This is a genomic window from Nakamurella sp. UYEF19 (assembly GCF_040546275.1).
Classification (GTDB): Bacteria; Actinomycetota; Actinomycetes; order Mycobacteriales; family Nakamurellaceae; genus Nakamurella.
This window is the reverse complement of sequence record NZ_JBEPNO010000003.1, coordinates 1-57671: the sequence shown is the minus strand read 5'-3', so window position 1 is coordinate 57671 and position 57671 is coordinate 1. Positions and strand designations below refer to the sequence as shown.

The window sequence follows — 57671 nt, the reverse complement described above, 5'->3', positions numbered from 1 at the left end:
CTGTGCCTGGACTACATCGCCGTGGTCGGCGACTGCCTGCTGGCCGGCGACCGGGCAGCGGAGGTGGGCAAGGTGGACTGCTCCAGCGACCTGACCGGGGTCTATCGGGTAGAGGCGGTGCTGCACAACACGATCGACCCGACCGACTGCCCGAAGACCACCCGGCAGACGCTCGTCCACCGTTTCAACTCCGAGGTCCTGTGCCTCGGGCAGAGTTCCTGACCTGACCTGACCTGACGTCACAGCCAAGCCGGCCAGACCAGGCGGACCGTCGTAGCGATCAGCCCTCGTAGGCCTTGCTCAGCGCCGAAAGCGTCTGCCACTTGGCCCAGGGGATCGTCCAGTCGTAGACGTCGCCCTCGGACTGCGACGCCGCGATGGACGAGCCGGTGATCTCCACCGGATCGCCATACATGGTCTGGTCGTAGAACGCCTTCGCGTTCGTCATGGTCAGGTTCGCGCAGCCGTGCGTGACGTTCTCGTAGCCCTGGATGTCGGCGGTGCCGTCGTTGGCGTGGATGAACACGCCGCTGTTGGAGATCCGCACGGCGTAGTACGCCTTGAAGTTCGTGTAGTGGTAGGCCGGGTTCGACATCAGGTGCAGGTATTCCTTGCTCATCACGATGTAGGTGCCGCCGCGGGTGACCCGGCCCGGGTCGCTCTCCAGCCCGAACGAGGTCGGGAAGTCGAACAGCAGCTTGCCGTCGCGGTACACCTTCAGTCGGTGGGTGTTGATGTCGCCCTTGGTGATCTCAGCCCGCCCGATGGTGAAGCTCGACGTGAGATCTGCTTTGCCCCAAAGGTTGTCGCCGTAGCTGACACCGTAGAGGTTCGCCGTCACGGTGACCTTGGTGCCCGGCTTCCAGTACACCTTGGGCCGCCAGTCGAGGCCCCAGCCGTCATCGTGCTGGATCCAGGCGAAGGACCCCTCCGTCTTCGGAACGGTCGTGATGGTGATGGCCTTCTCGATGTTCTGCCGACCAATGGTGTCCTGGATGTCGGTGCCCAGGCTGATCAGGATCGGCGCGCCGATGCCGACGGTGTCACCGTCCCCTGGAGAGATGTTCGCCAGGATGACGTCGTCCGGGCTGATCGTGCTGTAGCTGCCGTCGATCTTGACGGCCTTGCCGTTGGCGCCAACGGCCTCGCCTGCCAGCTGGTAGGTGGCGTCGTACCCGAGCGGCTCGCCGAGCGTCCAGCTCTTCCGGTCGGCGCTCAGGCTGCCCTTGACCTTCTCGCCGGCGGCGTTCGTCAGCGTCAGGTCCGCCAGGGTGCCGTGCGAGACGCGGACGGTGATCGGGGTCCGAGGGGAGAGGCCGGAGCTGCCCAATCCTGGACTGGCCGCGTAGGTCGCGGCCGGGATGACGACCTTCGTCGGGGTCGGCGTCGGCTTCGGGCTGGTGGTGAGGTCGGTCAGGGACGTGGGCGTGGTCACGGTCGCCCCGGTCACCGGCGCCGCGGAGGTCTGGCCCGCCGATACCGGCGCGGAGCTCACCGGCGGGACGGTCACCACCGGCGAACTCGCTACCGATGTGGTCACGGCCGCAGGTGTCGTGGTGCCGGCCACCGCACCCGAGCCGGCGCTGGAGGCCTTGCTGGTGCAGGAGGCGAGCAGGGTCGCGGCCAGCACGGCACCCACGGCCAGCTTGAGAGGGGATCCGCGCATGATGAGAACCGTTCTGCCGCAGGGGCTGTGCTGGTGAGGACGTGATCGATCGCCGACTATCCGGTCATGGCGTTGCCGCCCCTTCCGGCCGAACCTCGATTGCTGTCAAGCGTAGACGGCTGGGGTCACGGTCAGGTTGCCTTTTGCCGAAGGTTGATTGCCGTGTCTTTACGCAGCGCCACGTCGACGTGTCCGCCTCGTCGCCGCAGGTGACGGCGGCGGTCAGGCGCGGTCGCCGGGCTGTTCGCCCGCCGGGACGGACTGCACCCCGGTGATCCGGTGCAGGGCGAAGGTCCGCATCTGGTCGCGCAGCCGGTCGAACGCGGCGACGGCTCCACCCGAGACGGCGACCGGCTCGATCATCCGGCGGGTGGTGCCACCTTCGGAGTCGACGTACCCGATCCAGACGGCGCCGCGCCTCTCCGCTGCCTGGCGGAGCACGGCGAGGGTCTCGGCCGGACTCTGCCCGCTCTGCCGGTCGTCGATCTCCACGTCGGCGCTGCGCATCCTCTCGACCAGCGCGATCAACTGGTCGTCGGACGGCACCGGCGGTTCGCGGCGACGGGCCGGCGTCAGCACGACGCCGCCGGTTCGTTGTGGCGCAGCGCGCAGGTCGATGACGGCGCCCGAGGCGTTCTCCGCAGCGGGGACGAGACCGGCGGATCGCAACGGCTCCAGGAGATCCTCGAGCCGGCTGGTCGAGATCGCGACGGTCGGGGCCAGTCGGCGGACGGTCATCCCGGACGCGGTGGCCTGTGCGATGGCCTGGTCGATCAGGGCAGGGTCCTCGCTCCGGAGGTAGGCCGCCGCCGAGCCGACGCGCAGGACGCCGTGCCGGCGGGCGACGTCATCGATGAGGTAGGTCAGGGCCTGCGGCACGCCGGTGATGGAGTGCTTCTCGAACAGGGCGTGCAACTCGGCCGTCGACGCACCGCCGTCGTAGGCGCGGCGCAGGCTGTCCGGCGTCACCCGGTACACCGTGGCGCTACCGGACGACTCCACCTCGGCGGCAGCGGCGAGCCGGGCGGCCAGGTCCGGGAGCAGGCGTCCGGGCGCAACCACCGTCAGGTCCGCCTGCACCATGACGGTGTCGACCGGTTCCGGGAGGGCGGCGCGCAGGGCCTCTGCTGCCGCCTCCTGATCCTGCTGGAGCAGGGCGCGCCCGGCACCGGCGAGGGCGCCGAAGGCCACCACCCCTAGCGCAGTCGCCTCAGCGATGACGTTGGTGGCCATGGGATCCCGGCGCTCCGGGGTGCGCAACGGTGCCGACCAGGACAGGAGGGCAGACAGGCCGTCCGCGTCGAGCCCGGTGCCAGGGGGCAGGCCCGCCAGGGCGCTCAGCACGAAGCGTCGATCGGCCGGCCCGCGCACCCAGGACAACTCGGCCGACAAGGCGGCCAGCACCTTGCCGGCCGAGTCCCGCTGACCGGTGCGCGTCGGGTCGCGACGCAGCTCCAGCCAGGTGGCGGCCAGCTGGGCCCACGCCTGTTCGTCGTCGGAGTCGGCGAAGTCGTCCGCCGCCCTGGTCGGGGTCCAGGCGTTGACTGCCGTCTTGGCCCGCGGCTCACTGGTGGCGATGAGCCCGGCGGCGGCCAGCAGCTCGAGATGCAGCGCAGTCAGGCCCGGGTCGAGGTCGAGATCCTTGGACAGGCGCCGCATCTCGCGGACGCCCATGCCGCCGGACTTCAACACCGGCGCAGGCATCCGGCCGAGCAGTTCCAGCATCCGGTTCGCCGTCGCGACGGTGGCGATCGCCTGTCCGGCAGCGGTGCCGTCGACGGTGGCGCTGCCCTTGTCGACGGTGGCGACGCGCGGGGTCTGCCAGTGCACCGGACCGAGCGGTTCGTCGCCGCGCAGCGCCAGCCCGACCTCGCGGGGGAGTACAACGGTGCCGGCGTCCAGTCGGATCAGCAGGCCGGCGTCGACGAGGGTCCGGACCAGCGCGACCAGCGGTCCGCTCGTGCCGACGGAGCCGCGGGGCCGGCCCTGGGCCAGGCGGGACAGCAGATCCCGGCCATCGTCGGAAGCCGCGGCCAGAGCCTTGGTCAGCCGATCGCCGGAGAGTGGGCCGCTGGGTCCGAACCCGCCGGGGAACTCGCCCATCGCGGACGGCACAGCCGGGGAGGGCCGCACCTCGTCGCCACCGCGAATCAGGGCAAGCGTCTCCAGTTCCCCGAAGATCCTCCTGACCTGGGTGATCGGCGCCGGTTTGCCGAGAAACTCCTTCACCTGGGCGGGAGAGGCGGTCGCCTTGGTCCCGGCGAGCAGGACAACGGACTCCAGCACCTGCACGGAGAAGCGGTTCAGCGACTCCAGCGCCCGCCAGACGGACGGCGGACTGTCCAGCCGTCGGGCCAGCACCGACAGGTCCGTTGGGGCGGGAACGGTCAGGTCGGGTCTCGCGCGCACGAGGGCGACGAGGGCTGCGTCGTCACGGCTGCGCAGCCATTCCAGAGTGGAGGGCATCAGGTCAACGGTACTTGGGCGCAGCGCGGTGTTCTCCCCGGTGACGGGCAGTAGGCTGGGACCAGTAGGAACTACTCGAGGGCTGGATGAACTCGACCACCAGGAGGACCGATGGCCGGCAAGAAGAAGATGCGTGTTGACCCCACCTGGCCTGCCGTCGAGGAGGGCGGCCACGCGGTGAACGAGCTCAATGCCGACCGTCAGGGCGCGCTGTCCCCGTTCGGCGAGCTCGAGTTCCCGATCCCCGGCGACCAGCTGCCCTACATCCACCCCACCACCGTCATCAACCGCTGACCGCACCCCGCGTCGCTGGGCTGCTGCTCGCGGCCGGTTCCGGTCGGCGGTTCGGCAGTCCGAAGGCACTGGTCGACACCGGCAGCGGTCCCTGGGTGCTGACCACCCTGGCCGCGATGGCCGGCTGTGACGAGATCGTGGTCGTGGTGGGCGCGGAGGCCGAGCGAGTTCTGCCTCTGCTGCCATCGGGCATGCGCTCCGTCGTGAACCCCGACCACCCGTCCGGGATGGGGTCGAGTCTGGCCGCCGGGCTGCGGGCCGTGTTCGATACCACCTCCGACGTCGCACTGGTGATGCTCGTCGATCTGCCGGATGTCACCACTGCCGTGCTCGACCGCCTGACGGAGCTGGCCAGAGGCTCTGAGCATGCTCCGCAACTGCTGGCCAGGGCGGCGTACGACGGCCGTCCCGGCCATCCGGTGTTGATCGGGCGGGACCATTTCACGGCTGTCATCTCCGATTGCGTCGGCGACGCCGGGGGCCGTCACTACCTCCGGGCTCAACCGGTGCAGCTCGTGGAGTGCGGAGACGTCGGCGGTGGCCGGGACGTGGACTCACCCGACCAGTTGTGACGTGGTGCTCAGTTGTGACGTGGTGCTCCTGCCGGCGCCGGAGCCGGCCGCGTGTCGGGTCCTCCCGCCCGGCCTTCCGTCGAACCGCAGGCTTGAACCGGGCTACCCTCAGACTGCTCGTCGGCGCCGGTGCCGCACCACGATTCCGTGCGCCGCGCCCGCCCCGGGCACTGACATCGAAGAAGAACAGCGCACCGAACACCGCACAGCGCAGTTGAGAACAGTTCACGGAAGGTTTCAAGCAATGGCCATCCCCGGGCCCGGGTACTCGATCACCATGCGCGTGGCGGCCCCGCCGTCGGCCTCTGCCGCCGGCGACCTGACGAGCGCAGTCGGCCGCGCAGGCGGGGTCATCACCGGCTTCGACGTCGTCGAGTCGACCGCCGAACTGATGGTGGTCGACCTGTCCGCAAATGCGTTGTCGGCCGACCACGCCGAGGCCATGACGGAAGCGGTCAACTCGCTGCCCGGCGTCTCGGTCCGCAAGGTGTCGGACCGGACTTTCCTGGTGCACCTCGGCGGCAAGATCGAGGTCACCTCCAAGGTTCCGCTCCGCAATCGCGACGACCTCTCCCGTGCGTACACGCCGGGTGTGGCCCGGGTCTGCATGGCGATCGCCAAGAACCCGGACGACGCCCGCCGCCTGACGATCAAGCGCAATACCGTTGCCGTCGTCACCGATGGCACGGCGGTGCTGGGGCTGGGGAACATCGGTCCGGCGGCCGCGCTGCCGGTGATGGAGGGCAAGGCGGCCCTGTTCAAGAAGTTCGCCGGCGTCGACGCCTGGCCGGTCTGCATCGACTCCACGGACACCGAGGAGATCATCCGCACGGTGCAGCTCATCGCGCCGGTCTACGGCGGGATCAACCTCGAGGACATCGCAGCACCACGGTGTTTCGAGATCGAGCGCCGGCTGCGGGAACTGCTGGACATCCCGGTGTTCCACGACGACCAGCACGGCACGGCGATCGTCGTGATCGCCGCGCTGCGCAATGCACTGCGCGTCGTCGGCAAGAACATCCGCGACTGCAAGGTCGTCATCTCCGGTGTCGGAGCGGCCGGCAACGCGATCATCCGCTTACTGCTGCACCAGGTTCCGGCCGACATCATCGCCGTCGACATCAAGGGCATCGTGTACTCCGGTCGCGAGGGCATGGACCCCAACCTGGCCGAGGTGGCCGGCAGGACCAACAAGGACGTGCAGGTCGGGTCGATCCACGACGCCATCGTCGGCGCCGACGTCTTCATCGGGGTGTCGGCACCGAACATCATCACCGGCGCGGACGTCCAGCGCATGAACGACAAGGCAATCGTCTTCGCGCTGGCCAACCCGGATCCGGAGATCGACCCGTTGGAGGCGCAGCAGCACGCCGCCGTCGTCGCCACCGGCCGCTCGGACTTCCCGAACCAGATCAACAACGTGCTGGCCTTCCCCGGTGTCTTCCGAGGTCTGCTCGACGCCCAGGCCAGGATCATCACCGACGAGATGCTCACCGCCGCCGCGCTCGCCATCGCCGACGTAGTGGCCCCCGATCAGCTCAACGCCTCGTACATCGTGCCCAGCGTGTTCGACGAGAAGGTCGCCAAGGCGGTGGCCCGCGCGGTGGTCGCGGTCGCCCGCGACGGCGAGCGAATGGCCGGTGGCGCCAAGGAATCGGCCGCCACCTCCGGCGCATGAGCGAGCCAAGTCTCGAGGGAGCGGTCGCGCAGCGAGGAACGAGCGTGGAGCGGAGCGGCGGCAGCGATGAGCGCTTGCGCGAAGAGCCATCAGCACTGTCGCATACGGACGAGCACGGGCGCGCCAGGATGGTCGACGTCGCCGACAAGGGGCCGACCGCGCGGTCGGCGATCGCCACCGGTTGGGTGCGTACCACCGCCCAGGTCATCGACCTGCTGCGCCGTGACGACCTGCCCAAGGGCGACGCGCTGGCCACGGCCCGCATCGCCGGGATCATGGCCGCGAAGAAGACGCCGGAGCTCGTCCCGCTCTGCCACCCGATCGCTCTTTCGGGTGTGGTGATCGACCTGGTGCTCACCGAGACCGCGGTCGGCATCACCGCCACCGTCCGGACGACGGATCGGACCGGTGTGGAGATGGAAGCTCTCACCGCGGTCGCCGTCGCGGGCCTGACCCTGCACGACATGATCAAAGCGGTCGACCCGGCGGCGGTGCTCGACGCTGTTCAGGTCGAACGCAAAGACGGCGGGAAAACGGGAACCTGGCTCCGGCCGGAAAAGTGAGCACATGAAGAGATCTGCAGTCGTCATCATCGCCTCGACCAGGGCGGCTACCGGCGTCTACCAGGACCGCACCGGTCCGGTGATCGCACAATGGTTGGCCGACAAGGGGTTCGCCGTCGAAGGCCCGATCGTCGTCGCCGACGGTCCGCAGGTGGAGGCAGAACTGCGCAAGGCGGTCGGCGCCGATCTGGTGCTGACGTCCGGCGGCACCGGACTATCCCCGTCCGACCGCACACCACAGGCGACGGCCGCCGTCATCGACTACGAGGTGCCGGGACTGGCTGATGCGATCCGGCGGGCCGGCGGGGACGCGGTTCCGACCGCGATGCTCAGCCGGGGGATCGTCGGCGTCGCCACGCGGACCCTCATCGTCAACCTGCCGGGATCCACCGGTGGCGTCAAGGATGGGCTGGGCGTGCTGTACCGGGTCATGGCCCATGCGCTGGAACAGATCTCGGGCGGAGATCACCGGCCGGGAGGCGGCGTCTGATGGTCGGGACGGTCGCCATCGCCGGGGTCACCCTGGAGGTCCTGGACATCGCTGCGCACCACGCTGCGGTCCAGGCGGCGCAGGCCGGTGCCACGGTGAACTTCGCCGGGGTGGTCCGTGACCACGACGATGGAAGGTCGGTGGCCGAGCTGGAATACCAGGTGCACCCGACCGCGGGCACGATCGTCGCCGAGGTGGCGGCCGAGATCGCAGCCAGGGAAGGCATTGTCGCGGTCGCGGTGACCCATCGGTACGGGCTGCTGGCCATCGGCGACGTCGCGCTGGCCGCGGCCGTGTCCGCCGCTCACCGCGGTGAGGCGTTCACGGCCTGTTCCGATCTGGTGGACGAAGTGAAACGACGACTGCCGGTCTGGAAGCGGCAGGTCTTCGCCGACGGCGCCGACGAGTGGGTCGGGTCGGCCTGAAGGTGGTTCGGCGGAGGTCTGACGGTGGTGGGGCGGTGGCCTGACGGAGATCGGAAGGACGATGAAGGGCCGTGACCTGGATGGTCACGGCCCTTCATCGCAGAGGTGAGGACTACAGAGCCGGTCCCGGCACCTTGAACGGCAGTTTGCCGCCCTTGGACTGCACGGACAGCGCCGTGAAGTAGGCCAGCGCGAGAGTCGTGACGACAGCGAACCAGACGCCGAATCCGGGTCCGGCCGAAACGCCGCCCAGATCGGAGCTGTAGTAGGAGCCACCGTAGGAGAACGTGAGGATCAGCACGATGACCATGAGGACGAATGACCCGAGCGCGCCGTAGAAGAGGAATTCCGGCTTGATCGGGCCAGGCTTGATGATGCCGAACAGGGTCAGGGCGTAGACGACACCCACGGCCAGCGCAAGCAGCACAGGTAGCCACCACCAGCTGGTCCACCCGCTGAGTCCGCTGCTGGATGCGTAGGCGGAGAGCTGCCCGCTGAACGAGACGGACCAGAAGTTGAAGAAGCTGGCGATGAGCGTCAGGAACGCAGCGCCGATGACTCCCCAGCCGATGACCGTGACCTTCGAGATGTCGACCGACGGCATGCCGCCGCCGGCCGGGGCGGGCGGGCCGCCGTAGGCCGGAGCCGGCGGCTGGTAACCGGCAGCCGGCGGCGGGTATCCGCCGGGCGGTGGCGCATATCCGCCGGCGGGCGGCGGGGCGTAACCCGGCGCCGGGGGAGGTTGGTAGCCACCCGGTGCGGGCGTCGGGGTGTAGGCGGGCGGGGGCTGGTAGCCGGGGGCCGGCGGGGGCTGGTAGCCGGGGGCCGGCGGGGGCTGGTAGCCGGGGGCCGGCGGCGGATAACCGCCAGGTTGGTTCGAGTCCGGAGGCGGGTACCCTCCGGCGGGGGGCTGGGACACAGGAACCTCCAGTTGGCGCGGGCACCGGGTGTACCCACTATGACGGGCAGCAAACGCGTCGAGCGAACGTTAGCGTCCCCGTGCCCGCCACAGGAAGTAGACACGCGAATCGCCTCGGTCGTCTCGCACGGATTGCCGCACGCTGGCAGGAGTCGAACTGCGCCAGCCTGATACCGAAGTCACCCGAAAGGATGCATCAGCCTCCGGCGAACGGCGGAAGCACGTCCAGGACGTCACCGTCGGTGACAGCCGTTTCGTGGCCGTGGATGGCTGTTTCGTCCAACAGGTACGAGCATCGGCGCAGCACCTGGGCAAGTCCTGCACCGTGGATCGACACGGTCGCCTCCAGCACGTCACCTACTGTGGCCGGCGCGGACACCAGGATCCGCTCCTCGTCCAGTCCGGCCGCAGCCCTGGCGGCGGCGAAGAATCGAACGGTGACGGCAGCCTGCGGCGGCGCCGGATCATCCACCGATCGCACTCATCGGCCGATCTGGTTGCAGGAAACTTGGATCGTTGATGCCGTGGCCAGGCAGTTTGCGCCACATGGCCATGCGCCACACGTCTGCGATCTCGTCGTCGGTGCCGCCGCCACGGAGCATTCCGCGTAGATCGGTCTCGCCGCGGGCGAACAGGCAGTTCCGGATCTGACCGTCGGCGGTCAGCCGGGTGCGGTCGCAGTCGCCGCAGAACGGTCGGGTCACCGAGGCGATGATGCCGACCGTGGCCGGCCCGCCGTCCACGGTGAACAGTTCGGCGGGCGCCCCGGCCCTGGCCAGGGGGTGTGGCGTGAGAGTGAATCTCGCCGAGAGCGCCGCCTGGATCTCGTCGGCGGTCACCATCGCGGTCCGGTTCCACTCGTGGCCGGCGTCCAGCGGCATCTGCTCGATGAACCTGAGGTGGTACCCGCGGGCGATGGAGAAGTCGAGCAGATCGGCTGCCTCGTGGTCGTTGATCCCGCGCAGCAGCACGGTGTTGATCTTGACCGGGGCAAGACCGGCGGCCACTGCACCCTCCAGTGCGGCGACCACGTCGGCATGACGATCACGACGGGTCAGCGTCTTGAAGGTGTCCCGCTGAAGCGTGTCCATCGAGATGTTGACCCGGTCGAGCCCGGCGGCGGCGAAGGCGGCCGCGCGGCGGGCGAAGCCGATGCCGTTGGTCGTCAGCGACATCTCCGGACGTTGCGGGAGTCTTCCGACGGACTGCACGAGTCCCAGGATGCCCTTGCGCAGCAGCGGTTCTCCGCCGGTGAAACGGATCTCGGTGACCCCGAGCCGGCCGACCGCGATGCCGATCAGGCGCAGTAGTTCGGCGTCGGTCAGCAGCTCCTGGCCGGGGAGCCAGTCGAGTCCCTCGGCCGGCATGCAGTAGGTGCACCGCAGGTTGCACTTGTCGGTCAGCGAGACGCGAAGGTCGATCGCCTGACGTCCGTGGCTGTCGATCAGGCCTGGTCGATCCGGACGCGAGGAGTGGGGCAGGCCGTCCCGCTGGTCGGCGGCCGACCCGCCGCGGCCACCCCGCACCCCGAACAGCGGGATGCCGAGGGCGGTGGTCGTCATGAAGCAAGAGTAACCGGCTCGCCGTCGGGCCTCGAAGTTCAGATGGTTCATAGTGGATCCCATGACGGCATTTCCCGACCCGGCCAGGACCGTATTCCCTGATCCGCAGAGTGTGGCGGTCGCTCTGGAGAAGGCCGGTTACCTACCGGATACCGGAATTGCCACCGCAGCGTTTCTTGCCGACGCGCTGCGTCGCCCGCTGCTGCTGGAAGGTGAGGCGGGTGTGGGCAAGACGGCCCTTGCCTCCGCGCTCGCGCAGGCCCGCGGCACGGAGCTGATCCGCCTGCAGTGCTACGAGGGAATCGATGCGGCCCAGGCACTGTACGACTGGGACTTTCCCCGGCAGGTCCTGCACCTGCGGGCGGCCGAGGTCGGTGCGTCGGTGAATGCCGAGTTCGACCTCGAACGTGTCGAGAACGAGCTCTACAGCGAACGTTTCCTGGTGGCCCGGCCCATTCTGAGAGCGCTGCGCAGCCCGGGGTCGGTATTGCTGATCGACGAGATCGATCGGGCCGACGACGAATTCGAGGCATTCCTGCTCGAGTCTCTTTCCGATTTCGCGGTGACGATCCCCGAATTGGGCCGCATTCGCGCTACCGACCCCCCCTTGGTGATCTTGACGTCGAATCGGACCCGGGATGTGCATGACGCCCTCAAGCGTCGCTGCCTCTACCACTGGGTCGAGCACCCGTCGCTGGACCGCGAGGTGGCGATCCTGCGTCGCCGACTTCCGGAGGTGACGGCTGCGCTGGCCGCCCAGGTGGCGTCGGCGGTGGCCAGGCTGCGGGAGGCCGATCTGCTCAAGCCTCCCGGGGTGGCCGAGTCGATCGACTGGGCGATGGCCCTGCAGGCCCTCGGCTGCCGGCAGCTCGATCCGCAGTCGGCCGCCATGACGCTCGGCGCCGTCCTCAAGTACCGCGAGGACATGGACCGGGTCGTGGCCGGCGGGCTGTCCGAACTGCTGGCCCGCTGACCGGGCCGGGCGATGACGTCCGCTGTGTACCCGGGGGTTCCGGGCTGGGTCGAGGGCCGGGACGGCACCATCGTCCTGACGGCCTTCACTCGCACGTTGGCCGCCGCCGGGGTGTCGGTCGGGCCGGAACGGGCGGCGGGCTTCCTGTCCGCGGTGGCCTCGCTGTCGGTCGGTCGGGCGGGCGACGTCTACTGGGCGGGACGCCTCTCGCTCGTTTCCTCGCAGGAGGACATCGCCGTCTACAACAGCGTTTTCGACGCCTACTTCACCACCCGCACAGCGCCGGTCGGCCCCCGGTTGCCGCGTCCGGCGCCCACCTCTGCGCTGGCGCCGATGCTGCGCGAGGAGGGTGACGACGGCGACGAGGAGGGCGATGCCCCGCCGCCGATGAGGGCCAATGCGGCTGCCACAGAAGTGTTGCGGCACAGGGATTTCGGCGGCTTGTCGGCTCAGGAACGAGGCGAGTTGGCCGAGATGCTGGCACTCCTGCGGCCGGGCCTCCCGCAGCGTCCGTCCCGCCGGTTGCGGCCGGCCAGGCGAGGGCCCGTGGACGTCCGGCGGACCGTGAGGGCGATGCTGACCTCCGGCGGAGAGCCGGGGCTGCTGCAACGACACCGCAAGGGCCTCGCGCCGCGACGACTGGTGCTGCTGGTCGACGTGTCGGGATCGATGGCGCCCTACGCCGACGCGCTTCTGCGGTTCGCCCACGTGCTGGTGCGCCGGCAGCCGGGCGCGACGGAAGTGTTCACGATCGGCACCCGGCTGTCCCGGATCACCAGGGCCCTGAGGTCGGCCGACCCGGACGCGGCGCTGCGTGCCGCCGCCGACGTCATCCCCGATTTCTCCGGGGGCACCAGGCTCGGTGAGGTGCTCCGCGCCTTCACCGACCGGTGGGGGCAGCGTGGAACCGCGCGGGGCGCGGTGGTGGTGCTGTTCTCCGACGGGTGGGAGCGGGGCGGCGCCGATCTGCTCGCCGAGCAGGTCCGGCGCCTCCGCCGGCTGAGTCGCCTGCTGGTCTGGGTCAACCCCCACAAGGGCAAGGACGGCTATCTTCCGGTGCAGACTGGCATCGTGGCAGTGCTGCCCCACGTCGACTCGTTTCTCGCGGGACATTCCCTGGCCACCCTGGAAGAGCTGCTGGAGGTGCTGCGAGATGCGTGACGTGATCACCGATCTGATGCGGTGGTGGGACGCGGGCGAGCCGGTCGGCGTCGGGACCGTCGTCGGCACCTACCGGTCGGCGCCGCGCCCTGCGGGTGCGTCGATGCTCGTCGGACCGGATGGCACGGCCGTCGGATCGGTGTCGGGAGGGTGCGTCGAAGGGGCCGTCTACGAGCTGGGCACGGCCGTCCGGGACGGTGCCGAGCCGGTGTTGCAGCGGTACGGCGTCTCCGATGACGACGCGTTCGCAGTCGGCCTGACCTGCGGCGGGATCATCGACATCTTCACCGAGCAGGTCTCGCGCACGTCGTTCCCCGAGTTCGGCGCGCTGGCCGAGGCGATCGAGCAGGACGTCCCGGTCGCGCTGGCCACCGTCATCGAGGGCTCGGCCGACCAGCTCGGCCGCCACCTGGTGATCTGGCCGGACCGCCGGTCGGGGAGTCTGGGGTCGCTCCGCACCGACGATGCCGTCACCGACGACGCCCGTGGTCTGCTGGCTTCCGGCCGGACGACGATCCTGACGTACGGGCCCGACGGCGAGCGGCTCGGCGAGGGTCTGCGGATCTTCGTCTCCAGCTTCGCCCCGGCCCCGCGCATGCTGGTGTTCGGCGCGATCGACTTCGCCGCCGCGGTGGCCAGGGTCGGCAGCTTCCTCGGCTACCGGGTCACCGTTTGCGACGCCCGCGAAGTGTTCGCGACCGTGCGGAGGTTCCCCGATGCCGACGAGGTCGTCGTCGACTGGCCGCACCGGTACCTGGCCTCGCAGGTCGGCACCCTTGACCACCGCACGGTGATCTGCGTGCTGACCCACGACCCGAAATTCGACATCCCGGTGCTGGCCGCGGCTCTCACCCTGCCTGTTGCGTACGTCGGTGCGATGGGTTCGCGCCGGACGCACCAGGACCGGCTCGACCAACTGGCTGCCGCGGGTGTCACGCCGGAGCAGCTGGCGCGGCTGTCGTCGCCGATCGGTCTCGACCTGGGGGCCAGGACGCCCGAGGAGACCGCGGTGTCGATCGCGGCGGAGATCATCGCCCGCCGCTGGGACGGTGGGGGACGTCCGCTGTCCGGCCTGCACGGAGCGATCCACCGCGAGCCGATCGCGACTGCTGTGGCGGGCTGACGCTCGCTGCGTGGTAGATCGGTCTGGGCTGTACCGGCCGTCTGGGCAACGGCCCCGGCCGTCTCGGCAAGGTCGGCATGGTCCTGGCAACGGCTGCGGGCGTTGCGAGGTAGACAGAAGCCTTGCCAGGTCGGTCGGTCTGGGGTCCCTGTCGGTCCTGTGCCTCACACTGACGGACATGGGGAAGAACAATCAGCAACGCCGGGCCGCCAAGCGCAAGGCGCGGGCGGCACAGGTCGGCCCGCCGTTCGGCGCACGTGGGCGGCAGGCGACTCGGCCGACCGAGTCCACTGCGCCTATTGCGCCTACCGCGCCTACTGCGGGTCAGAATGCCGACGCCGATTTCCTGGCCGCCGGCTTCGCGGGTCGGGCGGGCGTGGGGGCAGCAGCGCCCGGTGCCGAGCCGGATCCGTTGGTCCGCGCGGTCGAGCTGATGCGGGCCGCAGTCACGGTGATCGACGATCCGAGGGCGCTGGACGATGCGGTGCGCGACCTGGTGGTCTTCTCCGGGACGGGGGCCGCCGCGGACACCCACGTCGCTGAGCTGGCGGTGGGCCGGGCGGTGCTCATGCAGGTGGGCAAAGCCTACGAGCACGGCTGGCAGCCGCTGGATCTCGTTCACGTGCTGCGCCGGCTGGCGGGTGCCAGGGCGGCCAGGGTCGTCGCGGAGGCGGTGGAACGCCAAGCGGGCGACACCGGAGCCGCCCTGCGTGCCCCGGAGGACTGGTTGTCGCAGGTGGAGGAGGTGGCCGGCCACCGGTTGCCGGGTGTCATCGCCACGGCGATCCCCTGGAATGTCCTGCAAGCAAAAAGCCTTGCGGGGCAGAGCATCTGGGACGCCTGGCACGACGTATTGATCGTCCTCGCCCGCCTGCTCGAAGTCGCGCCCATGTCCCGGTTGGGCCCGCCCCCCTCCGCCTGGCCGTCCCGTCGCGTCACGCGGACGGGGCCCCGCCCGGAGTCGGGGCACGATCCGCGGAAGCTGACCACCATCAGGGCGCTGCTGGCCAAGGCGGAGGCCACCGAGTTCGCGGCGGAGGCCGATGCCTTCACCGAGAAGGCCCAGGACCTAATGACCAGGTACTCGATCGACGAGGCTCTCCTGGCCGACGCCGGTGACGAGTTCGAAATTCGTTCCAGACGTGTCCATGTGGACAATCCGTACGCTCAGACGAAGGCCCAGTTGCTGGCCACCGTCGGCAAGGTCAACCGGGTCAAGGCCATCTGGGACGACCGGTACGGCATCGCCACGATCGTCGGCCTTCCCGTCGATCTGGACCTGGCGGAGATGCTGTTCACCTCGCTGCTGGTCCAGGCCACCCGGGCGATGACCGAGGCCGGCGCCGCGTCGACGGGTGGACACCGGCTCGACCGGGCCCCGTCCTTCCGGCGGGCCTTCCTGCTGTCCTATGCGAACCGCATCGGCGAACGTCTCTCGGTGGCCGAAGAGCATGCGCAGCAGGAGGAGTCGGTATCCCGCGGCCAGGACCTGCTCCCCGTGCTCGTCCGGAAGTCCGCGGCGGTGGAAACGGAGTTCGCCCGGCTGTTTCCGAGCACCACCGCCGCCCGGGCCACCAGGGTCGACTCCCGTGGATGGCAGGCCGGACGGGCGGCAGCCGATCGGGCGGTGCTGGCCAAAGGCGAGGTCGGCGAACGGTCGGCCTGAGCGGTGCGTCGACGGGGTGGTGCTGATCATGACGTGGCTGTGGAAGTCATCTCGTAAGTACGGGAGAATGTCCGCAGATGCGGTAGTTCCAGAATACTCCAGCCGCTGGTGCGGACCGTCGGAACTACTAGTTGCGAGGAGTCGATCTTGCGGGCATCGTCGTGATCACGGTCACGTTTGGTGCTGCAGAAGCCGCCGCCTCGTCAGTACCCACTCCGACCGGGATCACCGCAGCTTCCCACCCGCCCACCCGCTCGAGCACATGTCTCACCCACCCGCAAAGAAGAGGGAATGCCCATGACGGCCCTGTCGGTCAAGGTCGACGGAGTGAAGTACTCCGACGACGTCGAGCCCCGGATGCTGCTGGTCCAGTATCTCCGCGAAAAACTGGGAAAGGTGGGAACCGTCATCGGTTGCGATACCAGCAACTGTGGTGCCTGCACCGTGCACCTGGATGGGAAGAGCGTGAAGTCCTGCTCCGTCCTGGCCGTCCAGGCCGACGGTGGCGAGGTCACCACCGTGGAAGGGTTGGCCAAGGGGAATGAACTGCACCCGGTGCAGAAGGCGTTCCACCAGTGCCACGCCCTGCAGTGCGGCTACTGCACCCCAGGGATGATCATGCAGTCGATCTCCCTGCTGTCGGAGAACGCGAACCCGACCGAGCACGAGATCCGGGAAGGCCTGGAGGGCAACCTCTGTCGCTGTACCGGCTACCAGAACATCGTGGCGGCCGTGCAGTCAGCCGCCGGCGAGATGTCGGGCAAGTCGCTGGCCAGTGCCGGTGCCGCCCCGACCGACGAGACGGGAACCCTGCGATGACAGCCACTCTCGACACCGCGGCCGACGCCCCGGTGATGGAGGTCGGCAAGGAGCGTCGTCGTAAGGAGGACGCCCACCTGATCACCGGTCGTACCCGCTGGACCGACAACATCGTGCTCAACGGCATGGTGCATCTGGCGCTGCTGCGCTCGCCCTACGCGCACGCGAAGATCTCTTCCATCTCGGTGGCCGGTGCTCTCGACTCCCCCGGAGTGGTGGGCGCCTGGACCGGGGCCGACTTCCCGGAGCAGGGTGGACTGCCCTGCGCGTGGCCGATCACCCCGGACATGAAATCCCCGGTGCGGCTGCCCGTTGCGGTCGAGGCCGTCAAGTTCGCCGGCGAGATCGTGGCGGTGGTGGCGGCTCGGACCAAGGCGGAGGCCGTCGACGCCCTCGAAGCCATCGAGATCGACTACGAGCCGCTCGAGGTCGTGCTCGACATGCAGGCGGCGCTCGCCGAGGGCTCCACGCTGGTCCATCCCGAGCTGGGTACCAACCAGAACGCCGTCTGGGCCTTCGATTCCGCCGGTGCGGGTACCGGCGGCGACGTGGTCAAGGCCCTCGCAGACGCTGAGGCCGACCCCGACCAGGTCGTCGTCGAGCGGGTCTTCCGCCAGCAGCGTCTGATCCCGGCCTTCATGGAGCCGCGGTCGACGGTCGTCGACCCGACCTCCGAGCAGATCACCATGTGGTCCGCCACCCAGATCCCGCACGTGCTCAGGGTTCTCATCGCGCTGTCCCAGGGCATCCCGGAGCACAAGCTCCGCGTCATCGCGCCCGACGTCGGAGGTGGTTTCGGCGGCAAGCTGCAGGTGACGCCCGAGGAGATCATCACGCTGATGGTCGCCCGGAAGATGAACAAGCCGGTGAAGTTCACCGAGACCAGATCCGAGTCGCTGCTGTCGGCGCACCACGGGCGCGACCAGATCCAGCGGCTCAAGATCTCGGCTCGGAAAGACGGCACCATCACCGGTTTCGACGTCGACCTGCTGGCTGACATGGGTGCCTACCTCGGCACGGTCGGCCCCGGGGTGCCGATCCTCGGTGCGTTCATGTTCAACGCCATCTACAAGATTCCCGCGTACCGGTTCACCTGCACGAACGTCTTCACCAACAAGACCCTGACGGACGCCTACCGGGGTGCCGGCCGTCCGGAGGCGACGTTCGGCGTCGAGCGGATGATGGACGAGCTGGCGGTCGAACTCGGCATGGAACCGATGGAGCTGCGGAAGAAGAACTGGATCACCCACGAGGAGTTCCCGTTCACCACCATCTCGGGCCTGACGTACGACTCGGGCAATTACGAGGCGGCCACCGCCCAGGCGATGGAGCTGTTCGACTACGACGGAATGCGGGCAGAGCAGTTGCGGCGCAGGGAGTCCGGTGACCCGGTCCAGCTCGGCATCGGCATCTCCACCTTCACCGAGATGTGCGGTCTGGCACCGTCACGGCTGCTCGGCTCGCTGGCCTACGCGGCCGGTGGCTGGGAGTCCGCGTCGATCCGGATGCTGCCCACCGGTGGCGTCGAGGTGATCACCGGCGCGACCGCGCACGGACAGGGTCACGAGACGGCCTGGTCCCAGATCGTCGCCGACCAGCTCGGTGTGCCCTTCGAGAACGTCGAGGTGATCCACGGGGATACCCAGTCCTCACCACGAGGCATGGACACCTACGGGTCCCGTTCGCTGGTGGTCGGCGGAGCAGCCATCGTGATGGCCTCCCAGAAGGTGATCGCCAAGGCCAAGATCATCGCGGCTCACCTGATGGAGGCGTCGGAGGATGACATCGAGTTCGCGTCCGGCAAGTTCTCCGTGAAGGGCACCGACACGTCGATGGGCATCGGCGAGATCGCCTGGGCGGCCTTCGCCGCGCACAACCTGCCCGACGGGGTGGAGGCGAATCTGGACTCCGAGGCCACCTTCGACCCGGAGAACTTCTCCTACCCGCACGGCACCCACCTGTGTGCGATGGAGGTCGACACCGAGACGGGCAAGGTCGAGATCCGCTCCTACGTCTGCGTCGACGACATCGGCGTGGTCGTGAACCCGTTGATCGCCGACGGCCAGATGCACGGCGGTCTGGCGCAGGGCATCGCGCAGGCGCTGTTCGAGGAGGCCCAGTACTCCGAGGACGGACAGCTGACCTCCGGCACGTTCGTCGACTACCTGCTGCCGAGTGCCGCCGATCTGCCGTCGTTCACCTTGGGTCGCACCGTTACCCCGGCCACGACGAACCCGTTGGGCGCCAAGGGGGTCGGCGAGGCCGGCACCATCGCCTCGACCCCGGCCGTGGTCAACGCCGTGATCGACGCCGTCCGTCACCTGGGGGTGAAGGACGTCGAGATGCCGTGCTCCCCCCAGCGCGTCTGGCGTGCCATCCAGGATGCCAGGGCCGGTGCTTCGACGGCCCCGGATGCGGCGCCCGTTGTGGCCGGCCCGGCCGAAGGTGTGCTGTCCACCGGCGTTGCTCTTGGAGGCTCGGAATGATCCCGTCTTCGTTCGACTACGTCGCGCCCGATTCGATCGAGTCCGCCCTGGCGGCGCTCGCCGAAGCCGGCGACGAGGGCAAGATTCTGGCTGGCGGGCAATCGCTGGTTCCGGTGCTGCGTCTACGGCTCGCGGCCCCGGGGATGATCGTCGACCTGCGCAAGATCTCCGAGCTGACCGGGGTCCGGCTGGACGGCGACAGCGTGGTGATCGGCGCCATGACGACGCACCACGACGTCGTCAACGACCCGATCATCGGCAAGCACATCGCATTGCTGTCGAAGACCTCGGCCACTGTCGCGGATCCGCAGGTACGGCACCGCGGGACCCTCGGCGGGGCATTGGTGCACGCCGATCCCGCCGGTGATCTCGGGGCAGTGGCGGTTGCCCTCGACGCGGTATTCGAGATCGCCGGCCCTGACGGACGTAGATCGGTGGGTGCGGCGGACTTCTTCGAGGACTACTTCACCACCGCAGTCGCCGAGAACGAGTTGCTCGTGTCCATCAGGTTCCCCTCCTACGCAGGGTGGGGTGCGCACTACGAGAAGTTCACCAGGGTCGCCCAGTCCTGGTCGATCGTCTCGGTGGCCGCCGCGATTCAGGTGACAGACGGAACGGTCAGCGCCGCGAGGGTCGGTCTCACGAACATGGGGCCGGTGCCGATCCGCGCCTCCTCCGTCGAGGCTGCCCTGATCGGTGGTCCGGCAACGGCCGAGGCGATCAAGGCCGCCGCGGCCGCGGCTGCCGACGGCACCTCGCCCGTCGACGACACCTCCGCCGCCGCTGACTACCGGGAGCACCTGGCCCGCGTCCTCACCGAGCGCGCGGTGCTCGCAGCCGTCGGCTGACCCCGCCCAGCCGGCTTGGCGCCGCCGGCTCGCCGGGCGGCGCATCCGGCTGGTTGGGCGGCGCTGGCCCGGTTGGGCGGCGCTGGCCCGGTTGGGCGGCGCTGGGCCGGTTGGGCGCATACGGAAATGCCCGGCGCAGACAGAAGTGCCCGTTTTCGCTCCCGACGGACCGAAAACGGGCACTTCTGTATGTGCGGCCGGTATCGGCTGGCGGACTTTGTGCGGCTGATATCTGCTGGCGGACTGTGTGCGGGCGCGGCCCAGCGGGCATTACCGCCGGTGCCGGACGGTGGTGTCCGGTCTATCCGAAATCCCGATGTACTGTTACCGCATGACACGTCGCTGGTATGCGTATTTTGAGTTGGCTCTGGAGGAGACAACCGCTTAACGCGACCGCGATAACTCCAGAGCCACAAGGCAGGGACACGATGTCCCTGCCTTTCGTCGTTTCCAAGACGGGCTGGCCTGGACATCCCGTCATGATCAAGAGGGATGAACATGTCACCACAAACGTCGGACCTGCGGATCAGCAGTTTCGAACCGCTGCTGTCGCCGTCGGTGCTGCGCGAGATGCTGCCGCTGTCGGCCGCGGGTGAGAACAGCGTCGCGGCGAGCCGACGTGAGATCGAAGCGGTGCTGAACGGCGAAGACGATCGCCTGATGGTCGTCGTCGGGCCGTGCTCCGTGCACGACCCGGTGGCCGCCTTGGAATACGCCGGCCGTCTCGCGCCCCTGGCCCGCGAGCACACGGATGATCTGCTGATCGTCATGCGGGTCTACTTCGAGAAGCCCCGCTCGACCGGCGGCTGGAAGGGCCTGATCAACGACCCGCACCTGGACGGCACCCATGACGTCGCAGAGGGTCTGCGGATGGCCCGCGCGTTGCTGCTGGGCATCGTCGAACTGGGACTTCCGGTGGGCTGCGAGTTCCTCGAGCCGACCAGCCCGCACTACATCGCCGACGCCATCAGCTGGGGCGCAATCGGAGCCCGCACCACCGAGAGCCAGATCCACCGTCAGCTGGCGTCAGGCATGTCGATGCCCATCGGTTTCAAGAACGCGACGGACGGTGACGTGCAGGTGGCAGTGGACGGCGCCATGGTCGCAGGCCAGTCCCAGGTGTTCTTCGGGATCGATGACGAGGGCAGCGCCTGCGTGGTCTCGACGTTCGGCAACGAGTACGGCCACGTCATCCTCCGCGGCGGAAAGACCGGACCGAACTACACGAGCTCCGACATTGCCGCCGCCGTTGCGCTGCTCGAGAAAGCCGGCCGGCCGTGCCGTGTCGTCGTCGACGCCAGCCATGCCAACAGCGGCAAGGATCACGTCCGTCAGGTTGCGGTCGCCGGCGAGCTTGCCGCCCAGGTCGCGGACGGGGATCCGATCTCCGGCATCATGCTGGAGAGTTTCCTGCAGCCCGGTCGCCAGAATCTGACCGACGCCGGCCCGCCTGGCCTCGTTTTCGGCCAGAGCGTCACCGACGCCTGCATGGGCTGGGACGAGACCGCGGCTGTACTCGGCGATCTCGCCCAGGCTGCCCGTACCCGCGCCACGGTCAAGTCAGGTCCGGCCCTGGCTGCCTGCTGACCTCGGGCCGGCCGCGGTGGGGGGTCTACAACCCGAGCCGCGCCGCAGCCGGACGTCCGTCGCGCGGCCCCGGCCGAACGCCGCTACAGCTACGGCGGCTAGGACGCCAGCAGCGCGGGGATGACCTCTTTCTCGAAGAGTTCCTGGCCGGAGGAGTCGTAGGCGAGTTCCGGGAAATTGACGATCGCGTACGTCATGCCCAGCTTCTTCATCGCCTGCAGGTTCTCAACGATCTGCTCGGGGGTGCCGACGCAGGCGCCGGTGGAGTTCTGCGCGACGGCGGCCGCGGCTCGTTCGGCGCCGATCTGCTTGGTGTAGTGATCGAGGCTCCAGGCCCGACGATCTGCCACCTCGGCCTCGGTGGATCCGATCGCCACGTTGTAGTTGGCGGACCGGGTGATGGCGCCGAAGTCCGTCCCGACGTCGGTGCAATGCCCCTCCAGCAACGCTGACTTCGCCGCGAAACCCTCTGGGGTGCCGTCGAAGTTGGTGTACTGCGCGTACTTCGCGGCGATCCGCAGAGTGACCTTCTCGCCGCCACCCGCGATCCACATCGGGATGCCACCGGCCTGCAGCGGCTGGGGTCGGACGATGGCGCCGTCGACGGTGAAGTATTTGCCCGCGAACGTAGCGGTCCCGGTGGTCCAGGCCTGCTGCATGATCTGGACGCCCTCGTCCAGTGCGCGGAGGCGATCACCGGCGGAAGGGAACCCGTACCCGTAGGCCCGCCACTCGTGCTCGTACCAGCCCGCGCCGATCCCCATCTCGGTACGGCCGCCGGAGATGATGTCGACGGTCGCTGCCACCTTCGCCAGGTACGCCGGGTTGCGGTAGGCCATGCAGGTACACATCTGCCCGAGTCGGACCCGGGAGGTGGAGGCCGCGAAAGCGGCCATCAGCGTCCACGCCTCGTGAGTGGCCTGGTCCGTCGGGACCGGGACGGTGTGGAAGTGGTCGTACACCCAGATGGACTCCCAGGGCCCGGCGTCGGCGCGCTGCGCCAGCCGGGACATCGTCGCCCACTGATCTGCCGGCTCGATGCCCACCAGATCCAGGCGCCAGCCCTGCGGGATGAACGTGCCGAATTTCATTGCTGCTTCGGTTGAGGTCATGTCGAACAATTTACCCAGCCGAACGGACTCCAACCGGACGGGCCTCGATCGACCGGTCCGGCGGGGCCACAAAAAGCTCTACTCGACGCCGAGCATGACCTCGGTCGACTTGACCAGCACGGTCGCGGCGACGCCGGCCGCCAGGCCCAGCTCCTCGACGGCTTCCGTGGTGATGGACGCCGTGACGATCTGCTCGCCGCCGTCCAGCTTGACCTTGACCGACGCCATGACGGCACCCAGCTTGACCTCGGTGACGGTCCCGGACAGCTGGTTGCGGGTGGACAGACGCATGATTTCCTCCTGGTTGATGTTGTTGTCCCAGAAGGTAAACGACAGCGTCGACGACCGTGAAATGGCTCCGCAACTGCGCGTGGAACAGCAGCTGGCAGGCTCAGACGAGACCGAAGTGCCTGGCCTCATCGTCCGTCATGAGCCTCGACCGGATCATGAAGCGAACGCCCTCGGGCGCCTCGACGGAGAAGCCGCTGCCCCGGCCGGGGACGACATCGACGGTCAGATAGGTGTGCTTCCAGTACTCGTACTGGGCGACCGACATCCAGAACGGGACCGGCCGTTCCAGGCCCGGCACCGGCAGGTCACCGAGGTGGATGTCGGCGTCGCCGGTCAGGAAGTCGCCGTCCGGGTAGCACATCGGCGAGGAGCCGTCGCAGCAGCCGCCCGACTGATGGAACATCAAGGGGCCGTGACGGTCTGTCATCTTGAGCAGCAGACGCGCGGCAGCCTCGGTGAGGCCGATGCGCGTCTGCTGAACGCTCAGATCGGTCACGGTCTAGAAGAATCCGAGAGCGTCGGGAGAGTACGACACCAGCAGGTTCTTCGTCTGCTGGTAGTGATCCAGCATCATCCGGTGGTTCTCGCGGCCGATACCGGAAGCCTTGTAGCCGCCGAACGCAGCACCCGCCGGGTAGGCGTGGTAAGAGTTCGTCCAGACCCGGCCGGCCTGGATCCCGCGGCCGGCCCGGTAGGCACGCGCACCGTCACGGCTCCAGACGCCCGCGCCCAGGCCGTACAGGGTGTCGTTGGCGATCTTGATGGCGTCGGCCTCGTCGTCGAACGAGGTGACCGAGACGACCGGGCCGAAGATCTCCTCCTGGAACACCCGCATCGAGTTGTTGCCCTCGAAGATGGTGGGCTGCACGTAGTACCCGCCGGCCAGGTCGCCGCCGAGCTCGTTGCGCGCGCCGCCGGTGAGGACCTTCGCGCCCTCCTGCTTGCCGATGTCCATGTACGACAGGATCTTCTCGAGCTGGTCGTTGGACGCCTGCGCACCGATCATGGTGTCGGTGTCCAGCGGGTTGCCCTGGATGATCTTCTCGACCCTGGCCACCGCGTCGGACATGAACTTCTCGTAGATCGAGCTCTGCACGAGTGCGCGGGACGGACAGGTGCAGACCTCGCCCTGGTTCAGCGCGAAGAGCGCGAAGCCCTCCTGGGCCTTGTTGTAGAACGCGTCCTGCTCGGCCGCCACGTCGGCGAAGAAGACGTTGGGGCTCTTGCCGCCGAGCTCCAGGGTGACCGGGATGATGTTCTGGCTGGCGTACTGCATGATCAGCCGGCCGGTGGTGGTCTCGCCGGTGAACGCGATCTTGGCGATGCGACTCGAGGACGCGAGCGGCTTGCCGGCCTCGACGCCGAATCCGTTGACGATGTTCAGCACTCCGGCCGGGAGCAGGTCGCCGACCAGTTCGATCAGCTTGAGGATCGACCAGGGGGTCTGCTCGGCCGGCTTCAGGACGACGCAGTTGCCGGCGGCCAGGGCCGGCGCGAGCTTCCACACGGCCATCAGGATCGGGAAGTTCCAGGGAATGATCTGCCCGACGACGCCGAGCGGCTCCTGGAAGTGGTAGGCGACGGTGTCGCCGTCGATCTGCGTCAGGCTCCCCTCCTGAGCGCGGATGCACCCGGCGAAGTAGCGGAAATGGTCGATGGCCAGCGGGATGTCGGCCGCCAGGCACTCGCGGACCGGCTTGCCGTTCTCCCAGGATTCGGCGACCGCGATCATCTCGAGGTTGGCCTCCAGGCGATCGGCGATCTTGTTGAGGATGATCGCGCGCTCGGTGTACGACGTACGGCCCCAGGCCGGAGCGGCACCGTGCGCTGCGTCGAGCGCGAGTTCGATGTCCTCGGCCGTGCCGCGAGCGACCTCGGTGAAGGCCTTTCCGTTGACGGGCGACGGGTTCTCGAAGTACTCGCCCTTGACGGGAGCGACCCACTCGCCGCCGATGTAGTTCTCGTAGCGGCTCTGCACGGTGACCGTGCTGCCGGGCTGTCCTGGTGCGGTGAATACGGGCATCGCGTGACCTCCTTGTCCTACCGCCCTCGGCCGGATGACGGCACAGGCGGACGCGTCTGACGGCCCGGTTGTCCCGGGTCGAGTCGAAGACTAGGAGCGGCAACGCTGCAACAAGGCTGCAACCGTCAGAGGGGACGCTGCAGTCAGCGCAGACCCAGCTCGCGGTCGAGTCGTTGTGCCTCGGAAGTGGCAACGGCCCGTAGCGGGGAGGTGCAGGGCAGCAACTCGGCCTGACGTCTCCACATGACGAGATCCTCTGCACCCCAGCGGGTACGGGTCCAGGAAGCCATCAGATCAGGGACCTCGGAGGTGAGCAGGGCGGCCCGCACCCGACGGTGCAGCCGATCGCGAATCTCCACGACCCCCGGAGATTCGGAGTACGGCAGGAGCGGGCCTCGATAGGCGGCGGCCGCGTCCTCCGCCCGGCCGGCCTCCAGGTGGGCGGCGACCTGCTGCCAGTCACCCTGCGCCGGCCCCACCAGCCGGTAGGGGCGGGACTGCAACAGATCGGCGTCCAGCAGGGTGCGCAACCTCGTCATCTCCGATCGCATGGTGGACCGGTGGACGTCCTCCGGGTACACCTGGATCTCGAGCTGCTCGCCGGTGATGCCTTCCGGCCGGTCCATCAAGAGCACCAGGATCTCGCTGTGACGAGGACTCAGCCGGATGACTCGGCCGCCGATCATCACCGAGCAGTCGGGGCGGCCGAGAGCCTGGACGGCCAGCGGTGCAACGGTTCTCGCCGAGACCGAGGAGAGGCGACGGGTTGTCGGCTTGGCGACGGACTCCACGGCACTGATCCTGGCCAGCTCGATCTCGGCCATCCGGGCGGCCGCCCGGACCATGCCCAAGGTCTGCGGCGAGGCGACGTCGTCGCTGCCGGTGATATCCAGGACGCCCAGGATGGCCTGCGTCGCCGGATCGTGGATCGGTGCTGCTGCGCAACTCCAGTGCTGGACGGATCGGTTGAAGTGTTCGGCAGCCTCGATGACGACGGGCGCGTCCAGCCGGAGTGCGGTGCCGGGAGCGTTGGTCCCCACGAACTTCTCGTCCCACGAGGTGCCCTCGGCGAAGTTAATGGCCTCCGCCCTGCGGAGCACGCCGGGTTGGCCGCAGACCCACAGCAGCTGACCCTTCTCGTCCCCGAGGGCCATCACGCACTCGCAGTCCTCCGCAATCCGCCCGAGGATGTCGTACAGCAGCGGGAAGACCCGGGACAGGCGGTGCTCGCCGCGGTAGTCGGCCAGCGCCCTGTTGTCGAGGGTGACCGGTGCCAGATCGTGCTCGGCGTTGATGCCGGCGTCGACGGAACGACGCCAGGAAGCCGCGACCAGCGAGCGGATCCGGGAGTCCACGGTTCCGGTCTCCAGGAAGGCCGAGTGGGCGCGCAGGAGTTCGGGCTGGCCAGGACCGTTCCGCGACACCCCCCCCAGTAAAGCGCGGTTCGCCCGGACCCGCCACCATGACGGCACGATCACACCTTGATCGCGGTGGATGCGAAGTTCCGTATCTGCGGTACTACTGTGTCGCTCATGACGCAGTTCCGTATCAGTGAGGCCGCCGGCTTGCTCGGGGTCAGCGACGACACGGTCCGTCGGTGGGTGGACGCCGGATCGTTGACGGCTACCAAGGACGCCGCGGGCAGGTCGGTGGTTGACGGAGCAGAACTGGCATTGTTCGCCCAGAACCATGCCCACAGCGTTGCCGATCCGTCCGGTGTCGGCCGGTCGGCGCGCAACCAGTTCGTCGGTCTGGTCACCTCGGTGATCACCGACAAGGTGATGGCCCAGGTAGAGATCCAGTGCGGACCACACCGTGTGGTCTCCCTGATGAGCAGTGAAGCGGTGCGTGAGCTGGACCTGAAGGTCGGCTCGCTGGCAGTTGCGGTGGTCAAGGCCACCACGGTCATCGTTGAAACCCCGAAAGGACGATCGTGAGATCTGCTCGATTGATCGGTGCCCGGCTCGTCGGCGCGATCGCGGCCGCTGCCCTGGTGCTGACCGCCTGCTCCTCGACCTCCAGCACCGCGACCACCACATCCGGCACCAGCGCTGCGGTCTCGACCAGTTCCTCGAGCGCGCCCGCCGTCTCGGCGCCGGCCTCCTCGGTTCCGGTGTCCAGCCCGGCGGTGGCGTTGACCGGGACGGTGGTGGTGGACGCGGCCGCGTCGCTCAAGAAGACCTTCACCGCGCTCGGCGCCGAGTTCGAGAAGGAGAACCCGGGCGTCAAGGTCTCGTTCTCCTTCGATGGGTCCGCTGTGCTCGCCACCCAGCTGATCGGTGGCGCCCCGGTTGACGTGTTCGCGTCTGCCGACAAGAAGAACATGGCCAAGGTGACGGCGGCGAAGCTGATCACCGCCACGCCGACCGAGTTCGCCACCAACACGCTCCAGATCGCCGTGGCAGCGGGAAATCCCAAGAAGATCGCCGGGCTCAAGGATCTGACCGCGGCCGGCCTGAACGTCGACCTGTGTGCCGTGGCCCAGCCCTGCGGCGCCGCGGCCGAGACGGCCCTCAAGGCTGCGGGAGTCACCGTCACGCCGATCAGCCGCGAACAGAGTGTCACCGCGGTGCTGACCAAGGTCGAGTCCGGCGATGCGGACGCCGGGCTCGTCTACAAGACCGACGTGCTCGGCGCAGCCGGCAAGGTGACCGGCGTCGACTTCGCGGAAGCCTCGAAGGCGGTCAACCACTACCCGATCGCGGTTCTCGACGCAGCTCCGAACGCCGCTGCAGGCAAGGCCTTCGTCGCCCTTGTCACCGGCGCCACGGGTGCGAAGGTGCTGGCGGCAGCAGGTTTCGGCCCGCCGGCGACCTCGTAGCAGTCCGCCGGCCGGTTGGCGTCCCCGCATGCGGGAAGATCCTGGGACCGTGCGGGAGGATGACGGGATGACGGCGAACTTCGACGCCTCCGGCCGGTCGGTGCCGCGCATCCTGCTCGTCCCGGCCGTCATCGGCGTGCTGTTCCTGCTGCTGCCCCTGATCGCCCTCTTCGCGAAGGCGAACTGGGCGCAGTTACCGGCGGCGATCTCGTCGGAGTCGTCGGTGCGGGCGCTCACGCTCTCGCTCAAGTGCGGTGCCATCGCCACCGTCGTCTGCCTGCTGCTGGGCGTGCCGATGGCCGTCGTGATGGCACGTTTCGAGGGCCGATGGGTCCTGCTCCTGCGCGGCCTGACGACGTTGCCCCTAGTCCTCCCGCCATTGGTCGGTGGGATTGCGCTGCTCTACCTGCTGGGTCGCAACGGCCTGATCGGACGGCAGGTCACGACCATCTTCGGGCAGATCCCGTTCTCCACCGCTGCCGTGGTGATCGCCGAAGCCTTCGTCTCGCTGCCGTTCCTGGTGCTGTCGCTGGAAGGCGCCCTGCGGACCACCGGCACCCGCTACGAGGTGGTCGGCGCCACATTGGGAGCCGGGCGCTGGACCGTGTTCCGTCGGATCACCCTGCCTCTGGTCGCACCCGGCCTCGTCTCGGCGACCGTGCTGTGCTTCGCCAGATCTCTTGGCGAGTTCGGGGCGACGGCGCTCTTCGCGGGCAGCCGTGAGGGTGTCACCCAGACCATGCCGTTGCTCATCTACGAAGCGTTCAACAGTGCCGGTGCCGACCAGGACTCGGCCATCGCGCTGTCCCTGCTGCTGGTCGTGGTCTCGGCGGTCATCCTGGTGCTGATCCGGCCCTGGCGATCGGCGGTACCGCGGTGACCGCCGAGCTCAGGGTGTCGTTGTCCGTGCAGCGCCAGGACTTCACGGTGCGGGCACGTTTCGACGTGCCGACGGGCGAATCGGTCGCCGTCCTCGGGCCGAACGGGGCGGGCAAGTCCACCATCCTGTCGCTGGTCGCCGGTTTGCTCGCGCCCGATGCGGGCACGGTCGCACTGGACGGCCGGGTGCTCACGTCCATCGGATCCGGCCGGCCGTTCGTGGTGGCTCCGAATCGTCGTCGCATCGGGCTGATGGGTCAGGATCCGCTGCTGTTTCCGCACCTGTCTGCCCTGGAGAACGTCGCCTTCGGCCCTCGCTCCCAGGGTCGCTCCCGTTCGGTCGCACGGTCGGCCGCCGGTGAGTGGCTGGAGCGAATGAGTCTGTCCGGCCTAGCTTCTCGCCGACCCGTGCAGTTGTCCGGTGGTCAGCGGCAAAGGGTCGCGCTGGCCAGGGCGCTGGCCGCGGAGCCGCAACTCCTCCTGCTCGACGAGCCGCTCGGCGCCCTGGATGCCGGGACGGTGCCGGAGATCCGGCAGGTGCTGCGGACCCACCTCCGCGACTCGGGGACCACCAGCCTGCTGGTCACCCACGACGTGCTCGACGCGGCAGTGCTGGCGGACCGGATCATCGTCGTCGAGAAGGGCCAGATCGTCGATGACGGACCGACCGCCTCGGTGCTGGCCGCGCCCCGATCGTCGTTCGGAGCGACGCTGGCCGGTCTCAATCTGATCAGCGGCACGGTCGTCGAGCGGGCCGCCGGCGGTGAGGGTGCGGTGCTGATGACGGGATCGGGCTGGCAGTTGACCGGGATTGCCGCCGACGAGCTGACGCCGGGCGATGTCGGCGCCGCGGTCTTCCGGCCCTCGGCCGTCTCGGTCTTCGACCGGGAACCCGGCGGTAGCCCCCGCAATCACTGGCCGGCAGTGATCGCGTCCCTCGAGGCGGGAGTGGCCGCCGTCCGTCTCCGGACGGCCGGACCGCCCGAGGTGGCCGTCGACGTCACGCCGGCCGCGGTCGCGGAGTTGGCCCTCGAGCCCGGCGGTCGGGTGTTCCTGTCGGTCAAGGCGACCGAGGTACTGGTCCATCGCCGGTGAACCGGCTGGTCTTCGTCACACCCCGGCGAGCTTTTTTCGTCCACTTCGGTGAGAGCGGGCGGGCCGGGTGGGCGAGTAGGGCGGGTCCGGGTGGGAGAGAATGTTCGAGTGACCGCATCGAGTACCGAGCCTGATCCGGCCGGGATCCCCACACCGCAGGCCGCGCAATGGTCGTACCTGATGGACATGGACGGCGTCCTGGTCCACGAGGACCACATGATTCCCGGCGCCGACCAGTTCATCGACGAGCTCAACCGTCGCGGCGCGAATTACGTCGTGGTCACCAACAACCCGATCTACACGCGGCGGGACCTGCGGGCCCGGCTGCTGGCCACCGGGCTCGACATCGCCGAGGACCGGATCTGGACGTCGGCGTTGGCCACCGCGCGATTCCTGCACAGCCAGCGCCCCGGTGGTTCGGCGTACGTGATCGGTGAGGTGGGACTGACCACGGCGATGCACGAGGCCGGGTACGTCCTCACCGACCGCGATCCGGACTACGTGGTGCTCGGCGAGACGCGGACCTATTCCTTCGAGGCCATCACCACCGCTATCCGGCTGATCGAGAAGGGTGCGCGGTTCGTCGCCACCAATCCGGATGCCACCGGGCCGAGTCGGCAGGGACTGCTGCCCGCCGCGGGCGCGGTGGCCGCGCTGATCGAGAAGGCCACCGGCAAGCAGCCGTACTTCGTCGGCAAACCGAATCCGCTGATGATGAGGTCCGCGCTGCGGGCGATCGGCGCACATTCGGAGTCAACGCTGATGATCGGCGACCGGATGGACACCGACGTCATCGCCGGGCTCGAGGCCGGGCTTGCCACCATCCTGGTGATGACCGGGATCTCGACCAGAACCACCATCGAGCAGTACCCGTTCCGGCCCTCCCTGGTGATCGAGAGCGTCGCCGACCTGATCGGCCACACCGAGAACCCTTTCGGCTGAGCCGTTGCCGCCCGTCGCGTCCTGCAGAGCGTTCGCTATAGCGCGCGCTGTGCAGGACGCAACGGGATTGTGCGGACCGGATACGCCCGGAAAGGGTGGCGGATCGGTCCAGCGCAGGTGAGGATGTGACGATGGGTTCAACGATGACTGCTCCGCTTGTGTTGCCGTCCTACTCCAGCTCCGCCTCGGACAGGCCGCTGCTGGGCGACACCATCGGACAGAACCTGTCCCGCACGGTAGGGGCGTTCGGCGATCGACCCGCGGTGGTGGACGTCGCCGCCGGCCGTTCGTACACGTACTCGGAGTTCGGCACGCTCACCGACGCGCTCGCCCTCGCCCTGCTCGCCGATGGCGTCGAGGTCGGTGATCGGATGGGAATCTGGTCGCCCAACTGCGCCGAGTGGATGATCACCCAGTTCGCCACGGCGAAGATCGGGGCCGTCCTGGTGACCATCAATCCTGCCTACCGGACGCACGAGCTCGAGTTCGTGCTGAAGCAGGCCGGTATCTCGGTCCTGGTGTCCGCCAGGGAGTTCAAGACGAGCAACTACGCCGCCATGATCACCAAGGTGCGTGACCAGTGTTCTGCGTTGCGCCGGATCGTCTACATCGGAGGCGATTTCGATGCGTTGCTGGAGAACGGATCCGGGATGGACCGTCGCCTGCTGGACGCGATCATGCTCTCCGCGGACCAGCCCATCAACATCCAGTACACGTCGGGGACCACAGGTTTCCCCAAGGGCGCCACCCTTTCCCACCACAACATCCTGAACAACGGATATTTCGTGGGCGAGGGGTGTGCCCTCACCGAGAACGACGTGATCTGCGCTCCGGTCCCGCTCTACCACTGCTTCGGCATGGTGATGGGCAATCTCGCATCGACCAGCCACGGTGCCTGCATCGTCTACCCGGCGCCTGGCTTCGACCCAGCCGCAACCCTTTCCGCGGTGCAGGAGTACCAATGTACTGCGCTGTACGGGGTTCCGACGATGTTCATCGCAGAGCTGGCCCTGCCGAACGTCTCCGAGTACGACCTGTCGAGCCTGCGCACCGGAATCATGGCCGGGTCGCCCTGCCCCGTCGAGGTGATGAAGAAGGTCATCGCCGATTTCGGGATGACCGAGGTGACCATCGCCTACGGGATGACGGAGACGTCACCGGTCTCCACCCAGACCGGTCTGCACGACGGGGTCGAGGAGCGGACGTCGACGGTCGGGCGGACCCATCCACACCTGGAATCCAAGGTCATCGATCCGATCACCGGTCTGACCGTGCCGCGCGGGGAGCCCGGTGAGCTGTGCACACGGGGCTACTCCGTCATGCTCGGTTATTGGGACCAACCCGAGAAGACCGCCGAGGTCATCGATCCGGCGCGGTGGATGCACACCGGGGACCTGGCGGTGATGACGGAGGCCGGCTATCTCAACATCACCGGCCGCATCAAGGATCTGGTGATCCGCGGCGGCGAGAACGTCTATCCCCGTGAGGTCGAGGAGTTCCTCTACACGCATCCGGACATCATCGACGCGCAGGTGATCGGCGTCCCCGACAAGCGGTACGGCGAAGAACTGATGGCATGGGTGCGCATGCGCGAGGGGGCGACACCCCTGACGGCGGAGGACATCCGGGAGTTCTGCACGGGCCGCCTCGCGCACTTCAAGATCCCGCGGTACGTGCACATCGTCGACGACTTCCCGATGACGGTGACCGGAAAGGTGCGCAAGGTGCAGATGCGCGAGGAGGCGGTCGGTCTGCTCGGGCTGCAGGCGGACGCTGCGATCACTACGGCCTGAGACCGGTCATCGGTGGCGGAGGACCCCGGCTCAGAGCCGGGTCGCCCGTGCCACCCGGCGTGGGGAGTCCGCCGCCGCGCTGCGGCCGGCGAGATAGCGCCTGCGGCGCCGGATCCTGCGCCGCAGGGCGGGCAGAGAGATCAGGAAGCCCAGCAGGGCGCCGCCGGTGTTGGCCATCACGTCCTGGAGCGACGCCACCCGATGTGGGAGCAGCACCAGCTGTGTCAACTCGATGAAGCCCGATGCCGCGGCGGCGTACAGCACGACCAGATAGTTGTGGCGCCGCAGGGCCAACGACCCCAGCAGACCCAGCGGGACGAACATGAAAACGTTTGCGGCGTTCTGGATGAAATCGAAGGTAATCCAGCTCGGAAGGCCGTGCCGGTGTGCCCGCTCCAGATAGTCGTGCAGCGCGCTCTGGCCACCGGGGTCCGGTGGCCCCGGCCAGAAGACGATGACGGCGATCGCCACCAGGATCACCACCAGGAGGGTAGCGGCGCCTCGCCGGGCCCGCTGATCAAGGCGGGCCGGATTCCCGGATTGCGGGCGCCGGCGGACATCCGACCCGAGGGGCGGTCGGTCAGAGCGATCCAGCGGGGCTGCGATGCCGCCGAGGTTCGTCGTGCTGCGGGTGCCGGTGGCACCGTCAGCGTGGTCGGGAGACATCATCGAAGTCCATCGTAGAGGTGCCCGCTTCGCGCAAAACGGAGGTTTCGACCACAAAGCGTGGCTGAAATCACATCTGAAGTAACGTTGCGGTCACCATCGGGCCTCAGGCCGAATCATGGGGTGGTCGGGGAGGTGCCCGCGCCTACGCTGGCCACCGTGAGCTTCACCGTTGGTTTCGACCTCGACATGACCTTGATCGACCCTCGCCAGGGCATGATCGAGGTCTTCGCCGTCCTTGCGGACGAGTTCGGCATCCCGTTGGACGGGCCTGGTTTCGCCAACCGCCTCGGCCCGCCGCTGAGTCACGAGCTCGCCCGCTACGACCTCGACGAGAATCTTGTGCAGGCGATCATCGCGCGCTACCGGGCGATCTACCCGGGTATCGCCATTCCGCGGACGGTCCCGATGCCCGGTGCCATTGCTGCTCTCGAGTCCGTCTCGGCCCGTGGTGGCCGGGCAGTCGTGGTGACCGCCAAGTACGGACCGACGGCCTGCAAGCACCTGGAGACCCTCGGGGTGCAGGTCGCGGCGGTCGTCGGAGACCTGTGGAGCACGGGCAAAGCAGTCGCGCTGCAGGAGTACGGGGCCGAGGTGTACGTCGGTGACCACCTGGGTGACATCACCGGCGCCAGGGCGGCCGATGCTCTTGCGGTAGCCGTGGCCACCGGCCCGATCAGCGCGGCCGACCTGGCCGCAGCCGGCGCCGACGTCGTCCTCGAAGACCTGACCCGATTCCCGGAGTGGCTCGACTCGTACCTGCTGGCCACCGTCCACTGATCGGTGGTTGTGCTGGTCCTGCCGACCTGCTGGAGCACCCGCGGCCACCCATCAGGTCGGCCGGTAGTCACTTGAGCCGGGTCAGCAGCAGGTGGGCCGCCGCGAACAGACCTTCCTCGTCGCCGTCCGGTGCCTGTTCGATCGAGATCATCCGCGTACCGATCACGATGTCCAGAGCACTGCTGGAGAAGTAGGCGGCATCGCCCAGATTGGGGATCGGCTTGGCCGTGAAGGTTCTGGTCGATTCGAACGACTTCACCTTGGTGGGGTCGATCTTGGCGTACAGGACGACCGTGACGTAGTGATCTGCGCTGGTCTCGTTTTCGAATGTGCACCCGTTGGCGGTTCCGAGAGGGCCCAGGTGCACGCGATAGGTAGATTCCTTGGATTTCATGTCGAAGAGGCGGGACACTTCAGCACTGCTCAGCAGACACTGATGCGCTGCCCCAGGGATCTGCACTGCCGACGCCGGAACGCTCGACGCCGGAACGCTGGACGTCTCCTGGCCCGGCAGCCCGCCACCGGGTGCCATGCATTCGATGAGAAAGCCGCCCAACGCGTTGCCCGCGGCGCTGAGGCCGGGCGGGATGGCGGCACCGGACTTGGCGGCGGCCGCCAGCAACGCCAGATCGGAACGATCGAGGCGGCTGACGATGCCGGTCACGCATCCCGGATCGGCGGTCCGATGCAGCCGCGTCTTCATCGTCGCCACCCACCAAGTGGTGACCTCTTGAATCTCCTTGACCCGGGAAGGTCCACCGGCCGCCCCGGCGGAACCCGGTGTCGCCGGTGTCGCCGACAGCGTCGACGACGGTTGGGGGACGGGGGCAATCGTGCCGGTACCGGATGTCGCCACGGGCGGGGCGGACGTGACAGCCGCGGTGGGGGTCGGGCCGGAAGCAGTGGTGGCGGGTGCGGCGTTGCCGCTGCCGTTTGCACAGCCGGCCAGCGTCAGCAGTCCGGCGAACCCCAGCACGAGGGCGAGCCTGCGCGGTCGTGATCCGGGTCCATCAATGGTTCGAAACATGTTTTCTCCTCGTGGATTTCGATTGTCATCACGATAGGAAGAGTTGGCATCGGGCCGCCGCAGTGCTGGCACGGAACGAGATCGCCGACAGGTCGTGCACCCGTGCGTGTCAGCACTGTCCCCGGGTCACGACTGTCCCCGGGTCACGACTGTCCTGGGTCACGACTGTCCTGGGTGACGACTGTCCTGGGTGACGACTGTCCCGGGTCACGACAACCTAGCGTTGATCGAGCCACTGGATGACGGCCTGCACCCGACGGTTACCGGCCGGATCGTCCCAGATGTCCAGCTTCGTCAGGATCGATCTGACGTGCGACTCGACGGTGCGGGCCGACAGGACGAGTCGGTCGGCGATGGCCACGTTCGAAAGCCCCTGGGCCATCAACTCCAGGACGGTCCTCTCGCGATCCGCCAAGGTCGACAGCTGACCGGCGGTCCGGTGTCGCGCCAGGAGTTCCGAGGTGATCATCGGGTCGATCACGGTGCCCCCGGAGGCGACCGTGCGGGCGGCCTCGAGGAATTCGTCGATCTTGGTGACCCGCTCCTTGAGCAGGTATCCGATACCGGCGCTCTGATCGTCGAGCAGGTCGGCCGCTGCCGACGCCTGCACGTGCTGGCTCAGGATCAGAACGGCCAGATCCCGTTGCTCCGTGCGAAGAATGCGGGCGGCGCGCAGGCCCTCGTCGCCGTGCCCTGGCGGCATCCGGATGTCGGCGATCAACAGGGCCGGTCGCGTCGCCCGCACCGCGGAGAGCATGGTTTCGTAGTCCGCGGCCTCGGCGACGACCGATATGCCCTCGGCTCGGAGGAGGCTGACGATGCCGGCGCGGATCAGCGCGACATCCTCTGCGACAACGACTCTCAGCCGTTCCGCGGCCGCGCGGCCGCGCCAGTCCAGGCGGTGCACCCCGTCCAGCTCGGTGCCGCCCGACGTCCATTCGCCGGCGCTGACAGTCGGTAGCAACATGTGGACGATGTCGGTGGCCAGGATGTCGCCGGCCTGCCCCTGCCGCGCCAATTGCATGATCCAAGCGAACTTTGCGTGCTGGTCGGCATGGTCGGTCTCGTCGATCTCGAACACCCCGACCGCGATCGACGTGCCGAGCCCGAGTCGTTGCAGGCTGACTGCCAGCTGCATCGCCGACGATGCTCCGGCGAACAGGATCACGGCCGGGTGTGACGTAGGGCGCCCGCCGTGACGCTCGACGAGGCCGGCCCGGACTGCGCCGAGACTCTCCGGGGCGGGATCGAGATCGGACCAGGCCAGCAGCGCGGTCGTTGCCATGGGTCACCCATCGATCGGAATGCTGATGAGCCAGCGAGGATCTGATCTGACCACGGAACCGTCGAGAGCCGAGATCCGGTCCAGTAGAAAGGGTTCAGGCGGGATGGACCTGCTGATCTGCAGTGCCGTCCGGCCATCGTCCTCCAGCATGCCGATCGTCGCCCCCGGATCCGGCATCACCGCGAGATAGGCCGTCATCTCGACCGCTGCCGGGAATCTGCGGTCCGGCGTCCCTGGTCGATTGATTGCCCCCACCAGGCCCTGGGTGGTCAGAGCAGACGGGAAGAGGCCGTGGGAGATCGTCCGCACCCGGGCTGTGATCGCACGCAGCCGATCCGCCACCTCTTGCATCGATGGACCGGCAGGCCCCTGACCCAGGTCCGCCGCGACGTTGCCGAGGTCGAGCAGGGGCCCGGCCAGCAGCTGGCTGCGCAGTGCTGCGCGGGGGGCATCAACCGCATGCAACAAGCGCGCGGCCAGCAGTCGACTTCGTTCGAGGTCACTTCGCGCCGAGGCCAGCAGGCTCTCGGTCTCCATACGCAGCCCGGCAGCCGTCGCCACCAGTTCGACGGCATCGGGCCTGGCCGTGGGGGCCGCATCGAGTTCGACCAGTCCGATGGTCTTGTCACCGCGGCAGAGGACGGCCACACCCCGATCGCTCCGATCGACGGCAATGCTCGCCGGTCGTCCCCGGACGTCGATCCACTGCCGGTCGGCGTCATCCGCCGGGTAGAGCACCCTGATGGTGGGATCGGCCAGCGCGCGGGACAGGAACTGCTCGACGTCCTGGTCGTGCCGGTCCTGCGACGGTGGGGTGGCCCGCGTGGTGGGCCCCTGGGGAGGTGACTGCGGATGACGGACCATCAGGTCGATCCAGGTCGCGCCGCCGGCCATCGCTGACACCAGGACCGCCGGCAGGAAGATGATGACGTTCGTCGTGGCGGAGGTCAGCTCGGCCGTTGGTGCGTCCAATTCCAGGACGGCGGTCCACGCGCCCGTGCCGATGGTGGTGATGGCCCATCCGACGGCCGGGTAGACGAACGGTCGGAGGACCGAGCGACCGATGGCCGAATTGGATCGGTATTCCCTGCCGACGGCCACGGCGCCGACCACGACGGCAAGGGCGACGAGGACGGTGCGACCGAGATGTAGAGCAGCGAGCCACCAGACGATCGGTCGCGCCGATCCGACGTACCACCAAGACGTCGGCACGGTGCCCAGCGCCCAGGCGCAGATGACGATGACCACACCCAGTGTCGCCGTCAGAGCGAAACACGAATCGATCACGAGCCGTGCGCCGGGCCTGCCCCGGAGGGCCGGGTGCCGGGTGGCCAGCACCGCAGGAAGCAGGACGAGCGTCATCGACACGAGCCCGGTGACGGGCGTCATCACTCCGAGCGATGTCGTTCGGCAGGCGGCCAGGTCGGCAGCGATGACGCACACGCCGATTAGCGGTCCGGTCCATTCGCTCGGGTGTCGTCGCAGTATCCAGGCGGCCAGCACAGGAGCGGAGATCGCCGCGGCGCAGAGAAAGATGACCTGCCCGCCGGAACGATTCATCAGTTGGCCCGAGGAGATGAGCGCGCCAAGGCCGACGACGAGGGCGCAGCCGACGACCAGGGCCATGGCTGCGACAGCCACCCATCTGATGTTCATCCGGATCCGACTGCCGATTCCACCGGCAACGGCGCCGTGACGAGCCCAGCCGTGACGGGCGCGGCGGAAGCCGACCGGTGCGCGGTGATCGAGATGGTGGTGCCGGTACCCGTCCCCGATCTGGTCCCGGAAGGGCCGGACACCACAATCGTCCCGGAGAAGCCGTCGACCCGACGGGCCAGGCCGGCGGGCACCTGGTGGACACCGCCACGACCGTCGTCCCGGATCTCGAGCTCGACCGTCAGCTCCGAGATGTTGAGGTCTATCCAGACATGGCCGCCAGCAGAATGTTTCACCGCATTGGTGAGCGCCTCGCCGGTCACCAGGTAGAGATCGAGACAGAGCGGGTCGCCGGCCGGCAGGTCACCGACGACGCTCGACGAGGTATCGATGGGACACGTCGCCGCCAGCGATCGGATTGCGTTGGTCAGTCCGGCGGAAAGAATTGGCGGAGTGGCCGAATCGATCAACGAGAGGATTTCGGCACTGGTCAGGCGGAGCTGGTCGACCAAGGCCGTCACCGCCGCGGCGCGCACGCCCCCGTTCTGCTCGACCACATCCCGTCGAGCGGACAGACCGGCAGTGAGGGCGATCCCGACGAGCATCTGCTGCGCTCCATCGTGCAGGTCGCGTTCCAGATCGATTCGACCACGGTCGGCGGCTTCGACGAGGGCGCGAGCAGCGCGGGTCACCTGCGTCCGACGGGCGTCGGCGAGGGCCACCGCGCGTTCGTTGATGGTCCGGGCCTGGACGGTGCTGATGGCCAGATCTGTCAGCAGCGGCGGTAACGACAGGCTCCGGTCGACATCCAGACCGGCGATGATCTCCCCGTCTTCGTCCCTGACCGCCAGTAGTTCCCGACCGGGCAGCAGACCCGGCATGTCCATCCCTGAATCATCGATCCATCGACCATCAGCCCCGGCATAACGCACCTGCGCGGTCGGGTCACCCAGGCAGGTCGCCGCGGCGGCAGACGGACTGACCATCGGCGTGGCCGATCTCAGATCGACCACCAGGCGGCGGCGTCCCGCGGCGACCGCGCGGTTCCGGCGCGATGCGCCGATCAACACGCCCAGCCCGACCGCGCCGAACATCGAGTAGCTGCCGAAAAGGGCGCCCGTCAACAACCAGGTGTTTCCGCCCTGAGGCGCGAGAACAGCTGCGAACAGCTGGATGCCGAGGTCCTGGATCAGCAGTGCCAGGCAGACGAACCCGCCGGCCACGACGATCGGAGTGATGAGCGGGCGCATACCGAGTGGAACTGCGCGACGACGCCGGATCAGCACGATCAGGACGATGGCCGCCGGCAGCGAATCGAACAGCAACGCCTGGAGTGGATCCAGCAGGTGCCGGACCCCGGGCACGCTGAACAAGGCCTCAGGAGCATCCGGCCACGCCACCGAGGGTGCTGCGGATCGATTGAACACGCTGCCGACGAGAACGATCAACGCATCGCCGACTCCGAAGAACACCACGAGGCGGCGCACTCGAGGGCGTAGCCGCCCGGTCGGCCAGCCCAGCACCACCGTGGCCAGCAGGGGAGACTCGAAAGCCATGAACCAGAGGAGTTCGTTCGCCCAGGCCGACCCGGGCCAGTTCCAACCGATCATCCACAGGCAATCGCAGAGCGCTGCTGCGTAGAGCAACCGCCCGGTCGGGTTGGCCGGAGCGCGTCCCCACCGCCACAGCCCCACGCCCAACGCCAGCCCGATGCTGGACCAGCGCAAGATGATCAGCACCAGGTCCTTGGTGGTGAACTCGGCGCCCCGTCCCCAGTTGGAACAGGTCAGGACCAGCCCGGCAACACCCGCGAGCAGACCGGCGACGGCCGCGGTCAGGATGACCGGACGCGATCCGGGGATCCGACGCGACGTCGGGGGAGCTTTTCCGATCATCAGCCACCGGCCCCTTCTGCTGCCGGCAGGGTCATCGATGTGGATGGCCCCACCATGGCAACGGTCGTGTGCGTCGTCGGCATCCGAACTTGCCAAGAGACGCTACGCCAGGATGTCCGATTCCGATCGGCCGCGCAGCAGTGCCAGCACTGATCCTCGACCAGCCGCCCGAACTGCCGGCGCGGGGAGCGAGCAGGTATGGCGGGCTACTTCTCGGCAGCCGCCTTGCGTGCTGCCATGGCTGGCGAGGACGAGCGGTTCTCGCGGACGACGGCGATGAGCCCGAGGCCCAGCCCGACCGGTGCGAGCATCGCGGTGAGGTTGATCCAGAGCGGCAGATCCCGGGAGCCGGATGCGAACAGGATCATGTCCGCGAAGATGGCGACCAGCCCGATCGCGAACACGATCATGCCGATCTTCGCCAGCGGAGCGGCCTTGCGGCTGGCCTTCGACCGCGCTGCGGTCCGCATCCTGACCGGTGGCTCCTCGCGCACGGGCGGGGCGCCGTCGGTGTTGCCGGAGGCTGGGACGGCGGAGGGACGACCAGGGCTGGACACATTCCCGAGAATAGTCGCCCACCACACGGACCCCTGGGTTCGAGCGGGAAGGAAGTGCTCTGCATCACCAGTACTGTGGATGGTTGTGCCAGCACAGCGGTGCTGGTCGACGGCCGAGTCGGCCGTCATGAGCGTGTGAGTGACAAGGATGGTGAGTTTGGTGCCGGCCGGCAAAGTGAAGTGGTACGACGCGGACAAGGGTTTCGGTTTCATCGCCCAGGAGGGCGGCGAGGATGTGCACGTCCGATCCTCGGCGTTGCCGACGGGTGTCGCGACCCTGAAGCCGGGGCAGAAGGTGGAGTTCGGTGTTGCCGACGGTCGTCGCGGCCCGCAGGCACTCCAGGTCATCCTGCTCGACACGCCACCCTCGGTGGTGGCGGCGACCAGGCGACCGGCCGAGGAATTGCACGGTCTCGTCGACGACATGATCAAGATGCTCGAATCCAAGGCTCTGCCCGATCTTCGGCGGGGTCGCTACCCGGAGCGGGCGATGGGTGGCCGGATGGCGACCGTCCTCCGCGCCGTCGCCTCGGAGTTGGAGTCCTGATTCAAACGTCCTGACGTGCCAGTTGGCTCGCAGTGCGGATACAGGAGGCCGCGTTCCCTTTCGGGAACGCGGCCTCTTTGCTGGCTTGGTCGCGGGCAACTTCCGATCCGCGGGAAGCGAGGTCAGGGTGCCGGAGGGGAGGTGACGACGGCCGAGGAGGCAGGCGCCGGCGTGATGACAAGCACCCACGTCCGCGAGGCGGTGATCGACGTACTGCCGCTGGTGTCCAGCGTGGGCACCAGGCCCGACTGCACCTCGACCCTGGTCAGCTGGGTGCCTTTGCCCAGGGCCGGCAGGGTGTACGCCAGTTGACCGTCGGTGAAAACCTCGGTCCGGCCGTTCTGGGCCTTGCCCGCGGCGTCCTTGTACTCGAAGACGACAACCCAAGGAGTGTCTCCGATCTCGGTCGGGACGTTGATCTGCAGATACTGCTCGGGTGCCATTTCGAGATGGCCGTCGTTGGAAAGATCCGTCGGCGCCGGGCAGTCGACCGTCAGGGTGGTGGTGTTCACGTCGCAGAACAGTTCGGGCGAGACCTCGATCGCGGTCCGGTTCCCGTAGAACGTGACGACCGGTTTCGGCACCGTGCACCCGGTGAGCAGCAGGGCGGCCACGATCAGCGTTCCGGCCACCCGTGCGAGTCGAAGTCTTCGGGTGCTCAATCCTTGCCGGCCTTCCGGATTCGCCGACCGGGCTTTGCCCCGGCCGCTGTGGTGCCACCCTCGGCCGGGTGGCCCGAACCGTAGGCGGCGGTGCGTGTCTGACCGGAGAACCCGCCGACCTCTGGGAGTACTGCGGTGGTGGGCGAACCGGGACGGGCCAGGCGGTCGGTCTGGTGGCCGGTCTTCTTCCGACTGCCGCGGGCGGGCAGCTTCGGCAACATCGTTCGACCGGACCGGACGAGCCAGCACTGCACCAACCCGACCAGCAGCAACACCGTGATGGTCCCGAAGCCGATCGCGTAGACATTGGCGTGGCCGAAGGTCCAGACGCCGCCCAGGAGCAGCCCGACCACACCACCGAAGACCCAGCCCAGCTGGAGGACGGATTCGCTGACGCCGAACCCCGAGGCGCGACTCTCCTCTGGCAGGTGCCCTTGGATCACCGAATCGAGGCTGACCTTGGCCAACGACGACGCCGTCGAACCCACGAAACCGACGATTGCGGCAGTGGCCAGCCCCGGGATCAGGATCGCGATGATGGTGGAGACCAGCACGCTCACCAGCGCGATGAGCGACATCGTCTCCGGCGCCGAGAGGGTCAGCCGCGCGCCCATCGTGTTGCCGATGAACCCTCCGATGCCGGCGGCCGCGCCGATGACGCCGAGCAGCAGCAGCTGGGTGAACGCACTGTGCGCCGGCTGCGGGTACTGGCTCTTCACGACGAAAGCGATGAACAACGCCAAAAAGCCGGTCTCGACCCGGATCATGCTGTTGGCCCACAGGGTGGCCACCACGATCTGCGGGAAGCCTTTCTTGGTGCCGGAGTCGGCCTGCTTGACCGGTACCTCGCCCTCGGTGGACTCCACCCAGGACGGGATGCGCAGACACAGGATGCCGCCGGCGACCGCGCAGGCGGCCATGAAGAACAGGGCGCCGGGGGAACCGGCGATCTTGGACAGCCCGGCCGCGATGGCTCCGGCGACAGCACCGGCGATCATCCCGAAGGTGGTCAGCCGTGAGTTCGTCTTGACCAGGGTGATCTGCTCCGGCAGCACCCGCGGCGTCAGGGCTGCCTTCAACACACCGAAAGCCTTGGACAGCACCAGGTTTCCGAGCGCACAGGGGTAGATCACCCACGGGTTGAAGTTGCTGAAGTTGAAGGCCATCAGGATGGCGAGCAGTGCCCGCCCGAAACTCGACAGCGCCAGCGCCAGCCGTCGACCGTGCTGCAGACGGTCGAGCATCGGTCCGATGAACGGCGCGATGAAGGCGAACGGCGCGACCGTGATGACCAGGTAGAGCAGCACCCGGCCCGTCGATTCGGCGGTGGCCGCGGCGAAGAAGAGGGTGCCGGCGAGCGAGACGGCCAGCACGGCGTCCACCGCGTAGTTCGCCATGACGGCGTAGGTCAGCGCGGTCAGGCCCGACTTGTCCGCGCCGTCCGCCGTGGTGGCCCGGTGGAACATCTGCACGCCGCGGTGGGTCAACTCGCGACTGCGCAACGCGGCGACCCTGGTGACGGTGAGCTTGCGGGGACTGCGCATTCCGGGCTTCGCCGATGACGCGTCCGGCAGGTCCGCGTCGGTCATCGGCTCCTGGTACGGCGGCAGATGGCTGCCCCTGGGGGGCGGCTGCCGGCGGGCCTCCGCGGGTCGCGGTTGGTCGTACGCGTCGCGCCGGTACGGGTCGCCGGGGTAGCCGCCGGGTGCCGCGCCCGGGTAGGGATCGCCCGGGTAGTGGTCTGCGCCGTATTGGTCTGCGCCGTATTCATCTCTGCTGTGTTGATCTGCTTCATGCGGATCGGCCGGGTACGGGCCGGCGGAGTACGCGTCCGCGCGGCGAGGGTCTGGACGTCCAGACTCCGGCCGCTGCTGGTCCGGTCGGTATCCGTCATCCCGGTATCCGTCCTGGCGGTATCCGTCCTGGCGGTATCCGTCCTCCCGGGACCCGTCCTGGCGGTATCCATCCCCCCGGTATTCGTCCTGGCGGTATCCGTCATCCCGGTACCCGCCCGGGCGGTACTGGTCCGGGCGTGATCGACCGCCGCGGTAGGGATCGGCCTGGTAGGAATCTGGGAGGCGGTGATCTGAGGGGTAGCGCTCCGCGGGGTAGGAATCTGCGGTGGGCTGGCGGGAGGGAGGCGGTCCGTAGGGGGTCGGCCGGCGATCGATGCCGAAGTCGGGGCGACGGTCACCCTCGGGCGCACGTCCCGTGCCCCGATCGGAATCACGGTCGTTCGGTGCTCGAGCCGGGTCGTGGGGCAGGTACGGCCGGTCGGGCGAACGGCGCGGGTCCTGCGGTTGCAGGTCTCGCCGTGATTCCGGTTGGCGTGCGTCCCGCGGGCGTTCGTCTTCCTGGCGGTACTCGTCCCGGTGCGGACGGTACGGCTCCTGGGCAGCCCAACTGGGTCCGACCGGAGGCGGGTTTCCGGTCGACGGGACCGATCTGTGCCCGGCTGGGGGAGTGGGATTGCGGGGAGGCCCGTACTGCGGCCGCGGCGGCGTCGGCGGCCGGGGCAGCGCCGTGGTCGGCTGCCAGGCGGAATCGACGGGCCGCCCGGACCGGTCGGGGGGGCGGGGCAGAGCGGTGGTCGTCTGTTCCTCGGGATCGCCGTACTCGTCGTACCGGGCGGAGTCCCCGTCGGGCGGCCGCCGGCGACCATTGCCGGTCGACGGCGGGCCGTATCCGGGCATGGGCGGGCCGTATCCGGGCACGGGCGGGCCGTATCCGGGCACGGGCGGGCCGTATCCGGGCACCGGCGTGCCGGACTCGGGATCGGACCGCCGGTCAGTCCCGGAGGTGCCGGAATCGGGACCGGACTCGCTCACCCCCTCATCCTGCCCCACCGCGAGTCCACGGCGTACAGCCTTGGCCAACACGGCGCGTGAGTTGTCGGCGATGGCATGCGGCAAGATGGGCCTGTGAGTTCCAACCCAGCCCCGAGCGCGACCATCGACGACGCCGCTTCGGATCTGACGTCGTCTCCCACCGTGACCGACGCCGGATCGACTGTGCAGGTCAGCGTCGATCCAGCCGTCTCCGACGACGTTCCCCCCGTCCTGATCGTCGTGCTCGACCAGGTGGCCCTCGATCTGGCCAGGGCCGCCGCCGTCGGGGAAGCGGGCAGCGCCGACCACGTCGGCGACCTCCTGATGTCCGTCGCGGAGGACGACGTCGCCGTGACCGCGACCTTCGATGCCCGGCAACCGGGCTACCAGGGCTGGCAGTGGTCGGTGACGTTGGCCGTCCTCGACGAGCAGGGGCCGACCGTCAGCGAAGTGGTGTTGATCCCCGGTCAGGGCGCGCTGCTGGCTCCGGCCTGGATCCCGTGGGACGAGCGGGTCCGGCCGGGCGATCTCGGTATCGGTGACCTGCTGCCGCTGCCGGCCGACGACCCCCGGGTGGTTCCCGCGTACCTCCAATCCGACGATCCGGCCGTCGAGGCCGTGGCCCGCGAGCTGGGGATCGGTCGGGTCAGGGTCCTCAGTCGTGACGGCCGCATCGAGTTCGCCGAGCGCCTGCACGAAGGCTCGTTCGGACCGTCCGACGACATGGCACTTGCTGCGCCCGGTCATTGCGTGACCTGCGCGTTCTACCTGCCGCTGGCGGGTTCGCTCGGTGGCCTGGCGGGTGCCTGCGGCAACGAGTTCGCTCCGGCGGACGGCCGGGTCGTCGATGCCGGTTACGGCTGCGGCGCGCATTCGGAGACGGTCGTTGACATGCCGGCCCGGTCGGCGGCCACCGACAAGGTCATCGACGAGCTCGCCCTCGAGGTCCACCGGCGCCCGATCGGGGTTGGCGAGACCCGTGGTGACGCAGTGGTTCTGGATGACGCAGTGGTTCTGGATGACGCAGTGGTTCTGGATGAGGGCGGGGTTCTGGATGACGGCGTGATTCTCGATGAGCCGGACGACAGCACGGATCCGTCCTCGATCGACGCGCAGGACTGATCGTCCCGGTGCCGGCGGCCGAAGCGGCAGTACCGGTGACGGGCGACCCCTTCGGCACCGGGGCACTGCGCCGGGTGGTGTTGGCGGCCTGGGCTGCGTCCCCGGCGAGATTCCGCGAGGACGCCAACGCCGAGGAGGCGCTGGCGATCGGCGGATACGCCGACCGGTTGCTGATCGAACTCGCAGCGAACGGAGTCGACGCCGCCCGTGAGAATGGCGCGCCGGGTCGGGTGCGATTCTCGCTGACCGATGTGGACCGGGGGGTGCAGCTCCGGGTCGCCAACGTCGGCGTCCCGCTGACCGCCGACGGGGTCGCCGGCCTCGCCTCGCTCCGTGCTTCGGCCAAACGCGGTCACGCCGCCACCGTCGGCCATTTCGGCGTCGGCTTCACCGCTGTCCTGACCGTCACCGATGAGCCGCAGGTGGTCTCCAGGACCGGGGGCGTGCGATTCTCCCGGACCGACACCGCTTCTGCAGTGGTGGATCTCGGTGTCACGGGTCTGGACCGGGAGATGACGGCCCGGACCGGGCAGGTGCCGGCGCTGCGCCTGCCCTGGCCCGCCGAGTCAGGCGATCCGGTGCCGCCGGGCTTCGACACCGAAGTCCGCCTGCCGCTGCGGGCCGGGCTTCGCGAGCCGTTGGTCGAGCTGTTGCTGGCGGTCGGCGACGACCTGCTGTGGGCGTTGCCCGGGCTGATGACGGTCGAGATCGACGTGCCCGGCCGGGCGACCCGCGTCATCTCGCGGGAGGATCTGGACGACGGCACCACCGTCATCGAGGACGGTGGGACGGTCACCGCGTACCGATCTGCCACCCGTAGCGGGACGATTCCCGTTGCGCTGCTGGGTGATCGGCCGATCGAGGAACGTGACCGCAACGCATGGCAGCTGACTTGGATCCTGGCCGTGGACAGGCCGGCTCCGGTGCTGGGGTTCGATCTGGACCCGGTGATCGAACCGATGTACCTGGGCGCGCCGACGCCGACGGACGAGCCGCTGTCTCTGCCGGCCCGCCTGGTCGGGACGTTCCCGGTGGACGACACCCGTCGCCGCCTCGCGCCCGGCGCCCTGACCGACTACCTGTTGGACCAGGCGGCGGCGGAGTATTCGGAGCTCTTCACCGCGGTTGCGGTGGCGGACCGGTTCGCACTGGTGCCGGCGGCGGGTTTTCCGTTGGGCCCGGTCGACGGCGCCCTGCGGCAGGGCATCGTCCGTCGACTGGCCAGGGCGCCCGTGATGGTCACGGTGCTGGACGTTCCGGTCGTGCCGGCGCAGGCCTGCGTCGTCGTCGGCGTGTCGGACGCGGCCGGGGTGCTGCTGGGCCGCGCCATTCCGGGTCTGCTCCTGCCCCCCCGGTCACCCGGTCAGCTCGAGGCGATGCGACTGCTGGGGGTGTCGACGCTGCCGTTGGCCGAGGCGATTTCCTCGCTGGCCGGGCTGGACGGCTCGCCAGTGTTCTGGCACGAGGTGTACGAGGCCCTGTCGGACCAGAACGCCGAGGATCTGGCGAATCTGCCGATTCCGCTGTCCGGCGGAGGGCGCCGGATCGGGCCTGCCGGATCGCTGCTGCCCGGACCCGGTGCACTGGAAGACGCTCTGCTCGACCGGGCGGTGACCTTCGCCCCGGAACTGCGCATCGTGCATCCCGACGCCGTTCATCCCTTGCTCGGGCGGCTCGGTGGCGTCCCGGCTGATGCCGCAGCCCTGCTCACCGATCCCGCGCTCACGCAGCTGTTCCACGAGTTCCGTCAAGACCTGGAGGACGCCGATCCGGACCCCGACGAGCTCCGCGATCTGGCCCGTCTTGCCCTCGACCTGTGCGGTGACACGCCGGTGGCAGATGCTCTGCTGAGCGAGAGTCTGCTGGCTGACGTGGTTCTCACCGATGCCGGCGGTGAGGCGTGGCCGGCTGGAGAACTCCTGTTGCCCGGCGCTCCGTTGGCCGCGGTGTTGGCCGCCGACGCCGACCTGCCGATGATCGGGCCTGAGTGGACCGGCTACCCACCGTCGGCGCTGGCCGCCATCGGGGTCCGCACGGGCGTCAAGATCGTCCAGGTGCAGGACGCCGAGGCCGACCTCCCGGATCTGGAGCGGTGGTGGTCGGAGGTGGTCGGGGATTCGCTGCCACCGGAGCCCTTCGACGCCGTCGCCGACCTCGACCTGGTGGACGACGGCCGGTGGCCACAACTGCTCGACATGCTGTCCGGCGACCGGCGGGCCCGAGACACCCTCGATGCCCAGTCCGGCCCCGAGCCGTCCTATACCCGTTGGTGGCTCACGCATTTCGCTTCGATCGATGGTGAGACGCCAGACCGTTGGAAGCTACCCGCGGCTGTCGGGCTTGCCGGTCTCTACGACGAGCTCCCGGTTGTGCTCGATGTCGAGGTGGCGTTGGCCATCGGTGTGCTGGACAGCAGCGCAGCCGCCGTCCGGGCCGACGCGGCGGAGTTCGTCCGGCGGCTCGCCGATCCGGAGCGGTTGGTCGACGCCTGGTCGGTGCCCGCCCTGACCGCGGTGGCCGTCGACGTCCTTCGTGGGGACCAGCACATCCCGCTCCCCGGTTCAGTGCGCGTGTTGGACGGCTCCGTCATCGATGCCGACGACGCCCTCGTGCTCGATCTGCCCTGGTTCGCGCAGGTCGTCGGCGCCGATCGGCTGGTCGCCGGCGGTGATGATCCGGAGCGGGTTGCGCGTGCCCTCGACCTGGACCTGGCCTCGGTCGCGGTCGCCGTCGAGATCGTCGCTGGCGAGATCGACGCCGTCGGCACGGGTGCTGCCGTCGCCGGTCGGGGAGAGCGTCCGGCTTCCGGGTCGGCGGTCGCCGGACTTCCGACCGAGGCGGAGCAAGCCGCCGCTCAGCGTTCGGCTCTGGCCCTCGGGGTCGCGCTGGCAGACGTGTTCCCCGCCGGAACGCTCCTGACGATGCCGGGTCTCTCCGTCCGCCCCGGTCGTGGCCCGTCCGTCGTCGTCCGCTGGTGGTCGGCCCCGGAGCGGACCGGCGTCGATCGCAGTGCCCTGGTGACGGACGGGTCGCCGGAGGGCATCGGGCGGGCGGTGGCCTGGCGGGCGGGGCGGTGGAAGGACCGGGAAACGGCGGTCGCTGCTGCCCGCGGCGACGTCGTCACCTTCGGGGAGAACGGCCGGGCCTGACGCCCGAGGTCAGATGTTCTCGTCCAAGCACATCTGCTGGGCGGACCTCCCACTCTGCCGTGACGCAGTGCGTTGCCAGACGTACAGCGAAAGCCGTGAGGTACGGCGTTGCCAGTCGTACGCCGAAAGGCCGAGGCCACCGAGAAAGGTCCCGGCTTACGGTGTCCACAGCCATTCCGGACGGTGGTCGGCCCGAAGGTCGTCCAGGTGCAGGATCACCGCGACGACGGCCAGGAACCGGACCGCCGTCACCGCAACAACGATGTGAAACAGGTTGGCGCACATCGGCAGCGGCGGCGGGGAGTAGGTGGGAACGTCTCGATCGGGCTGCACGGGGGAAGGTGGGCCGTTGTCGATGATCGGATGCAGTGCCTGCGTGAACAGTGTTGCGGACAGGCCCCCCGAACATGCCGAACCGCGGACGACGAAATGGGTAACAGGTCGGTAAAAGGCGGGACGTGAATGTGTGGTGGCTCTGGGCAGAAGGTGGCAACTCGTTGAGTAGCAGAATCCGCGCGTTCATTTGCCCTGACTTAATAGTATGGTTACCCACATGCCTGACGTAGCTCCCCTCGCCAACGAATTGCGCCTGGCCATCCACCGCCTCACCCGGCGGCTGCGTCAGCAACACCCGACTCACGACCTCACCCTCACCCAGATCTCGGCGCTTGCCATCATCTGGCGTGATGGCCCGATCACCGCGGGGGAACTCGCAATCCGTGAACAGGTGCGGCCACCGTCGATCACGCGCGTCGTCGATGGTCTCGAGAATGCGGGAGTGGTGGTCCGGAAGGACAACCCGGCCGATGGACGCCAGGTGTTGGTGGAGATCACCGAAGAAGGTGTGACTCGTATGGAGAGCTACGTGGAGGCCAGGGAAGCGTGGCTGGCCAGACAACTCGCAGACCTGCCCTCCAAGGATCGCGAGATCCTGCACCGCGCCGCCGTGATCCTGAACGATCTGTCCACCCGCTGACTTTCATTGCGCCGACCCGGTGCGGGAGTCTCCGGTCCCGACGGTGTCGCAAGCTGGAGGTTGGCGGCGCAGGTTCGCGTGGTCGGATCCGGATCGATGTCCAGCCGTGCGGCAGGATCCGGGCGTGACATCGCCGATCCAGATCACCGATCCCGACGACCCGCGCCTCGATGACTTCCGCGATCTGACCACAGCGGACCGGCGGCCCGATCGGCCCGGTGGCCGAGGACTGGTGGTCGCCGAGGGCACCGTGGTGGTCCGCAGACTGCTTGCCTCGGCCTACCCCGTCCGTGCCCTCCTCGGCGTGGAGCGTCGACTACAGGAACTCGAATCCGACCTGGCCGGCCTCGATGCCCCCTCCTATGTGGCTTCAGCGGAGTTGATGGCCGAGGTCGTCGGGTTCCATCTCAACCGCGGCGGGCTGGCCACCGCCGATCGCGTGTTGTTCCCGCCGGCGCAGGACCTGCTCGGATCGGTGTCGTCGGTGGTGATGCTCGAGGGCGTCGGCGACCACGAGAATCTCGGGTCGGTCTTTCGAAACGCGGCTGCCCTCGGGATCGGAGCCGTCCTGCTCGGTGAGGGCTGCGCAGATCCGCTGTACCGACGAAGCGTCCGGGTGTCGATGGGGACCGTGCTCTTCGTGCCGTTCGCATCGGTGTCAGGGGATTGGCCGGAACCGGCAGACATGTTGCGCGCGAACGGTTTCACCGTGGTCGGGTTGACTCCACGACCCGGTGCGATCACGCTGAGGAGCGCCGGGCTGTCGGGGCGCCGGGTTGCGCTCCTGCTCGGATCTGAAGGGCCTGGTCTGACGGAGATGGCGCTGGATGCCGCTGACCTGCACGTGCGAATCCCGATGGCCAACGGCGTCGATTCCCTGAACGTGGCGACCGCCGGTGCCATTGCCTTCGCCGAGATTGCCGCCGACCGGTGACCGCTCGTACGGCACACTGATCCCATGCACGTTCCTGCGGCCCTGCCCTCATCGGTGATCGGCCGTCGTCGGGCCGGCGCCCGATGACGGAGATTCCGGGCGATTCCGGGCAGATCCCGGAACGCACCGCGACGACTTCCAGCGCGGCCGTGTCTTCTGACAAGCTCTCGGCGTCTGCCGGGGGGCCCGCCGCATCGGAACGATCAACGGGTGGTATGACCACCGATGTCGTCGATGGTCCGGGGCTGGAGGGTGCGGGTGTTGATCGCCCGGGTGCTGAGGGCGTTGGTGTCGAGCGCACGGGTGTTGATCGCGCGGGTGTCGAGGGTCCGGACGGCGAACTCACCGACCTGAACAACGAGAACTTCGACCTGGACGCCCGCGACTGGGCATGGGTGGAGGAGTGGCGCGAGGGCGGCGAGCCGGTGCCGTGGGGGCCGGGTCTGGCGCTGGCCGGATTCGCCCTGTTCCTGGTGGCCAGCGCCGTGTACGTCCTGTCGTCGGGCTTGTCCGACCACCCGATCCTGGCCATCGGGATCAACATCGTCGTGGCCGGTGGGCTGGGGCCGGCGCTGTGGCTGTCCCGAGGACTGCCGGTGCTGCGGTGGATCTCGGGCGGAGCGGTACTGGGTGTTCTTGTCGCCTGGCTCTCGGTGCTGATCTTCCTGACCTGACGGGCCTGACCTGACCTGACTGACCTGACCTGACGGGCCTGTCTGACGGGCCTGTCTGGCCCGTCAGGTCAGGCCGGCTCAGACGAGCGACTCCTGCCAGGCCGAGTGCAGGCCGGCGAATCGGCCGCCCCCGCTGATCAGCTCGGCCGGGGCGCCATCCTCGAGGATCCGGCCGTGATCCATCACCAGCACCCGGTCCGCGATGGCCACCGTTGACAGCCGATGCGCGATGATCACCGCCGTCCGGTTGTGCAGCACCGTCCGCAGCGCAGCCTGCACCGCCCGTTCCGAGGGGATGTCGAGAGAGGCGGTCGCTTCGTCCAGGATCAGCACCGCGGGGTCGGCCAGGAAGGCTCTGGCAAAGCCGACCAGCTGCCGCTGGCCGGCCGAAAGCCGACCACCGCGCTTGCGGACGTCCGTGTCGAAGCCTTCGGGCAGAGAGCGGATGAAGGTGCCGGCCCCGATGGCATCGGCGGCTGCCTCGACCTCTGCCCTGGTCGCGGCCGGATTTCCCAGGGCGATGTTGTCGGCCACCGACCCGGAGAACAGGAACGACTCCTGGGTCACCATCACCACACCGCGCCGCAGATCAGCGGTCGACAGCCTCGAGATGTCTACCTGGTCCAGCAGTACGCGGCCGACCGTCGGGTCGTAGAACCGCGCCAGCAGCTTCGCCAGTGTCGACTTTCCGGCGCCTGTCGCCCCCACCACGGCCAGGGTCTGGCCCGCCGGCATGTCGAGGTCGAAGGTGGGCAGCACCTCGACCTGGCGGTTGTACGAGAACTGGACGCTCTCGAAGGTGACCCGGCCGACGACGTGCGGAAGCGGGATCGGGTCGGTGGGTTCGGGGACCGACGGCACCTCTTCCAGCAGCCCGGAGAGCTTCTCCAGAGCTGCGGCAGCGGACTGGTAGGAGTTGTAGAACATCGCCAACTCGTCCAACGGGTCGTACATCCGGCGCACGTAGAGCAGGAAAGCGGCCAGTACCCCGATCGCCAGTCCGCCGTTGATCACCTGGACAGCACCGACGATCATCACCGCGGTGAGGGTCAGGTTGCCGACCATGCGAACGGCCGGCGTGTATTTCGCCAGCGCCATCATCCCGTCGCCGTTGGCCTGGGCGTTCTCGGCGTTGAACTGGGCGAAGATCGCCTCGTTCCGGGCCTCGCGACGGAAGGTCAGGACGGCGCGCAGACCGTTCATGGTCTCGGTGAACTGCACGATCAACGACGCGATGGCCGTCCGCGTTCGCCGGTAGATGGTGCGCGAGGTGCCCTGGAACCACCTGGTGAGCAACATGATCGGCAGGAAGGCGATCAGTGCGATCAGGCCGAGCGGAAGATCCAGGAACAGCAGCGCGACGCTGATGGCGAAGACCGACAGCACTCCGGAGACCAGTCCGTCCAGTCCCTGCTCGGTGAGGTCGGAGAGGGTGTCCAGATCGCTCGTCATCCGGGCGATCACCCGACCGGACGTGTACTTCTCGTGGAACGAGAGGCTCAGCGCCTGCGAGTGATCGAAGACCCGGCCACGGAGGTCGAGCATCACCGCCTGCGAGATCCGGGCGGACAGCCGGACGAACACCGCCTTGGACAGCGCGTTCAGCACCCCGGCCCCGAGGTAGCCGATCGCGGTGAACGTCAGCGGTCCGCCGTCCCCCCTGGTCAGTGCCGGCACAGCCGAATCGATGCCGTAGGCGACGATCAGCGGCCCGACCAGGAACGCGAGTTCGCTGACGATCACCACGACGGTGGCGAGTGCGACGAGACGCCGGTGCGGACGCACCAGCGACCGCAGCAGCCGGCGTGACCGGTCCTGCAGCTTGATGCCGACGGCGTCGGAGATGTCGTTGTTGTCCTCGGCGGCGACGCCGCGCCACGAGTCGTCGGAATGGGTGTCGGGGGCGTTCGGAACGGCCGTCATGCGTGAACCCCGTCTTCCAGTCGTCGGACGCCGGCCACCTGGTCCTCGCGGCTGGCCAGCAGATCCCGGTACGCCGGGACCGTGGCCATCAGCTCGGAGTGGGTGCCGGTCGCGGTGATCCGGCCGTCTTCGAGCAACGCGACCCGATCGGCGAGCATCACCGTCGAGGCACGATGGGCGACCAGCAGCGCGGTGGTGCTGCTGAGCACCGAGCGCAGGGCCCGTTCGACCTGGGCCTCGGTATGGATGTCCAGTGCCGACAGCGGGTCGTCCATCACCAGGACGGCCGGACGGCCGACGACGGCTCTGGCCAGGGCCAGCCGCTGTCGTTGACCACCGGACAGGGAAAGGCCCTGTTCGCCGATCCTGGTGTCCAGACCCCAGGGCAGGTCGTCCACGAAGTCCGCCTGCGCGACGTCGAGTGCGGCCCGGACGTCCTCGTCAGAGCCGTCCGGACTGCCCAGCAGCACGTTCTCCCGCACCGAGGCGGAGAACAGCGTGGGTTCCTCGAACGCCACGGACACGCTCTCCCGCAGCGTCGCCAGGTCGAGCTCTCTGATGTCGACACCGTCGAGCCGGATGGACCCACCCGTCACGTCGTACAACCGGTTGATCAGCGAGGTGAGCGTGGTCTTGCCGCTGCCGGTCGCGCCGACCACGGCCACCGTCTCGCCGGGCTGCAACTCCAGATCGATCCCGCGGAGCAACTCCGCCGGGCGCCCGAGACGAGGACGGGCATCGGCGAAGGCGAACCGCACGTCCGACATCACCAGATGGCCCCGTGACGGGGCTGCGGCCGTCGGGCTGTCCGGGGAGACGACCGTCAACGGCGAGTCCATCACCTCGAAGTAGCGCTCGCTGGCGGCGGCGGTGTCGTTGGCGATGGCCAGCAGCCAGCCGATCGAATCGATCGGCCACCGCAGACCCATGGCCGTCCCGAAGAAGGCGACGAGTGCACCTGCCGACAGACTTCCCGCCGCCACGTCGCGAATCCCCAGGATCAGCGCGACACCCAGCGCGATCTCGGGCAGGGCGATGATCACCGCCCAGAGCACCGACACCACCTTCGCCTTGGACATCTCGGTGTCCCGCAGCTCACCGGCCTGGGTGCGGAAGGTCCGGCCCAGATGCGCGCTGCGCCCGAACGCCTTGAGGATGCGGACGCCGAGCACCGACTCCTCGACGACCGTGGCCAGGTCGCCGACCTGGTCCTGGGAGCGCCTGGCCAGGATCTGGTACCGCGATTCGTACTGGAAGGACAGCAGGACCAGCGGGATCGCCAGCGCAGCGACGATGAGCCCGAGCTTGACCGACAGAAACAGCAGAATGCCCACCCCGACGATGAACGTCACCAGGTTGACCACCAGGAACACCACTCCGAACACCAGGAAGCGGCGGATGGTCGAGAGGTCGGATACGGCGCGGGACATCAGCTGCCCGGCCGGCCACCGATCGTGGAAGCTGACCGGCAGACGCTGCAGACGCTCGTACAGATCCGCGCGCATGGTGGCCTCGACGCGCATGGTGGGCCGTGTGGCCAGCACCCGGCGAAGCCAGAACAGAGCCGCCTCCGTGACGCCGAGCACGACCAGGAGCAGGGCAGGGCCCCAGAGTTGGGACAGGTTGCGACGGGCGATCGGGCCGTCGATGATCCAGGCGATGACCAGCGGGAACGACAGACCGCAGAGGGTGGCGACGATCGCCACCACCGTCGATGCGGCCAACGAGGGCAACGCCGGCCGGGCGTAGGGCAACAATCGCCGCAACGACGCGACAGTGGGGGTCTGGGCCGATCCGGCGGAACGGTGCCCCACCTGTTCGGGCGCGGACGAGGGTTCGCGGGTGGATGATTCGACGCTCTGGTCGGGGGCAGGGGGGATGTTCGACATGACCGGCCAAGGCTACGTCGAGGCACCGACAGTGCTCCAACTGTTTAACTCCTGGCTCCCACTGTTTTGCAGGCTCCCACTGTTCGACATCAGCGCTCGCGCCGGCTCGACCAGGCTGGGCCGCTGCCGCATTTCGGAGTGTCGTGTCGACCCGACCGGTCAGCGGCCGTTGGACCTGGTCCCGAGCAGCACGTCTTCCCAGGACGGCATGGATGGCCGTTGGCCGCGCCTGGCCGGCTTGGGGGCCTCCGGCTTGGCCGCCGTGGTCGCCGCCGGCGATGCGGTGGACGACTTCGAAGGGGTAGCGGCCGCGGGCTTGGACGGGCCGGCGGGCGCGGCCGATTCCGTACCCGTCCTGGCGACCGTGGCGTCGGCGATGATCGGATTGACGCCGGCCCGTTCGTCGGTGATGGTGTCCTCGACGATCCGCTCGACGGCGTCGATGTCCTGGTCCGGATCGATGGCCATGGCCGTGGCGGCACCGCCCGTGGCGCCGGCGCGGTTCTGCGGCTGCAGTTGCTGACCGAAGCGCGACCCCCGCTGTCCTGGGCGGTCCGAACCGCCCTGCGGCCTGGTGCCCGGCGCGCTCAGCTTGCCGCCGGCCGGGTGGGCCGACCGTGACGCTGCTTCCGACGGTGCGGAAGAGGGGCCACCACGGGTGGCACGGGCGTCAGCCGGGCGCTCCGACGTGTTCTTCTCCGCGGATCGAGAGTCGAAGGCTCGGCCGTCCGACGGCGGGGCGTCGGTGGGAACGGTCGGATCCAGCAGCGCCGAGGAGACGACGCTCTGGCGGACCGGCCGCAACGGTCGGAGAATGCGCAGGGCCGGATCGACGATCTCCGCGGCGGCCTCGTCGCGCGCACTGAGGGTGCCGCCATCGGGGCCCGGGTGGAAGAGCCACTGCGCCTGGTTGTCCGAACGGCCCGCGTTCCAGCGGAGGCAGAGGACCCAGCCGTCGTCGTCCTTGAAAGCGTCCCAGCTCACATCGCCGTCATGACCTCTGGCCGCCAGGGTGGCGGCGACGGTCTCGGCGACCGAGGATCCGGCAGTGATGCCGTCGATCGACGGGCGCGCCTTGATCGCGCGCTCGACGATGCTGGCCCGCTCGAGGAGCACCGGATAGGCGAAGCGTTCGACCCGCGCGGTGGTGGTGCCGGCCAGCGAGGCAACCTGTTCGACCGTGGCTCCGGAGCGGATGCGGGCCTGGATCTCCCGGGGTCGCAACTGCGATTCCATCTCGATCTCGAGCTGGCCGAAGCGGCTCAGGTCTCCGCGGGCGCCGGCCCGCAGGCGGTCGTCGCACGGCACCGAGAACTGCTCACCCGTCGAGGGATCCTCGCAGACCAGGAACTTGCCGTCGCCGTTCTCCGGAGTCTGCGTCAGACCCAGAACCCGTAACGCGCGCATGGCGTACTCCTCCCGCACCGCGGAAGATTTCCGCAGCTCTCCGGACGTGAATTTATCCCGGCCTGCGGTGCAGCACGCCCAGGCGCGCCGCACCGCAGGCCGGGATAACGGTCAGGGATTCAGAGCTGCCCGACGATGTGGTCGATGCAGGCGGTGAGCGCCGAGACGTCATCCGGTTCGATGGCCGGGAACATGCCGACCCGGAGCTGGTTTCGCCCCAGCTTCCGGTAGGGCTCGGTGTCGACGATGCCGTTGGCGCGCAACGTCTTCGCGACGACGACAGCATCGACGGACTCATCGAAGTCGATGGTGCCCACGACCTGCGAGCGCAGTTCGGGCCGGACGACGAAAGGCGTGGCGAAGGAGGACTTCTCAGCCCATTCGTAGAGACGGGACGACGAATCCGCGGTACGCCCGGTAGCCCAGTCCAGGCCGCCCTGGCCGTTGATCCACTCGATCTGGTCGGCCAGCAGGAACAGGGTCGCCACCGCCGGGGTGTTCAGCGTCTGGTCCTTGGTCGAGTTGTCCAGGGCGGTGGCGATCGACAGGAACTCCGGGATCCAGCGATCGGTGGCGGCGATCTCGCCGATCCGCTGCAGCGCGGCCGGGGAGGCCAGCGCTATCCAGAGACCGCCGTCGGAGGCGAACACCTTCTGGGGTGCGAAGTAGTAGACGTCACTCTGGCCGATGTCGACCGGGAGGCCGCCGGCTCCGGATGTCGCGTCGACGAGTACCAACTGGTCGGCGGTGGCGCCTGCAGGCCGGACGACGGGCACTGCCACTCCGGTCGAGGTCTCGTTGTGCGCCCAGGCGTAGACGTCGACGCCGGCCTCGGCTGTCGCCACCGGTGCATCGCCGACCTCGGCCTTGATCACCGTCGGATCACCCAGGAACGGGGCGGCCTCGGTGACGGCTGCGAACTTGGACGAGAACTCGCCGAACGTCAGGTGCTGGGAGCGGTCACGGACCAGGCCGAGAGCAGCCGCGTCCCAGAAGGCGGTCGTCCCGCCGTTGCCGAGGATGACCTCGTACCCGTCTGGCAGGGCGAAGAGAGTGCCCAGACCGGCGCGGACCCGGTGCACGAGCGACTTGACCGCCGGCTGGCGGTGCGAGGTCCCCATCACGCTCGCGCCGGAGGCGGCGAGGGCGGCCAGCGCCTCCGGGCGCACCTTCGACGGACCGCAGCCGAAGCGGCCGTCGGAGGGTTTCATGTTCTCGGGCAGTACCAGGGTGGTCGGATCGGCCATGACAGGAGGCTCTCCTCGTTACGAGCGTGATGGTTCGGTGCGAACTGGGTGGTGCGGCACACAGTGTTCCATTGGCCCCGACAACGCCGCCGCCACCCCGGACGGGGGGGGGGGGGGGGGGGGGAAACCCCCCCCCCCCCCCCCCCCCGGGGGGGGGGCACCCCCCAACCCCACCGGCCCCCCCCGCGCGGGC

The 57671-nt window shown here is 68.7% G+C and carries 52 protein-coding genes (1 of these 52 running past the window's edge); 29 read left to right on the top strand and 23 right to left on the bottom strand.

Annotated elements, in window-relative coordinates; genetic code table 11:
- Nucleotides 1-222, top strand: partial view of an LppU/SCO3897 family protein gene (locus ABIB25_RS06480; protein ID WP_354527613.1) — the final stretch only. Its footprint begins 591 nt before the window's first position; only the last 222 of its 813 coding nucleotides appear in the window; its start codon lies beyond the left edge, outside the window; it ends in the stop codon at nt 220-222.
- A 58-nt stretch (nt 223-280) separates the two neighbouring features.
- On the opposite strand, the gene ABIB25_RS06475 is transcribed toward ABIB25_RS06480, so the two are convergent.
- Both ABIB25_RS06475 and ABIB25_RS06470 read right to left on the bottom strand, forming a co-directional pair.
- Nucleotides 281-1666, bottom strand: a complete 1386-nt coding sequence (locus ABIB25_RS06475; protein ID WP_354527612.1) for a L,D-transpeptidase — start codon at nt 1664-1666, stop codon at nt 281-283.
- 222 nt (nt 1667-1888) lie between these two features.
- A complete protein-coding gene (locus ABIB25_RS06470; protein WP_354527611.1) occupies nt 1889-4132 on the bottom strand; it encodes a helicase-associated domain-containing protein in 2244 nt (747 codons plus the stop codon).
- Between the two features lie 111 nt (nt 4133-4243).
- Between ABIB25_RS06470 and ABIB25_RS06465 the strand changes: the two genes are divergently transcribed.
- The 6 genes from ABIB25_RS06465 (at nt 4244) to ABIB25_RS06440 (ending at nt 8154) form a co-directional block, all read left to right on the top strand.
- Nucleotides 4244-4426: a hypothetical protein gene (locus ABIB25_RS06465; protein ID WP_502919757.1), complete on the top strand. Its 183-nt coding sequence runs from the start codon at nt 4244-4246 to the stop codon at nt 4424-4426.
- A complete protein-coding gene (locus ABIB25_RS06460; RefSeq protein ID WP_354527966.1) occupies nt 4423-4998 on the top strand; it encodes a nucleotidyltransferase family protein in 576 nt (191 codons plus the stop codon). The genes ABIB25_RS06465 and ABIB25_RS06460 overlap by 4 nt, the downstream gene beginning before the upstream one ends.
- Nucleotides 4999-5242: 244 nt before the next feature.
- Nucleotides 5243-6676: an NAD-dependent malic enzyme gene (locus tag ABIB25_RS06455; protein ID WP_354527610.1), complete on the top strand. Its 1434-nt coding sequence runs from the start codon at nt 5243-5245 to the stop codon at nt 6674-6676.
- Nucleotides 6673-7239 carry a cyclic pyranopterin monophosphate synthase MoaC gene (gene moaC / locus ABIB25_RS06450; RefSeq protein ID WP_354527609.1) on the top strand — a complete coding sequence of 189 codons (567 nt, stop codon included), beginning with the start codon at nt 6673-6675 and terminating at the stop codon, nt 7237-7239. Before ABIB25_RS06455 ends, moaC begins: the two co-directional genes overlap by 4 nt.
- A gap of 4 nt (nt 7240-7243) precedes the next feature.
- Nucleotides 7244-7729: a MogA/MoaB family molybdenum cofactor biosynthesis protein gene (locus ABIB25_RS06445; protein WP_354527608.1), complete on the top strand. Its 486-nt coding sequence runs from the start codon at nt 7244-7246 to the stop codon at nt 7727-7729.
- Nucleotides 7729-8154: a molybdenum cofactor biosynthesis protein MoaE gene (locus ABIB25_RS06440; protein WP_354527607.1), complete on the top strand. Its 426-nt coding sequence runs from the start codon at nt 7729-7731 to the stop codon at nt 8152-8154. Before ABIB25_RS06445 ends, ABIB25_RS06440 begins: the two co-directional genes overlap by 1 nt.
- Before the next feature lie 112 nt (nt 8155-8266).
- Here the strand turns inward: ABIB25_RS06440 and ABIB25_RS06435 are convergent, their stop codons facing one another.
- The 3 genes from ABIB25_RS06435 to moaA form a co-directional block, all read right to left on the bottom strand.
- Nucleotides 8267-9073, bottom strand: a complete 807-nt coding sequence (locus tag ABIB25_RS06435; protein WP_354527606.1) for a hypothetical protein — start codon at nt 9071-9073, stop codon at nt 8267-8269.
- 196 nt (nt 9074-9269) lie between these two features.
- The gene (locus ABIB25_RS06430; RefSeq protein WP_354527605.1) at nt 9270-9545 is read right to left on the bottom strand and encodes a MoaD/ThiS family protein; all 276 of its coding nucleotides are present in this window, start codon (nt 9543-9545) and stop codon (nt 9270-9272) included.
- Nucleotides 9538-10635 (bottom strand): GTP 3',8-cyclase MoaA, encoded by a 1098-nt coding sequence (gene moaA / locus ABIB25_RS06425; protein WP_354527604.1) that lies wholly within the window; start codon nt 10633-10635, stop codon nt 9538-9540. Before moaA ends, ABIB25_RS06430 begins: the two co-directional genes overlap by 8 nt.
- A 61-nt stretch (nt 10636-10696) precedes the next feature.
- Between moaA and ABIB25_RS06420 the strand changes: the two genes are divergently transcribed.
- The 8 genes from ABIB25_RS06420 to ABIB25_RS06385 all read left to right on the top strand — a co-directional run bounded on the left by ABIB25_RS06420 (nt 10697) and on the right by ABIB25_RS06385 (nt 21298).
- Nucleotides 10697-11608 carry an AAA family ATPase gene (locus ABIB25_RS06420; RefSeq protein WP_354527603.1) on the top strand — a complete coding sequence of 304 codons (912 nt, stop codon included), beginning with the start codon at nt 10697-10699 and terminating at the stop codon, nt 11606-11608.
- A 12-nt stretch (nt 11609-11620) separates the two neighbouring features.
- Entirely contained in the window at nt 11621-12769 is a 1149-nt protein-coding gene (locus ABIB25_RS06415; protein WP_354527602.1) for a vWA domain-containing protein, read from the top strand.
- Nucleotides 12762-13892, top strand: coding sequence for an XdhC family protein (locus ABIB25_RS06410; protein WP_354527601.1), 1131 nt, complete (start codon nt 12762-12764; stop codon nt 13890-13892). Before ABIB25_RS06415 ends, ABIB25_RS06410 begins: the two co-directional genes overlap by 8 nt.
- Before the next feature lie 178 nt (nt 13893-14070).
- Complete coding sequence (locus tag ABIB25_RS06405) at nt 14071-15558, top strand: DUF2786 domain-containing protein (protein WP_354527600.1); 1488 nt, start codon at nt 14071-14073, stop codon at nt 15556-15558.
- A gap of 297 nt (nt 15559-15855) precedes the next feature.
- Complete coding sequence (locus ABIB25_RS06400) at nt 15856-16377, top strand: (2Fe-2S)-binding protein (protein ID WP_354527599.1); 522 nt, start codon at nt 15856-15858, stop codon at nt 16375-16377.
- The gene (locus tag ABIB25_RS06395) at nt 16374-18863 is read left to right on the top strand and encodes a xanthine dehydrogenase family protein molybdopterin-binding subunit (protein WP_354527598.1); all 2490 of its coding nucleotides are present in this window, start codon (nt 16374-16376) and stop codon (nt 18861-18863) included. Before ABIB25_RS06400 ends, ABIB25_RS06395 begins: the two co-directional genes overlap by 4 nt.
- Nucleotides 18860-19711 (top strand): FAD binding domain-containing protein, encoded by an 852-nt coding sequence (locus ABIB25_RS06390; RefSeq protein ID WP_354527597.1) that lies wholly within the window; start codon nt 18860-18862, stop codon nt 19709-19711. The genes ABIB25_RS06395 and ABIB25_RS06390 overlap by 4 nt, the downstream gene beginning before the upstream one ends.
- Nucleotides 19712-20203: 492 nt before the next feature.
- Nucleotides 20204-21298 carry a 3-deoxy-7-phosphoheptulonate synthase gene (locus ABIB25_RS06385; RefSeq protein ID WP_354527596.1) on the top strand — a complete coding sequence of 365 codons (1095 nt, stop codon included), beginning with the start codon at nt 20204-20206 and terminating at the stop codon, nt 21296-21298.
- A 98-nt stretch (nt 21299-21396) separates the two neighbouring features.
- Here the strand turns inward: ABIB25_RS06385 and ABIB25_RS06380 are convergent, their stop codons facing one another.
- The 5 genes from ABIB25_RS06380 to ABIB25_RS06360 form a co-directional block, all read right to left on the bottom strand.
- Complete coding sequence (locus ABIB25_RS06380) at nt 21397-22389, bottom strand: LLM class F420-dependent oxidoreductase (RefSeq protein ID WP_354527965.1); 993 nt, start codon at nt 22387-22389, stop codon at nt 21397-21399.
- 99 nt (nt 22390-22488) lie between these two features.
- Nucleotides 22489-22701 (bottom strand): TOBE domain-containing protein, encoded by a 213-nt coding sequence (locus tag ABIB25_RS06375; RefSeq protein ID WP_354527595.1) that lies wholly within the window; start codon nt 22699-22701, stop codon nt 22489-22491.
- 100 nt (nt 22702-22801) lie between these two features.
- Nucleotides 22802-23128 (bottom strand): DUF779 domain-containing protein, encoded by a 327-nt coding sequence (locus ABIB25_RS06370; protein ID WP_354527964.1) that lies wholly within the window; start codon nt 23126-23128, stop codon nt 22802-22804.
- 72 nt (nt 23129-23200) lie between these two features.
- Entirely contained in the window at nt 23201-24724 is a 1524-nt protein-coding gene (gene exaC, locus ABIB25_RS06365) for an acetaldehyde dehydrogenase ExaC (RefSeq protein ID WP_354527594.1), read from the bottom strand.
- 143 nt (nt 24725-24867) lie between these two features.
- Complete coding sequence (locus ABIB25_RS06360) at nt 24868-26148, bottom strand: helix-turn-helix domain-containing protein (protein WP_354527593.1); 1281 nt, start codon at nt 26146-26148, stop codon at nt 24868-24870.
- Between the two features lie 108 nt (nt 26149-26256).
- Here ABIB25_RS06360 and ABIB25_RS06355 point away from each other — a divergent pair, with 108 nt between their 5' ends.
- The 6 genes from ABIB25_RS06355 (at nt 26257) to ABIB25_RS06330 (ending at nt 32254) form a co-directional block, all read left to right on the top strand.
- Nucleotides 26257-26661, top strand: a complete 405-nt coding sequence (locus ABIB25_RS06355) for a TOBE domain-containing protein (protein WP_354527592.1) — start codon at nt 26257-26259, stop codon at nt 26659-26661.
- The gene (gene modA, locus ABIB25_RS06350; RefSeq protein ID WP_354527591.1) at nt 26658-27545 is read left to right on the top strand and encodes a molybdate ABC transporter substrate-binding protein; all 888 of its coding nucleotides are present in this window, start codon (nt 26658-26660) and stop codon (nt 27543-27545) included. The genes ABIB25_RS06355 and modA overlap by 4 nt, the downstream gene beginning before the upstream one ends.
- A gap of 67 nt (nt 27546-27612) precedes the next feature.
- Nucleotides 27613-28425 carry an ABC transporter permease gene (locus ABIB25_RS06345; protein WP_354527590.1) on the top strand — a complete coding sequence of 271 codons (813 nt, stop codon included), beginning with the start codon at nt 27613-27615 and terminating at the stop codon, nt 28423-28425.
- Complete coding sequence (locus ABIB25_RS06340) at nt 28422-29519, top strand: sulfate/molybdate ABC transporter ATP-binding protein (RefSeq protein WP_354527589.1); 1098 nt, start codon at nt 28422-28424, stop codon at nt 29517-29519. Before ABIB25_RS06345 ends, ABIB25_RS06340 begins: the two co-directional genes overlap by 4 nt.
- 180 nt (nt 29520-29699) lie before the next feature.
- Nucleotides 29700-30461, top strand: a complete 762-nt coding sequence (locus ABIB25_RS06335) for an HAD-IIA family hydrolase (protein WP_354527963.1) — start codon at nt 29700-29702, stop codon at nt 30459-30461.
- A gap of 143 nt (nt 30462-30604) precedes the next feature.
- Nucleotides 30605-32254 carry an AMP-binding protein gene (locus ABIB25_RS06330; protein WP_354527588.1) on the top strand — a complete coding sequence of 550 codons (1650 nt, stop codon included), beginning with the start codon at nt 30605-30607 and terminating at the stop codon, nt 32252-32254.
- 30 nt (nt 32255-32284) lie between these two features.
- Here the strand turns inward: ABIB25_RS06330 and ABIB25_RS06325 are convergent, their stop codons facing one another.
- Complete coding sequence (locus ABIB25_RS06325; RefSeq protein WP_354527587.1) at nt 32285-32923, bottom strand: VanZ family protein; 639 nt, start codon at nt 32921-32923, stop codon at nt 32285-32287.
- A 156-nt stretch (nt 32924-33079) separates the two neighbouring features.
- Here ABIB25_RS06325 and ABIB25_RS06320 point away from each other — a divergent pair, with 156 nt between their 5' ends.
- A complete protein-coding gene (locus ABIB25_RS06320; protein WP_354527586.1) occupies nt 33080-33700 on the top strand; it encodes an HAD family hydrolase in 621 nt (206 codons plus the stop codon).
- Between the two features lie 67 nt (nt 33701-33767).
- Here ABIB25_RS06320 and ABIB25_RS06315 read toward each other — a convergent pair whose 3' ends face one another.
- From ABIB25_RS06315 to ABIB25_RS06295, 5 genes are all read right to left on the bottom strand, one after another.
- Entirely contained in the window at nt 33768-34727 is a 960-nt protein-coding gene (locus tag ABIB25_RS06315; protein WP_354527585.1) for a hypothetical protein, read from the bottom strand.
- A 217-nt stretch (nt 34728-34944) separates the two neighbouring features.
- Nucleotides 34945-36012, bottom strand: coding sequence for a LuxR C-terminal-related transcriptional regulator (locus ABIB25_RS06310; protein WP_354527584.1), 1068 nt, complete (start codon nt 36010-36012; stop codon nt 34945-34947).
- Between the two features lie 3 nt (nt 36013-36015).
- Complete coding sequence (locus ABIB25_RS06305; RefSeq protein ID WP_354527583.1) at nt 36016-37653, bottom strand: sensor histidine kinase; 1638 nt, start codon at nt 37651-37653, stop codon at nt 36016-36018.
- Between the two features lie 11 nt (nt 37654-37664).
- Nucleotides 37665-39563 carry a sensor histidine kinase gene (locus tag ABIB25_RS06300; protein ID WP_354527582.1) on the bottom strand — a complete coding sequence of 633 codons (1899 nt, stop codon included), beginning with the start codon at nt 39561-39563 and terminating at the stop codon, nt 37665-37667.
- A gap of 206 nt (nt 39564-39769) precedes the next feature.
- Nucleotides 39770-40120, bottom strand: coding sequence for a hypothetical protein (locus ABIB25_RS06295; RefSeq protein ID WP_354527581.1), 351 nt, complete (start codon nt 40118-40120; stop codon nt 39770-39772).
- Nucleotides 40121-40280: 160 nt separating this feature from the next.
- Here ABIB25_RS06295 and ABIB25_RS06290 point away from each other — a divergent pair, with 160 nt between their 5' ends.
- The gene (locus tag ABIB25_RS06290; protein WP_354527580.1) at nt 40281-40667 is read left to right on the top strand and encodes a cold-shock protein; all 387 of its coding nucleotides are present in this window, start codon (nt 40281-40283) and stop codon (nt 40665-40667) included.
- A gap of 122 nt (nt 40668-40789) precedes the next feature.
- Here the strand turns inward: ABIB25_RS06290 and ABIB25_RS06285 are convergent, their stop codons facing one another.
- Both ABIB25_RS06285 and ABIB25_RS06280 read right to left on the bottom strand, forming a co-directional pair.
- The gene (locus ABIB25_RS06285; RefSeq protein WP_354527579.1) at nt 40790-41299 is read right to left on the bottom strand and encodes a DUF2771 family protein; all 510 of its coding nucleotides are present in this window, start codon (nt 41297-41299) and stop codon (nt 40790-40792) included.
- Between the two features lie 26 nt (nt 41300-41325).
- Nucleotides 41326-42918, bottom strand: a complete 1593-nt coding sequence (locus ABIB25_RS06280; protein WP_354527578.1) for an MFS transporter — start codon at nt 42916-42918, stop codon at nt 41326-41328.
- 21 nt (nt 42919-42939) lie between these two features.
- On the opposite strand from ABIB25_RS06280, the gene ABIB25_RS06275 reads away from it, so the two are divergent.
- From ABIB25_RS06275 to ABIB25_RS06265, 3 genes are all read left to right on the top strand, one after another.
- Nucleotides 42940-43365: a hypothetical protein gene (locus ABIB25_RS06275; protein ID WP_354527577.1), complete on the top strand. Its 426-nt coding sequence runs from the start codon at nt 42940-42942 to the stop codon at nt 43363-43365.
- An 885-nt stretch (nt 43366-44250) separates the two neighbouring features.
- Nucleotides 44251-45279, top strand: a complete 1029-nt coding sequence (locus ABIB25_RS06270; protein WP_354527576.1) for a DUF3027 domain-containing protein — start codon at nt 44251-44253, stop codon at nt 45277-45279.
- 35 nt (nt 45280-45314) lie between these two features.
- Nucleotides 45315-48428 (top strand): sacsin N-terminal ATP-binding-like domain-containing protein, encoded by a 3114-nt coding sequence (locus ABIB25_RS06265; protein WP_354527575.1) that lies wholly within the window; start codon nt 45315-45317, stop codon nt 48426-48428.
- A gap of 156 nt (nt 48429-48584) precedes the next feature.
- Here ABIB25_RS06265 and ABIB25_RS06260 read toward each other — a convergent pair whose 3' ends face one another.
- Nucleotides 48585-48761: a hypothetical protein gene (locus ABIB25_RS06260; protein WP_354527574.1), complete on the bottom strand. Its 177-nt coding sequence runs from the start codon at nt 48759-48761 to the stop codon at nt 48585-48587.
- 220 nt (nt 48762-48981) lie between these two features.
- Between ABIB25_RS06260 and ABIB25_RS06255 the strand changes: the two genes are divergently transcribed.
- The 3 genes from ABIB25_RS06255 (at nt 48982) to ABIB25_RS29175 (ending at nt 51012) form a co-directional block, all read left to right on the top strand.
- Nucleotides 48982-49404 (top strand): MarR family winged helix-turn-helix transcriptional regulator, encoded by a 423-nt coding sequence (locus ABIB25_RS06255; RefSeq protein WP_354527573.1) that lies wholly within the window; start codon nt 48982-48984, stop codon nt 49402-49404.
- Nucleotides 49405-49528: 124 nt separating this feature from the next.
- Entirely contained in the window at nt 49529-50338 is an 810-nt protein-coding gene (locus tag ABIB25_RS06250; RefSeq protein ID WP_354527572.1) for a TrmH family RNA methyltransferase, read from the top strand.
- A 215-nt stretch (nt 50339-50553) separates the two neighbouring features.
- On the top strand, nt 50554-51012 hold the full coding sequence (locus ABIB25_RS29175; protein ID WP_502919756.1) for a DUF2537 domain-containing protein: 459 nt from the start codon (nt 50554-50556) through the stop codon (nt 51010-51012).
- Between the two features lie 78 nt (nt 51013-51090).
- Here ABIB25_RS29175 and ABIB25_RS06240 read toward each other — a convergent pair whose 3' ends face one another.
- The 4 genes from ABIB25_RS06240 to serC all read right to left on the bottom strand — a co-directional run bounded on the left by ABIB25_RS06240 (nt 51091) and on the right by serC (nt 57478).
- Complete coding sequence (locus ABIB25_RS06240) at nt 51091-52935, bottom strand: ABC transporter ATP-binding protein (RefSeq protein WP_354527571.1); 1845 nt, start codon at nt 52933-52935, stop codon at nt 51091-51093.
- On the bottom strand, nt 52932-54824 hold the full coding sequence (locus ABIB25_RS06235) for an ABC transporter ATP-binding protein (protein ID WP_354527570.1): 1893 nt from the start codon (nt 54822-54824) through the stop codon (nt 52932-52934). The genes ABIB25_RS06240 and ABIB25_RS06235 overlap by 4 nt, the downstream gene beginning before the upstream one ends.
- A gap of 159 nt (nt 54825-54983) precedes the next feature.
- Entirely contained in the window at nt 54984-56231 is a 1248-nt protein-coding gene (gene sepH, locus ABIB25_RS06230; RefSeq protein ID WP_354527569.1) for a septation protein SepH, read from the bottom strand.
- Between the two features lie 119 nt (nt 56232-56350).
- The gene (gene serC / locus ABIB25_RS06225) at nt 56351-57478 is read right to left on the bottom strand and encodes a phosphoserine transaminase (RefSeq protein ID WP_354527568.1); all 1128 of its coding nucleotides are present in this window, start codon (nt 57476-57478) and stop codon (nt 56351-56353) included.
- Nucleotides 57479-57671: the final 193 nt, after the last annotated feature.

Coding starts and splice junctions, on each gene's coding strand:
- ABIB25_RS06475 (WP_354527612.1), bottom strand. CDS start 1,666: ATGCGCGGATCCCCTCTCAAGCTGGCCGTGGGTGCCGTGCTGGCCGCG.
- ABIB25_RS06470 (WP_354527611.1), bottom strand. CDS start 4,132: ATGCCCTCCACTCTGGAATGGCTGCGCAGCCGTGACGACGCAGCCCTC.
- ABIB25_RS06465 (WP_502919757.1), top strand. CDS start 4,244: ATGGCCGGCAAGAAGAAGATGCGTGTTGACCCCACCTGGCCTGCCGTC.
- ABIB25_RS06455 (WP_354527610.1), top strand. CDS start 5,243: ATGGCCATCCCCGGGCCCGGGTACTCGATCACCATGCGCGTGGCGGCC.
- moaC (WP_354527609.1), top strand. CDS start 6,673: ATGAGCGAGCCAAGTCTCGAGGGAGCGGTCGCGCAGCGAGGAACGAGC.
- ABIB25_RS06445 (WP_354527608.1), top strand. CDS start 7,244: ATGAAGAGATCTGCAGTCGTCATCATCGCCTCGACCAGGGCGGCTACC.
- ABIB25_RS06440 (WP_354527607.1), top strand. CDS start 7,729: ATGGTCGGGACGGTCGCCATCGCCGGGGTCACCCTGGAGGTCCTGGAC.
- moaA (WP_354527604.1), bottom strand. CDS start 10,635: ATGACGACCACCGCCCTCGGCATCCCGCTGTTCGGGGTGCGGGGTGGC.
- ABIB25_RS06420 (WP_354527603.1), top strand. CDS start 10,697: ATGACGGCATTTCCCGACCCGGCCAGGACCGTATTCCCTGATCCGCAG.
- ABIB25_RS06415 (WP_354527602.1), top strand. CDS start 11,621: ATGACGTCCGCTGTGTACCCGGGGGTTCCGGGCTGGGTCGAGGGCCGG.
- ABIB25_RS06410 (WP_354527601.1), top strand. CDS start 12,762: ATGCGTGACGTGATCACCGATCTGATGCGGTGGTGGGACGCGGGCGAG.
- ABIB25_RS06405 (WP_354527600.1), top strand. CDS start 14,071: ATGGGGAAGAACAATCAGCAACGCCGGGCCGCCAAGCGCAAGGCGCGG.
- ABIB25_RS06400 (WP_354527599.1), top strand. CDS start 15,856: ATGACGGCCCTGTCGGTCAAGGTCGACGGAGTGAAGTACTCCGACGAC.
- ABIB25_RS06395 (WP_354527598.1), top strand. CDS start 16,374: ATGACAGCCACTCTCGACACCGCGGCCGACGCCCCGGTGATGGAGGTC.
- ABIB25_RS06390 (WP_354527597.1), top strand. CDS start 18,860: ATGATCCCGTCTTCGTTCGACTACGTCGCGCCCGATTCGATCGAGTCC.
- ABIB25_RS06385 (WP_354527596.1), top strand. CDS start 20,204: ATGAACATGTCACCACAAACGTCGGACCTGCGGATCAGCAGTTTCGAA.
- ABIB25_RS06380 (WP_354527965.1), bottom strand. CDS start 22,389: ATGAAATTCGGCACGTTCATCCCGCAGGGCTGGCGCCTGGATCTGGTG.
- ABIB25_RS06375 (WP_354527595.1), bottom strand. CDS start 22,701: ATGCGTCTGTCCACCCGCAACCAGCTGTCCGGGACCGTCACCGAGGTC.
- ABIB25_RS06370 (WP_354527964.1), bottom strand. CDS start 23,128: ATGACAGACCGTCACGGCCCCTTGATGTTCCATCAGTCGGGCGGCTGC.
- exaC (WP_354527594.1), bottom strand. CDS start 24,724: ATGCCCGTATTCACCGCACCAGGACAGCCCGGCAGCACGGTCACCGTG.
- ABIB25_RS06355 (WP_354527592.1), top strand. CDS start 26,257: ATGACGCAGTTCCGTATCAGTGAGGCCGCCGGCTTGCTCGGGGTCAGC.
- ABIB25_RS06345 (WP_354527590.1), top strand. CDS start 27,613: ATGACGGCGAACTTCGACGCCTCCGGCCGGTCGGTGCCGCGCATCCTG.
- ABIB25_RS06335 (WP_354527963.1), top strand. CDS start 29,700: ATGGACATGGACGGCGTCCTGGTCCACGAGGACCACATGATTCCCGGC.
- ABIB25_RS06330 (WP_354527588.1), top strand. CDS start 30,605: ATGACTGCTCCGCTTGTGTTGCCGTCCTACTCCAGCTCCGCCTCGGAC.
- ABIB25_RS06325 (WP_354527587.1), bottom strand. CDS start 32,923: ATGATGTCTCCCGACCACGCTGACGGTGCCACCGGCACCCGCAGCACG.
- ABIB25_RS06315 (WP_354527585.1), bottom strand. CDS start 34,727: ATGTTTCGAACCATTGATGGACCCGGATCACGACCGCGCAGGCTCGCC.
- ABIB25_RS06310 (WP_354527584.1), bottom strand. CDS start 36,012: ATGGCAACGACCGCGCTGCTGGCCTGGTCCGATCTCGATCCCGCCCCG.
- ABIB25_RS06300 (WP_354527582.1), bottom strand. CDS start 39,563: ATGATCGGAAAAGCTCCCCCGACGTCGCGTCGGATCCCCGGATCGCGT.
- ABIB25_RS06280 (WP_354527578.1), bottom strand. CDS start 42,918: ATGACCGACGCGGACCTGCCGGACGCGTCATCGGCGAAGCCCGGAATG.
- ABIB25_RS06275 (WP_354527577.1), top strand. CDS start 42,940: ATGGCTGCCCCTGGGGGGCGGCTGCCGGCGGGCCTCCGCGGGTCGCGG.
- ABIB25_RS06255 (WP_354527573.1), top strand. CDS start 48,982: ATGCCTGACGTAGCTCCCCTCGCCAACGAATTGCGCCTGGCCATCCAC.
- ABIB25_RS29175 (WP_502919756.1), top strand. CDS start 50,554: ATGACCACCGATGTCGTCGATGGTCCGGGGCTGGAGGGTGCGGGTGTT.
- ABIB25_RS06240 (WP_354527571.1), bottom strand. CDS start 52,935: ATGACGGCCGTTCCGAACGCCCCCGACACCCATTCCGACGACTCGTGG.
- ABIB25_RS06235 (WP_354527570.1), bottom strand. CDS start 54,824: ATGTCGAACATCCCCCCTGCCCCCGACCAGAGCGTCGAATCATCCACC.
- sepH (WP_354527569.1), bottom strand. CDS start 56,231: ATGCGCGCGTTACGGGTTCTGGGTCTGACGCAGACTCCGGAGAACGGC.
- serC (WP_354527568.1), bottom strand. CDS start 57,478: ATGGCCGATCCGACCACCCTGGTACTGCCCGAGAACATGAAACCCTCC.